The 57671-nt window shown below is 47.3% G+C and carries 44 protein-coding genes and 1 rRNA gene (1 of these 45 running past the window's edge); 29 read left to right on the top strand and 16 right to left on the bottom strand.

Annotated elements, in window-relative coordinates; all coding sequences use genetic code 11:
- The first annotated feature begins 8 nt into the window (after window positions 1-8).
- Window positions 9-125 (top strand): 5S ribosomal RNA (gene rrf, locus IKW96_RS06935).
- A 76-nt stretch (window positions 126-201) separates the two neighbouring features.
- Here the strand turns inward: rrf and IKW96_RS06940 are convergent.
- The 8 genes from IKW96_RS06940 to alr form a co-directional block, all read right to left on the bottom strand.
- Window positions 202-801, bottom strand: coding sequence for a dipicolinate synthase subunit B (locus IKW96_RS06940; protein WP_296572267.1), 600 nt, complete (start codon window positions 799-801; stop codon window positions 202-204).
- On the bottom strand, window positions 794-1657 hold the full coding sequence (locus tag IKW96_RS06945) for a dipicolinate synthase subunit DpsA (protein ID WP_296572272.1): 864 nt from the start codon (window positions 1655-1657) through the stop codon (window positions 794-796). Before IKW96_RS06945 ends, IKW96_RS06940 begins: the two co-directional genes overlap by 8 nt.
- A 147-nt stretch (window positions 1658-1804) precedes the next feature.
- On the bottom strand, window positions 1805-2218 hold the full coding sequence (locus IKW96_RS06950) for a hypothetical protein (protein ID WP_296572276.1): 414 nt from the start codon (window positions 2216-2218) through the stop codon (window positions 1805-1807).
- 80 nt (window positions 2219-2298) lie between these two features.
- Window positions 2299-3366 carry a branched-chain amino acid aminotransferase gene (locus tag IKW96_RS06955; protein ID WP_173460278.1) on the bottom strand — a complete coding sequence of 356 codons (1068 nt, stop codon included), beginning with the start codon at window positions 3364-3366 and terminating at the stop codon, window positions 2299-2301.
- 34 nt (window positions 3367-3400) lie between these two features.
- Window positions 3401-3532 carry a hypothetical protein gene (locus IKW96_RS06960; RefSeq protein ID WP_294752449.1) on the bottom strand — a complete coding sequence of 44 codons (132 nt, stop codon included), beginning with the start codon at window positions 3530-3532 and terminating at the stop codon, window positions 3401-3403.
- Between the two features lie 129 nt (window positions 3533-3661).
- Window positions 3662-4276 carry a TIGR04100 family radical SAM protein gene (locus IKW96_RS06965; protein WP_296572286.1) on the bottom strand — a complete coding sequence of 205 codons (615 nt, stop codon included), beginning with the start codon at window positions 4274-4276 and terminating at the stop codon, window positions 3662-3664.
- 1 nt (window position 4277) lies between these two features.
- Window positions 4278-4799, bottom strand: coding sequence for a hypothetical protein (locus IKW96_RS06970; protein ID WP_296572289.1), 522 nt, complete (start codon window positions 4797-4799; stop codon window positions 4278-4280).
- Between the two features lie 161 nt (window positions 4800-4960).
- On the bottom strand, window positions 4961-6097 hold the full coding sequence (gene alr / locus IKW96_RS06975) for an alanine racemase (protein ID WP_296572292.1): 1137 nt from the start codon (window positions 6095-6097) through the stop codon (window positions 4961-4963).
- Between the two features lie 128 nt (window positions 6098-6225).
- Here alr and IKW96_RS06980 point away from each other — a divergent pair, with 128 nt between their 5' ends.
- From IKW96_RS06980 to IKW96_RS07025, 10 genes are all read left to right on the top strand, one after another.
- Window positions 6226-6921, top strand: coding sequence for an SLOG family protein (locus tag IKW96_RS06980; RefSeq protein WP_296572295.1), 696 nt, complete (start codon window positions 6226-6228; stop codon window positions 6919-6921).
- Between the two features lie 483 nt (window positions 6922-7404).
- Window positions 7405-8271: an LCP family protein gene (locus IKW96_RS06985; RefSeq protein ID WP_296572298.1), complete on the top strand. Its 867-nt coding sequence runs from the start codon at window positions 7405-7407 to the stop codon at window positions 8269-8271.
- 2 nt (window positions 8272-8273) lie between these two features.
- Complete coding sequence (locus IKW96_RS06990; RefSeq protein WP_296572300.1) at window positions 8274-9038, top strand: TatD family hydrolase; 765 nt, start codon at window positions 8274-8276, stop codon at window positions 9036-9038.
- 17 nt (window positions 9039-9055) lie between these two features.
- The gene (locus IKW96_RS06995; protein ID WP_296572302.1) at window positions 9056-9805 is read left to right on the top strand and encodes a protein phosphatase 2C domain-containing protein; all 750 of its coding nucleotides are present in this window, start codon (window positions 9056-9058) and stop codon (window positions 9803-9805) included.
- 247 nt (window positions 9806-10052) lie between these two features.
- The gene (locus tag IKW96_RS07000) at window positions 10053-10406 is read left to right on the top strand and encodes a hypothetical protein (RefSeq protein WP_296572304.1); all 354 of its coding nucleotides are present in this window, start codon (window positions 10053-10055) and stop codon (window positions 10404-10406) included.
- 241 nt (window positions 10407-10647) lie between these two features.
- Window positions 10648-11733: a 3-phosphoserine/phosphohydroxythreonine transaminase gene (serC, locus tag IKW96_RS07005; protein ID WP_296572306.1), complete on the top strand. Its 1086-nt coding sequence runs from the start codon at window positions 10648-10650 to the stop codon at window positions 11731-11733.
- Window positions 11734-11782: 49 nt separating this feature from the next.
- Window positions 11783-12943, top strand: coding sequence for a phosphoglycerate dehydrogenase (locus tag IKW96_RS07010; RefSeq protein ID WP_296572309.1), 1161 nt, complete (start codon window positions 11783-11785; stop codon window positions 12941-12943).
- A 290-nt stretch (window positions 12944-13233) separates the two neighbouring features.
- Entirely contained in the window at window positions 13234-14007 is a 774-nt protein-coding gene (locus IKW96_RS07015) for a hypothetical protein (protein WP_296572316.1), read from the top strand.
- Between the two features lie 133 nt (window positions 14008-14140).
- On the top strand, window positions 14141-14761 hold the full coding sequence (locus IKW96_RS07020) for a hypothetical protein (RefSeq protein ID WP_296572319.1): 621 nt from the start codon (window positions 14141-14143) through the stop codon (window positions 14759-14761).
- Window positions 14762-14779: 18 nt separating this feature from the next.
- Window positions 14780-15472 (top strand): hypothetical protein, encoded by a 693-nt coding sequence (locus tag IKW96_RS07025; protein WP_296572322.1) that lies wholly within the window; start codon window positions 14780-14782, stop codon window positions 15470-15472.
- Between the two features lie 79 nt (window positions 15473-15551).
- On the opposite strand, the gene IKW96_RS07030 is transcribed toward IKW96_RS07025, so the two are convergent.
- Window positions 15552-15782, bottom strand: coding sequence for an HPr family phosphocarrier protein (locus IKW96_RS07030; RefSeq protein WP_295087970.1), 231 nt, complete (start codon window positions 15780-15782; stop codon window positions 15552-15554).
- A gap of 268 nt (window positions 15783-16050) precedes the next feature.
- Between IKW96_RS07030 and mtaB the strand changes: the two genes are divergently transcribed.
- From mtaB to IKW96_RS07115, 17 genes are all read left to right on the top strand, one after another.
- Window positions 16051-17364, top strand: a complete 1314-nt coding sequence (gene mtaB, locus IKW96_RS07035; RefSeq protein ID WP_296572325.1) for a tRNA (N(6)-L-threonylcarbamoyladenosine(37)-C(2))-methylthiotransferase MtaB — start codon at window positions 16051-16053, stop codon at window positions 17362-17364.
- 30 nt (window positions 17365-17394) lie between these two features.
- On the top strand, window positions 17395-21099 hold the full coding sequence (locus IKW96_RS07040) for a phosphoribosylformylglycinamidine synthase (protein WP_296572328.1): 3705 nt from the start codon (window positions 17395-17397) through the stop codon (window positions 21097-21099).
- A gap of 392 nt (window positions 21100-21491) precedes the next feature.
- Window positions 21492-24743 carry a leucine-rich repeat protein gene (locus tag IKW96_RS07045; protein ID WP_296572333.1) on the top strand — a complete coding sequence of 1084 codons (3252 nt, stop codon included), beginning with the start codon at window positions 21492-21494 and terminating at the stop codon, window positions 24741-24743.
- 225 nt (window positions 24744-24968) lie between these two features.
- The gene (locus IKW96_RS07050; RefSeq protein ID WP_296572337.1) at window positions 24969-28490 is read left to right on the top strand and encodes a leucine-rich repeat protein; all 3522 of its coding nucleotides are present in this window, start codon (window positions 24969-24971) and stop codon (window positions 28488-28490) included.
- 279 nt (window positions 28491-28769) lie between these two features.
- Entirely contained in the window at window positions 28770-30224 is a 1455-nt protein-coding gene (glgA, locus tag IKW96_RS07055) for a glycogen synthase GlgA (protein ID WP_296572340.1), read from the top strand.
- A 190-nt stretch (window positions 30225-30414) separates the two neighbouring features.
- The gene (locus tag IKW96_RS07060; protein ID WP_296572343.1) at window positions 30415-31080 is read left to right on the top strand and encodes an HAD family phosphatase; all 666 of its coding nucleotides are present in this window, start codon (window positions 30415-30417) and stop codon (window positions 31078-31080) included.
- Complete coding sequence (locus tag IKW96_RS07065; protein ID WP_296572346.1) at window positions 31077-31322, top strand: hypothetical protein; 246 nt, start codon at window positions 31077-31079, stop codon at window positions 31320-31322. The genes IKW96_RS07060 and IKW96_RS07065 overlap by 4 nt, the downstream gene beginning before the upstream one ends.
- Window positions 31323-31494: 172 nt before the next feature.
- Window positions 31495-32853: a Trk system potassium transporter TrkA gene (gene trkA, locus IKW96_RS07070; protein WP_296572349.1), complete on the top strand. Its 1359-nt coding sequence runs from the start codon at window positions 31495-31497 to the stop codon at window positions 32851-32853.
- Window positions 32854-32872: 19 nt separating this feature from the next.
- Complete coding sequence (locus IKW96_RS07075) at window positions 32873-34309, top strand: TrkH family potassium uptake protein (RefSeq protein ID WP_296572353.1); 1437 nt, start codon at window positions 32873-32875, stop codon at window positions 34307-34309.
- 59 nt (window positions 34310-34368) lie between these two features.
- On the top strand, window positions 34369-35406 hold the full coding sequence (locus tag IKW96_RS07080; RefSeq protein ID WP_296572356.1) for a leucine-rich repeat protein: 1038 nt from the start codon (window positions 34369-34371) through the stop codon (window positions 35404-35406).
- A 50-nt stretch (window positions 35407-35456) separates the two neighbouring features.
- Entirely contained in the window at window positions 35457-38207 is a 2751-nt protein-coding gene (locus IKW96_RS07085) for a leucine-rich repeat protein (RefSeq protein WP_296572359.1), read from the top strand.
- Between the two features lie 172 nt (window positions 38208-38379).
- Window positions 38380-38796, top strand: coding sequence for a 30S ribosomal protein S12 (gene rpsL, locus IKW96_RS07090; protein ID WP_028516762.1), 417 nt, complete (start codon window positions 38380-38382; stop codon window positions 38794-38796).
- 230 nt (window positions 38797-39026) lie between these two features.
- Window positions 39027-39497, top strand: a complete 471-nt coding sequence (rpsG, locus tag IKW96_RS07095; RefSeq protein ID WP_009983569.1) for a 30S ribosomal protein S7 — start codon at window positions 39027-39029, stop codon at window positions 39495-39497.
- A 24-nt stretch (window positions 39498-39521) separates the two neighbouring features.
- Window positions 39522-41600 carry an elongation factor G gene (gene fusA, locus IKW96_RS07100; protein ID WP_296572364.1) on the top strand — a complete coding sequence of 693 codons (2079 nt, stop codon included), beginning with the start codon at window positions 39522-39524 and terminating at the stop codon, window positions 41598-41600.
- A gap of 168 nt (window positions 41601-41768) precedes the next feature.
- Window positions 41769-42968 carry an elongation factor Tu gene (gene tuf, locus IKW96_RS07105; RefSeq protein ID WP_296572367.1) on the top strand — a complete coding sequence of 400 codons (1200 nt, stop codon included), beginning with the start codon at window positions 41769-41771 and terminating at the stop codon, window positions 42966-42968.
- A 113-nt stretch (window positions 42969-43081) separates the two neighbouring features.
- Window positions 43082-43993 carry an ATP-binding cassette domain-containing protein gene (locus IKW96_RS07110; protein WP_296572369.1) on the top strand — a complete coding sequence of 304 codons (912 nt, stop codon included), beginning with the start codon at window positions 43082-43084 and terminating at the stop codon, window positions 43991-43993.
- The gene (locus IKW96_RS07115) at window positions 43986-44732 is read left to right on the top strand and encodes an ABC transporter permease (RefSeq protein WP_296572370.1); all 747 of its coding nucleotides are present in this window, start codon (window positions 43986-43988) and stop codon (window positions 44730-44732) included. The genes IKW96_RS07110 and IKW96_RS07115 overlap by 8 nt, the downstream gene beginning before the upstream one ends.
- A 32-nt stretch (window positions 44733-44764) precedes the next feature.
- On the opposite strand, the gene asnB is transcribed toward IKW96_RS07115, so the two are convergent.
- The 3 genes from asnB to IKW96_RS07130 form a co-directional block, all read right to left on the bottom strand.
- The gene (asnB, locus tag IKW96_RS07120; RefSeq protein ID WP_296572373.1) at window positions 44765-46582 is read right to left on the bottom strand and encodes an asparagine synthase (glutamine-hydrolyzing); all 1818 of its coding nucleotides are present in this window, start codon (window positions 46580-46582) and stop codon (window positions 44765-44767) included.
- A gap of 348 nt (window positions 46583-46930) precedes the next feature.
- Window positions 46931-47674: a pyruvate formate-lyase-activating protein gene (gene pflA / locus IKW96_RS07125; protein WP_296572376.1), complete on the bottom strand. Its 744-nt coding sequence runs from the start codon at window positions 47672-47674 to the stop codon at window positions 46931-46933.
- Window positions 47671-48996: a CCA tRNA nucleotidyltransferase gene (locus tag IKW96_RS07130; protein WP_296572378.1), complete on the bottom strand. Its 1326-nt coding sequence runs from the start codon at window positions 48994-48996 to the stop codon at window positions 47671-47673. Before IKW96_RS07130 ends, pflA begins: the two co-directional genes overlap by 4 nt.
- Before the next feature lie 401 nt (window positions 48997-49397).
- Here IKW96_RS07130 and IKW96_RS07135 point away from each other — a divergent pair, with 401 nt between their 5' ends.
- Window positions 49398-50882, top strand: a complete 1485-nt coding sequence (locus IKW96_RS07135) for a carbohydrate-binding domain-containing protein (RefSeq protein ID WP_296572381.1) — start codon at window positions 49398-49400, stop codon at window positions 50880-50882.
- 317 nt (window positions 50883-51199) lie between these two features.
- Here IKW96_RS07135 and IKW96_RS07140 read toward each other — a convergent pair whose 3' ends face one another.
- The 4 genes from IKW96_RS07140 to IKW96_RS07155 form a co-directional block, all read right to left on the bottom strand.
- Window positions 51200-51550, bottom strand: a complete 351-nt coding sequence (locus tag IKW96_RS07140; RefSeq protein WP_296572386.1) for a hypothetical protein — start codon at window positions 51548-51550, stop codon at window positions 51200-51202.
- A 407-nt stretch (window positions 51551-51957) separates the two neighbouring features.
- Entirely contained in the window at window positions 51958-53991 is a 2034-nt protein-coding gene (locus IKW96_RS07145) for a PASTA domain-containing protein (RefSeq protein ID WP_296572389.1), read from the bottom strand.
- 292 nt (window positions 53992-54283) lie between these two features.
- Window positions 54284-56617 (bottom strand): hypothetical protein, encoded by a 2334-nt coding sequence (locus IKW96_RS07150; protein ID WP_296572392.1) that lies wholly within the window; start codon window positions 56615-56617, stop codon window positions 54284-54286.
- 46 nt (window positions 56618-56663) lie between these two features.
- Window positions 56664-57671, bottom strand: partial view of a glutamate-5-semialdehyde dehydrogenase gene (locus tag IKW96_RS07155; RefSeq protein WP_296572396.1) — the 3' portion only. The gene runs 240 nt beyond the window's last position; only the last 1008 of its 1248 coding nucleotides appear in the window; its start codon lies beyond the right edge, outside the window; it ends in the stop codon at window positions 56664-56666.

The raw sequence follows: 57671 nt of genomic DNA on the forward strand, positions 1-57671 counted from the left end.
AATATTTAGTCGGTGCTTATGGCAATGAGGTCACACCCGTTCCCATTCCGAACACGGAAGTTAAGCTCATTCACGTTGACGATACTTGGCTGGTGACGGCCCGGGAAACTAAATCAGTGCCGACACTTTAAGGACTGCTTTTGCAGTCCTTTTCTGTTTATGCTATTATTAGAGCCTTACTCGGAAGAGTAAGGCTCTGTTTTATTCATAAAAAGAATGATAAATCAAAGGCCTCAGCTGCACTCCGTCAAGAGCTGCTTCAACAGCCTTAGGCAGCAGTGAAAACTCCGCTACCAGTGAGGCAGGCTTATTTATCCAGTCGTCCTGGAGCATTGGCACAAAATAGTAATTCTTTCTGTTGAACAGCTCCCCAAGATTCTTTGCCGAGCCCATAAGTGAGTCGTTTGATGCAATGGCGAGTACTACAGGCTTTCCGCGGCGCAGATGTGACTTCACCGCCATTGTTACGGTAGTATCCGTCACGGAAGCAGCAAGCTTTGCGGCAGTATTTGATGTACAGGGGGCGACTACCATAATATCGGTCAGTTCCTTGGGACCGATAGTTTCCGCCTCAGCAATGGAAAGCATGACCTCTTTGCCTGTTATGGAGTTTAGCCGACTGAGATTTTCAGCGGCAGTCCCGAATCTTGTATCTATAGTTGAAGCGTGTTCGGACATTATGGGCAGGAGCTCAGCACCGTTTTTCATGAGTAGCTCAGCCTGCTGAAAGCTTTTCTCGAATGTGCAGAAGGATCCCGTCATGGCGAAGCCTATCCGCAGTCCCTTTAAGATGTCACTCAATATCGTCACTCCTTTCTGCAAGCATGGAGCTGATAGTCTCCGCGATTATCTCACCCGAAGTCACGGGAGCCGTTTTCCCGGGAAGTCCCAACGCCCATATTACTTTCAGACCGAGATTCAGAGCAGCTTCAAAGTCGATACCACCGGGTTTTGACGCAAGGTCGATGAAAAGTGTTCTGTCGTCGAACTTTTCAAGTGTGCTCCTGTCAAAAATGAGCTTCGGAGCTGTATTGAACACAAGTCCGTAGTTATTGCCAAGGCGCTTTGTAGGAACGGCTTTTACTCCGTAGAGGCGGGCTTTGGCAGCTCCGCGCGGAGAATGGACAGCGGCGGAGATATCCGCGCCGAAGCCCTGCAATATCCGCACCAGAGCCGTGCCTATCCTGCCCATTCCCACAACGAGGACTTTCAGTCCGTTCAGGGTAACGGGAAGCTCCTCAAGGGCAAGTTGTACAGCGCCCTCAGCGGTGGGAACGGCATTTTTAATGTTCAGCTCCTCACTTAGAAGATAATCGCTTATTATTGCATTTGGAAAAGCTTTTTTCAGCTTTTCGTTCGCTTTTCCTGCGAAAATCACAGGCTTTTCCGTAAGAAGTCCCTGCAAGGCCTGAAGAGTAAGTGTTTCCGAACTGCACGGTGTATAAATGTTTCCCTTGTCGTCGAGGGGAGGTACAGGCAGCACAGCGCAGTCATATTTTTTCGGCGAACTTATATCCGCAAAGGGCAGCTCAAATTCGTCGGGGAGACTGTCCCTGTCGAAGCCAATGAGTTTTGTCTCAAATTCCTGTGACAGGCGTTTGGCGCAGTATATCTGCCGCATATCGCCGCCTGCTATAAGTATTCTGTATTTATTCATGTTGAAACTCCTATCCGCCTGTTATGGCATGGAATGATTATTGCAGATCACATTTATTATATGAAAAGGCGGAGAGGATTGATAATCGTAAGATTATCGAAGTAATATGAAAAGCCCCGAAGTATATATTTTTCGGGGCTAAGATAATTATTTATTCCGTTCTTTTTGATAAAGCTCTATCACTCTTTCATCGAGTTTCGGTGCTTTTATGGGCGTTCCGTCTGTATTTCGGATAAGCTCGTTTGTATTCTTATAAAGACAATGACCGTCTTTGTCCACGTCCCATTCCTGTATCCATGCTGCACCATTGTCGGATGATAGTTTGAGAGGTATGCCTTTGCCGTCACAAAGCTGACATTCATCGCCTAAATAATTCCTGTAGTCCCAGTAGAGCTTAAGCTCAGCTGAGGCGTTATCATAGAGCCATTGGAACATTCTCGGGTTTTCAAGCCTTTGTTCGTCAACGCTGTATATTTTCACCCTGTCCTCGGGGAAAAGCGAAAAATACTCTTCTATAAGCTTCATTTCTTCATCAAAAAGGAGCTTTGGCGGTTTTATCATCGTATCATCTCCTTGTGTTGGTATAAAAAAGCCGCAGTATTCCTATATGAAATACTGCGGCGCGGTTACTGATGTGATTATTATTCAACAGGAACGATCCACTTGAATGTATCTTCGATCTTGCCCCACTGGATACCTGTCATTGTATCATAGAGCATCTGTGAGATCTTACCGATCTTGTTGCCGTTGATCTCCATTACCTTGTCGTTCCACTTGAGGTGACCAACAGGTGAGATAACAGCAGCAGTACCTGTACCGAATACCTCGTCGAGCTTGCCTGCGTCGTAAGCGTCAGCGATCTCCTGAATGTCGATACGTCTCTCCTCAACTGTGAGGCCCTTGCTCTTGCATACCTCGATAGCGGACTTTCTTGTGATACCCGGGAGGATAGAGCCCTGAAGCATAGGTGTTACTACCTTACCGTCGATAACGAAGAAGATGTTCATAGCGCCTACTTCCTCGATGTACTTCTGCTCAACGCCGTCGAGCCAGAGTACCTGTGAGTAGTTCTGCTTGTGAGCCTCGTCCTGTCCGATAAGAGATGCAGCGTAGTTGCCGCCTGTCTTTGCAAAGCCCATACCGCCTCTTACAGCGCGGACATACTTGCTCTCAACGTAGATGTTTACAGGGTTGAGACCGCTCTCGTAGTAAGCGCCCGAAGGTGAGAGAACGATGATGAAGAGGTAGTGATCGCCGGGCTTAACGCCGAGGAAAGGATCAACTGCGATGATGAACGGACGGATATAGAGTGACTCGCCTTCCTTTGAGGGAACCCAGTCCTTCTCGACCTTGAGGAGCTCCATGAGGCACTTCATACCGAGCTCTTCAGGGAGCTGCGGGATAACAAGTCTCTCGTTGGACTTGTTGAGTCTCTTGAAGTTCTCTTCGGGACGGAAGAGCTGTACCTTACCCTCAGCAGTTCTGTAAGCTTTCAGACCCTCGAATACTTCCTGACCGTAGTGGAAGCACATAGCTGCAGGAGAAAGCTCGATAGGAGCATAAGGCTTGATCTCAGGATCGTGCCAGCCCTGGCCCTCATCGTAGGGCATAACGAGCATATAATCAGTAAAGATGTGACCGAAGCCGAGCTTGTCGCCTGGCTGTGGCTTAGCCTTGAGGCTTGCTGCCTTTGTGAATTTGATTTCCATATTATTCAACCTTCTTTTTAATAATATTGACCTGTTAATCCGTGACCGAGAAATAATTCTTCTCGTAAATGCGCTTGCAGACGAAAACAGTCACCGCAGCCGCCGTAAGAGCGAGAACTGAGGTGGAAATTGAAGCTGCAAGGATTATTTTTCCTTTTTTACTCATAGAAATTACTCCTTATCTCAGATTAGAGAAATCCTTCAATAAATAATTATACCATACAAAGGAAATTTTTTCCATAGGCGGAATGTAAAAATACTGCACAAAGAGAAGTGGTGGAATATGTGCAGTTTATCAGTCGTCAAACTCTCTCACACGGAGATGAGCGCCCAGTTTTTCAGCGAGCTTTCGTGAAGCTTCTATCTGCTCCTGAGGGATAACGTCAACGACCGACATTATTACTTCCGCTCTGCCAACCTTTACGCAGTCCTTTGTGAACTTCTGCAAAGCCTCGAAAGCGTTGTCGAATTTGGGGCGTGTTACTGCCATATAGTCCTTCTCTGTGGGAGCGTTGAGGCTTATGGACACAACGTCCAGCTCGTAGCAGAGCTCCTTAGCGATACTCCTGCCGTGGATAAGGTCGCCGAGACCGTTTGTGTTGATACGCAGACGGGGACAGTTCTCTCTGCTGCGGAGATAGGCGGCAGTTTCGAGAACGGCGTCAAGGCGCTCTGTAGGCTCGCCGTAGCCGCAGAATACTACCTCGCGGTACTTTTTGAGGTTGCGCTTGCGGAGGTCTGCGATTATCTCCTCCATAGAGGGCTCGTGCTCCAGCCACAGGGGATCGGAGCCGTAAGCGCCGTCAGCGTGGTTGCGTATGCAGAACGTGCAGGCGCAGGGACATTTATTTGTAAGGTTGAGGTAGAGATTGTCGCCTACCTCATATGAAATCGTCATTGCTTTTGCCATATCATTCACCTTCGTTAGCAGTAGTTTCGGACTTCTGGATACATTCGTATATCCAGCCCGTAATTTTTGCGGCTTCGCGCATATCCGTGCCGGAGATAACGGCGGAGCCGTCTGTAATTGCCTCAGCGACAGTCGCACGGCTTATGAGGTACTCGTTGTACCATGTTGAGATGATACTGCCGTTTGCGGCAGCTTCTGCGGTGGCCTTTGCGAATATGTCCTTGCCCTCTTCGTCGAAGAAGATATCCACCACATAGTCTGACTGACCGGATTCATTGGGAACTATTTCCATTGAGCAGTTGGTGATGTGGTCGCTGGTGAGGAAGGGCTCTGTATTCTCGTCCTCGCCCATGCGGAAGAATATCTGCTTTTTCGCCGCGGTTGTGGGCTCGGTAGTCTGCTCCTGAGTTGTTGTGGGTGGAACTGTTGTCTCAGGTGCAGTCTTGTCTTCCTTTTGAAATGGATTTGTGCAGCCTGTGAGAAGCACAGCGGTGGCTGCAAGTGTAAAAGCCGTTTTTTTCATAAATTTTCTCCTTATACCCTAAAAAACATTATTATTGTGGGCTCATTGACTTGCAAAAACATACCGTGCAGGCAGCTTTGCATACAGCATTGCCGGTCAGATACTGGATTTGCGGCACTGCCTGATATCCTCTCCTGCAAATACTGCCTTCTGCTGTCTGCTCACTCGATATAGATACGGGGGACGCGCTTTGAGATACCGCAGACCACCTCGTATCCGATAGTTCCGTAGACCTGTGCAAGGTCGTCGGCGGTGATACGGTCGTTCCCGTCTGTGCCTATGAGAATTACGATATCGCCCGATTTAGCCTCGGGAACGTAGGAAACGTCTATCATGAGCTGATCCATGCAGACTCTGCCTACTATCTTGCAGCGCTTTCCGTGGACAAGTATCTCGCCCTTTGAACTGAGAAGTCTCGAATAACCGTCGGCATAGCCGATAGTTACTGTAGCTATACGCATTTCGCGGTCGGCAACGAATGTACGTCCGTAGCTTATGCAGTCGCCTGCATTTACTGTCTTGACATGGGATATAACGGCTTTCAGCTCCATAAGAGGTTCAAGCCCCTCGGGGATATCAAGGCTCACATCGGGGTGCAGACCATAGAGAATGATACCTGCACGGGAAAGAGTGCTTCGCGGACTGTTCCTGTAGCAGGTCGCCGCACTGTTCATGAAGTGCAGGTGGCGGAGCTTTATACCGTGACTTACAAGTACGTCATATGTATCGGTGATGAACTTCTCCTGCCTGTCAGTATAGGCGATATTGTCGGGAGAATCACTGTCCGCAACTGCGAAATGAGTATATATGCCCTCCACCGAGAGTTTTTCTATCTTCATCATTGCTTCTATCTCAGCGGCGCATTCCTCGGGAGTATCGTGCTTGAGGCCTATTCTTCCCATACCTGTATCTATCTTGATGTGACAGCGGATAGGCTCTGCGCTGTTTTTGACGAGCTCGAGAGCGTATTCCGTGGAGACAACGCCCTGTATTATATTGTACATGGCTATCTCATGGGCGTATTCGGGGGGAGTGTAGCCAAGAATGAGTATCTCAGCCTGCGGAGCAAACTTCCTTACCGCTATAGCCTCGTCGAGATTTGATACTGCAAAGTACCTGATACCGCACTGCTCTGCGAGACAGCGGACGATGTGCTCGTCGCCGTGACCGTAGGCGTCAGCCTTTACAACAGCCATTATTTCGGTACCGGGGGAGTTGAGCCCCCTTATTATCTCCACATTTTTTCTCAGCTTCGGCAGCGATATCTCCGCCCATGCTCTTTTCAGATACGGCTTCATTCCGTTATCCTTCCTTTCGTTTATTTACAAAATTAAAATTTAATTACAAGTCAAAAAACGTCTTGAAATAAAATATGATGTATGTTATAATTTTCATGTATGATATTTTCGGGAAAGCGAGGTGTGCCATGCTTTTCTCACTTGATTCGGGAGTACCTGTGCTTCCGTCAGATGAAGCGGAGATAGATTCCGCAAACGCGGTCTGCTTTACGGGACACCGTGAAACAGGTATCGTTCCGTACAGGAAAGAACCTATCTACAGCAGCATCACTCTGCGTACCGTTCAGCTCATGCTGTGCAGATACATAGATATGGCTGTGGAAAGCGGCTACAGGAGCTTTATAAGCGGACTTGCCGTGGGTACAGACCTCTGGGCTGCGAAGTACGTCCTTGCGAAAAAGCGCTCCGACAGCAGTATACGCCTTATAGGCGTTATGCCTTTCCTGCGCCATGCCGAGCGTTTCAGTCCGCGCTACAAGGAGCTTCTTGCAGAAGCCGAGCAGGGCTGCGACCTTCTGCTCACGACCAATACCGACCCTGCCGTAGTTTACGGAAAGGGCGGAGAGAATACTTCTCCCGAGGTATACAAGATACGCAACTACTTCATGGTGGAAAATGCCTCTGCTGTTATCTCATACTTCAATGAAGGCTCGTTCAAATCGGGCACATATCAGACCCTGAACTATGCGGTCCGCAGGGGGCTGAGGATACGCCGCTTCGGACTTGATGAAGTGTATGCGCTCATCGACGAATGCGGTCCCGATATAGAAAGCATACGCCGCAAGCTCGTATTCATGGATAACGTTTTTGAAGAGCCTTATTAATTATATCACACTATTTTATATAAATCAACAATAGCGGAAGCATATATGAATTAAAATTCAGACTGTTGAAAATACAGAGCCACTGCAGGGTTAGATATCAACACCGAAAACGTCCCGAAGCTTCGGGAAATATCAGGGATTTCACATCTGTGGCACGGACATTTTGCCTGTATATCGTTGTTTTGGCGAAAGAGTACAGCTCGCTGGAAATGAACGACTGTTCTGTTTCAACAGACTGTTGAATTATGTGTTTAAACACTGACAGGCAATTCATTCATGTTGAAAATGTGGAAAACTCTGTTGACAACCGTATCTCAGCGGTTTGATTTTAAACTGTCGCTATGGAAAAAATTTTTTATTCATTTCATGGCGGATATTTTTCAGACTTGCGTTATACGATAAGTTGATATCACTGAGATTATAAAAAAATACAGGAGAATGACAACGATCTGACGATCAGAAAAAATGAAAGGAGCCTTTAAAATGGCTAAAAAAACAGGACACGTAGCAGTACCTTTTCTTCTTACTATCTTCATCGGACTTATTATCGTAGGCGGCGGCGCTTTGTTTGCGTGGCGCTACTGGGGACTCGGCGTTATCGAGAAGCCCTCTGAGCCCGTACCCCGTGTGGACGGCGTTGTTACCAATGAGGATAACCATACCGTACTGCTGATACTGGATTCTTCAAACGAATTATGTCCGCCGACCTTTGTGCTCATGCGCTCGCAGCCTGTAAAGGAGCAGCTGCTCCTTATCGGCATACCTTCAAACTCCATAGCCCTTGCTGACGACGAGCAGATAGGTATCTCGGACAAGTACGCAAATCAGGGTCCCGAGGGAGCAGTAGACTTTGTTGAGAAGGTCTTTGATATAAAGGTGGACAGATATATGAAGTTCGGCGACGACGGCTTCAAAAAGGCCTGCGACATCTTCGGAGGAGTTTCGTACCCTGTTAACGCCGATATCGCCGGTTTCAAGAACGACGGCAGCTCGCAGTTCCTCAACAGTGACCAGGCGCTCATGTTCGTGACATATACGATGTTCGGCGACGGGGAGAGCGAAAGAGCCTTTACAGCCGCTTCTGTTGTGGCTTCCATGATTAATCAGACTGACGGACAGTACATCTCGGATACTCTTGACAACAGCTTCAATTCCCTGATAAATATGACGGAGTCGAATATCACATCTTCCGACTATAAGGAACGCAAATCTGCTATAAAGTACCTCTTTGAGCACGGAAACGCATTTGCATTGGCATTCTCTCTCAACGGAACAAATGCCAGCGAGGACTTTATCCCCAGCAGCAGCTTCATTGCAAGCATAAAGGACGAGTATTTCTCGGAGAAGTGATAATGGAGATATTCGATACCCACGCGCATTATGCGGACAGCGCTTTCGACGGGGACAGGGAACAGGTGCTTGCGGAGCTCCCGGGAAAGGGCATAAAGCTTGTTATGCTTGCTGCTTCAGGCCTTGATGACTCCCGTGATAACGTGCTGCTCGCACAGAAATATGACTATATCTACGCCTCTGTGGGAGTTCACCCCGAAAGCGTTGATGAGACTCCTGCGGATTATATCGGTACTCTCCGTGAGCTGATAGCCTCAGAGCCGAAAATAAAGGCAGTAGGAGAGATAGGTCTCGATTATCATTACGAGGGCTACGACCGTGAAAAGCAGATACGCTTTTTCCGTGAGCAGTTGGAGCTCGCGAAAGAGCTTGATATGCCTGTGATAGTCCACAGCCGCAATGCTGCCGAGGATACTGTTGAGATACTTAAAGAGTACTGTCCTAAGGGTGTTGTCCACTGTTTCAGCGGCTCTGCGGAGACCGCAAGGGAAATAGTAAAGACAGGTATGTATATCGGCTTTACTGGAGTTTTAACGTTCAAAAACGCAAAAAAAGCTCTGAAAGCCCTTGAAGCTGTACCTATGGACAGACTTCTCATGGAAACGGACTGTCCGTATATGGCTCCAGAGCCATTCAGAGGAAGCCGCTGCGACAGCTCCATGATAGCATATACTGCGGCAAAGGCGGCAGAGATAAAGGGGATACCCGTGGAGGAGCTCCTTGAGATAACCTGCCGTAACGGTATGAAAATGTACGATATCATATAAAGAGAGGAGGAGACCTGATGTATTACTGCTGCGGAGTGACAGACAAGGGCGTAATGCCCCACAATGAGGACGCAATGCTCATAAACGGCAGCGTTATGGATTCGGGCTCTTCCGAGCAGATGCTGAAAGAGCCTTTCTTAGCGGCGGTCTCCGACGGAGTGTCGGGAGAGCGCTCGGGAGAGCTCGCTTCAAAGATGTGCCTGGAGCTCCTGCGCGATAAGGGCTTCACAGGCGGAGGAGACCTGGAGGAAAAGCTTCTCTCGGTACATCACGGACTTGCGGATTACAGCGAATCCGACCCCGAGACTCACAATATGCAGGCTACCATATGCGGTATCGCAGTTGACGGGGAGAAAAGGATATTTACCTTCAATGTGGGAGATTCAAGGCTTTACCGCTACAGGGGCGGACGTATAAAGCAGATATCCCGTGACCAGTCCCTTGTGCAGCTCCTCATTGACGAGGGCGCTATCACTACCGAGGAGCGCAGGACCCATGTTCACAGGAACATTATCTTTCCTGTGCTGGGCAATGTAAAGTCCGAGCCGACGATAGATATAGCGGAGCTTGAAGGAGGCATGGAGTACGGCGACCTTCTTCTGCTTTGTACGGACGGACTTTCGGATTATGTTTCCGTCCTCGATATGGAGGAGATACTGGAAATGCCGAAAAATCTTAAAACACGGCTTCATCTCCTGATGGACAAGGCTCTCGGGAACGGCAGCAAGGACAATATTACTGTTATTGCGGTGGCTTATGGTGAATAATATATACGGACAGCTTCGGCTGTCCTTTTTGTATGTTAAACATATTAAACATTACAAGAAATTTTTTATACACGGTTTGCTAAAAAGAGCAATCAAAAGAATTGATTGATTGTTGTTTGTAACAATTTTTATCAAAATTGAGAAAAGATTATACAAAAACTATTGAAAAAAATAAATCTGTGTAATATAATATACTTGCTCGAGCATTTATTTACTAATTTATTTTTCAGTAATGGAGGTAATAATTATGACAAACATTAAAAGAAGAATCGCATCATTTGTCGCAGCATTTGCTATGGTCGGAGCAGTAACTGTTCCTTCAGTTGCAAAATATGTAGTTAATGACACAGCTATCGTTGCAGAAGCAGCAGTAGTAGCTAAGGTTGCAACAGTGAAATGCGACAAGTGGGTAGATATCAAGGGCAACACCAATTTCAGAGCAGAACCTAACACAAAATCAAAGGTTGTTGCTTCAATTGCAAAGGATACAAAGGGTAAGCCGGTTCATCTTATTTCGAGAACGAAGAAAAAGCAGGGCAACTATTACTGGTATTATTCAGAATTTGACAAGGGCTGGGTACGCAGCGACCGTATCAAATAAGAATAGCCGATGTAATAAAAGTACGATAAAAGGACTGCCGTTTTGATACGGCAGTCCTTTTTTATCGCCAAAAAAAGCAGTTTTACAAATTTGCCCTACCATTTTTCGTGGCTTTTGCCAAAAAAATAACAAACTTTAAAAAAATCGCTTTTTCATATTGACTTATTTTAATTAAAGGAGTATAATTTATATTGTATTGCAAATACTACCAATTTACATATCAATCTGGAGGTTTTTTAACATGGGCAGAGTTTATAACTTCAGCGCAGGTCCTGCAGTTCTTCCTGAGGAAGTTCTCAAGGAATGTGCAGAGGAAATGATGGATTACAAGGGATGCGGTATGTCCGTAATGGAGATGTCACACCGTTCAAAGGTTTATGACGAGATAATCAAGGAAGCTGAGAAGGATCTCCGCGACCTCATGAATATCCCCGATAATTACAAGGTTATTTTCGTACAGGGCGGTGCTTCACTGGTGTTCGCAGGTGTTCCTATGAACCTTATGAAGAAGGGCAAGGCTGCTTACATCATCACAGGTCAGTGGGCTAAGAAGGCTGCTCAGGAAGCTGAGAAGTACGGTGAAGTCGTTAAGGTAGCTTCATCTGCCGACAAGACATTCTCTTATATCCCCGACTGCTCAGATCTCGATATTCCCGACGATGTGGATTATGTTTACATATGCGAGAACAACACTATCTATGGTACAAAGTTCTGGGAGCTCCCGAATACAAAGGGTCATGAGCTCGTTGCAGACGTAAGCTCATGCTTCCTCTCAGAGCCTGTTGACGTAACAAAGTACGGCGTTATCTATGGCGGCGTTCAGAAGAACGTTGGTCCTTCAGGCGTTCAGATCATCATCGTTCGTGAGGACCTCATCGCTGACGGTCCCGCACTCAAGTGCACACCTACTATGATGGACTGGAAGATTCAGGCTGACAACGAGTCTCTCTACAATACTCCTCCATGCTACGGTATCTACGTATGCGGCAAGGTATTCAAGTGGATCAAGAAGATGGGCGGCCTCGAGGCTATGAAGAAGCACAACGAGAAGAAGGCTAAGATCCTTTACGATTTCCTCGACAGCAGCAAGATGTTCAAGGGCACTGTTGAGAAGAAGGACCGCTCGCTCATGAACGTTCCTTTCATCACAGGCAATGAGGAGCTGGACAAGAAGTTCGTTGCAGAGTCAAAGGCAGCAGGCTTCGAGAACCTCAAGGGCCACAGAACAGTGGGCGGTATGAGAGCTTCTATCTACAATGCTATGCCTATCGAGGGCGTTGAAAAGCTCGTTGCTTTCATGAAGAAGTTCGAGGAAGAGAATTCCTGATAATCTTTAATGCATTCCATAATATTAATATAGAAAGAGGTTTACTGAAATGTACAAGATCCAGACATTAAATAAGATCTCGGCTATCGGCACAGACGTTTTTGACAAGAGCAAGTACTCAGTATCCGAGGACTGCGCTAATCCTGACGCAATAATGGTTCGTTCGGCAAAGATGCACGATATGCAGTTCGGCGACAATCTTCTTGCTATCGCACGTGCAGGTGCAGGCGTTAACAATATCCCTGTAGAGCGCTGCGCTCAGGAGGGTATATGTGTATTCAATACTCCCGGCGCTAACTCAAACGCTGTTAAGGAGCTCGCTATCTGTGCGCTTCTCCTTTCTTCAAGAAAGATCGTTGAGGCAGCTTCATGGGCAGCTTCACTCAAGGGCACACCTGACGCTCCCAAGACAGTTGAGGGCGGAAAGTCAAAGTTTGCAGGTCCTGAGATCGCAGGCAAGACTCTCGGTATCATCGGTCTCGGCGCTATCGGCGGCAAGATCGCAAACGCTGCTGAGTCTCTCGGCATGAAGGTCATCGGTTACGACCCGTACCTCTCCGTAGGTGCAGCTCTTCACCTTGAGCCTTCCGTAAAGATCGTTTCCGATATCAACGATATCTATACAAACAGTGACTATATCACAATACATATGCCTTATACTCCTCAGACAAAGAATACTATCGACGCTGAGCAGATCGCTATGATGAAGGACGGCGTTCGTCTTATCAACCTCGCAAGAGGCGAGCTCATCAACAGCGAGGCTGTAGTAAAGGCTATCGCTGAGGGTAAGGTCGCAAAGTACGTAACAGACTTCGCTGACGATGTAGTTCTCGGCGTTGACGATGTTATCGTTCTCCCTCACCTCGGAGCTTCTACTCCCGAGAGCGAGGACAACTGTGCAGTTATGGCTTCCGAGGAGCTTATCGAGTACATCGAGAACGGCAATATCAGAAACAGTGTAAATCTTCCTAACGCTTCCATGAATGCAGTAGGCACAAAGATCTGTATCATCCACAAGAACGTTCCTACAACTATCGCTTCTATCACAACAGTTGTCGGCAACGAGGGTATCAACATCGAAAACATGGTAAACGCAAGCAAGAAGGACTTTGCTTACACAATGCTCGATGTGGTTGGCGATGTTCCTCCTACAGTTGAGGGCAAGATCAATGCAATTGACGGCGTTATCAGAGTAAGAATAATCAAGTGATTATATAATTGCAGCTTATCACGGCGCTCCCGTTGTTTCGGGAGCGCCTTTTTGTGTCCGGAGCCGAGAACCAAGTGCTAAGACTGCGGGTAACGCCGCTCCACTGAAAAACTGATCACTAAGCGGCGGATTCTCTTCGCCGCTATCTACGGAGCGAAGCCCCTTTCGTTATGTCAAGCGGTAATACTGCCAAAAAAAATCGGAAAAATTTGTAAGAAACGATAATTGATACTTTTTCGTGAATATGATATAATTCACTTGTGAACTTTTTTTGAACAGGTGGTGAAGCAATGAGGGCTGGTATAATCGACAGTGCGAAGAAAACTAAATACTGGGAGAAGAATCTCGGCTCATGCTTTGAATGCGTGATAGCTCCCGATTCCAACGGGCTTCCCGATTGCTGTGATATCATCATCGTTTCCGAGTCGTATTGCAGCGGCTCTGTAGGCTCGGTTATCGAGAATATCCGCGCTACTGCAAAGCATTGCAATACACCCGTTGCTGCGTTCACCTCCGAGGGTACCTGCGAAAATCAGGAGATACTTATGGCTCTCGGATTTGACGATGTTATAAGAACACCTATATGCGGTCAGCTCCTTCTCCGCAGGGCCAAATCCCTTGCGACGGTAGTTCCGCATAACGATCTTCACAGATCAATTACTATAGACAGCCTCTTAAAGATAAAGGACGGCGAATCAGGCGCGTACTGCGTCCGCTCAGTGGATTTTACAAATATTTTCAGATTTGTACTTAGATTCCTTGAGCGTACTCAGAAGCGCACACAGATACTTCTGTTCAACCTCAGTACCCACAGAAGAAGCTCCTATGACAAGTGGGAGCAGATGATGGGCATTCTTTCCGAGGAGATACGCAAATGTCTCCGCAGGGGAGATATTTCCACGGTATGCGGCGAGGACAGGATACTGGTGCTGCTCATCGGCGCTGACGACGACGGCGGACGCCTTGTGGCGGACCGTATCGTCAACAGCTTCTACAGCGAGTGTGACGACGATTCCTTTGAGGTGACATACGATCTTAGAGAAGTCCATGCTTTAGGGCATTGAGCATTATTTCCTCAGATAACAGCATATCCTGAGAACTTTTGCGGTTCTCAGGATTTTTGCTGTTTTGTAACTTGATATTTTGCAAGATATGCAGTATAATGTAGTTACAATGTTTTTGTCAGGAGGGCAGGGCGTGAAAGAAATAAAAATATTTGCCGCTTTTTCGGCAGCTGCGGTGCTTGCCGCTTCAATGCTCGGCGGCTGCAGGGATAATAACACCACTACCGTTAAGCCTGAAAAGGCTGCGGTGACTACTACTGCTATAGAGATAGCCGGGTGGGCAACTCAGGAGCCTTCTGCGTCTGCGGAGACTGCCAGGACCACAACGGGCAAAACTACTTCGGCAAAAGCGAAAAACAAGACGACAACTGCTTCAAAGTCAGGCAAAAACGGCAGTAAGACCACCAAAACCACGACTTCCGCTCCTGCAACGGAGACTGCTTCTGTTTTCGACAGCGAGGACGGTACCTATGTGGAGTATCATTTCCGCAGCAAAAAGCTCCTGAACGAGCATTTTGAGAAGCACGGACAGGAGTTTGCCGACGATTTCGACTATAGAACTGCCAAGGATTACGAAAAGGGCGCCAGCGACGTTATCAACAATTCAGAGGCGCTGCACAAGACCGAAGCCGAGGACGGCGACGGGGTATATTATATCGAAGCCACCAACGAGTTCGTCATACTGTCAACAGACGGCTATATCAGGACGTATTTTCGCCCCAACGGCGGCAAAAGCTATTATGACAGGCAATAATGTGACGGAGGGAGCACAATGGATAAAAGAGCTGTAGCCGCAGCGGTATTGAGCTGCTGTGCGCTTTTGGCTTGCGGCTGTTCCGCGAAAAAGAGCAGCCATAAGGAGAAAAAGGACGACAGACCCACTACATGGGCTGTCGAGCAGAGGTCTATAGAGGAGGTAACTCCGCTCAGGGGCGAGGAGGACGCTTTCGTCACCCGTGACGAGAACGATACCGTAAGACTTATACAGGGAGTTCTCGGAAATGAGCCTGTAAAGGACGAAAAGTCCGCTCTTGACTTTATAGCTTCATTCTCGCAGGAAATGGGCTTCAATGATGTGTATTCCGAGATGAGGTTCAGCGGCACTACCGATTACGGCGACAGGCTGGATTACAGGTTCGACCAGTATTACAGCGATATGGAGGTCATCGGCAGCTATATCGAGCTCACCGTTGACAAGTCCGACGGCTATAAGCCTATAATCATCAACAGTACCTATTCCGATACATGGGAGTTCAGTACGAAACCGAGAGTCTCGCCTGCGGTGGCTGTTAAGTGTGCGGCTGACAACTATAAGGTATCAAAGGACGCAGTTCCGAGACTCGCTATCTACAGCGGACCTGTCCTTACATGGATAGTTCCCGTCAAGGACGACAAGATAGGAGAGGTATATATTGACGCAAGCAACGGAAACACCTTCCACAGGGAGCTGAAGGTCTCTCAGTGAGCAAAGTATAAAAGAAAAGGGATACATTCCTTTCGGAACATATCCCTTTTGCTTTGTGTTTATTTACGTTGCTTTTTGATTACTTTGCAATGAAACGATCGATCTCTTTGAGGAACTTATCAGCATCATCTGTGTGTATGTCGAGTTCGATTGGCTTTGAGAGGTCAAGGCTGAAAATACCCATGATAGACTTTGCGTCTACTGCGTATCTGCCGGAAACGAGGTCGATGTCAAAATCGTACTTCATAACGATGTTGACGAAATCCTTTACGTCGTTGATTGCCTGAAGATTAACAGTTGTTTTAGTCATACTTTACCTCCTGGTTTCAGATGTCTGTGTTTTTTTCTTGTTTATTTCTTTTTCTGCGGCCTTTTCCTTTACCGCAACTATATAATATCACGTATATTCACGGGTGTCAAGCTGTTTGTCAAAAATTCGTCAATATGGTGTAATTGCTTTGACACTGAGAAGAGGTTTTGCACCAATTTAACTATGTAGAGTGCATAAAGATTGTTAGTGAAAATTGTGCATATTTCACATTGGAATATGCAATATGATAGAAATTTAAAGGTGGTTTATGTACAAAATATCTTTTGTGACCTTCGGATGTAAGGTCAATCAATACGAAACAGAGTGCATGAAGTCGCAATTCCGCGACGCAGGCTTTGTCATTGCTGAAAAAGTTCTTTCAGCCGACGCTGTGGTGATAAATTCATGTACCGTAACAGCTTCGGGTGACAGCCGTACACTGACGGCTCTCCGAAAGCTGAGAAAGGCTTTGCCCGATGCAGTTATAGCCCTTACGGGCTGCTATCCTCAGGCAAACCGCGAGGAAGCGGAAAAGATAGAGGAAGCCGATATCATCGTCGGTACCAAAGACCGCGGAGCTATGGTGAAACTGGTGGCAGGCTGCCTGAGAGATCGTTCGCGTATCGTTCAGCTCTCCGATTATACGGACGGGGACGTTTTCGAGCCCCTCAGATGTACCGAATTCGACAATAATACCCGCGCCTTTGTGAAGATACAGGACGGCTGCAACCAGTTCTGCTCATACTGTATGATACCCTATGCGCGCGGACACTGCCGCTCTAAGTCTATGGACCTGCTCTATGACGAGGTCAAGGCCATAGCCGCAGGGGGAGTGAAGGAAATAGTGCTTTCGGGCATAAACCTTGCATTCTACGGCAGCGATATCGAACGCGACCTTGCGGACGCCGTGGAGCTCTGTGCCAATACAAAAGGCGTGGAACGCATAAGACTTGGTTCCCTCGAACCCGAGAGAATGTCGGGAACTCTCCTGAGACGTCTTGCCGCTGTTCCGCAGTTCTGTCCGCAGTTCCATCTTTCACTGCAAAGCGGCTGCGAAAAGACTCTCAGAGCCATGAACAGGAAGTATACCGCTGCGGAGTACCTCGCTCTCACAGAGCATATCCGCGGAGTTTTCCCTGAATGCTCGTTTACCACTGACGTTATGGTGGGATTCCCTCAGGAGACCGGTGAGGACCACAGGGAATCCGTTGATTTCGTAAAGAAGATAGGCTTCTCAAAGGTCCATGTGTTCAGATACTCGCGTAGAAAGGGAACAAAGGCAGACCAGATGAACGGACATATCCCGGATATGGTGAAAACTCAGCGCTGGCAGGAAATGACCGCCGCCGCAGAGGAAACACGGGAGGGCTACCTGCGTTCACTGGTGGGAAGGACTGTCCCTGTGCTCTTTGAGCGTGAAAATTCTACAGAATTTCATCACGGATATGCACCTGATTATACATTAGTAAAGATTTATCGGAAATTTCCCGAAAAAAGTTTGCGTAATCAGATAAGAAGTGTTATAATAGAAGAGTATGGTCACGACTGCTGCTTCGGCAGCCTTGTCACAGACCAGTATTAATGCATAATTGCTTGAAAGGAGATCTGAATTATGTCCGTATTCAGAATTTACGTTGAAAAAAAGCCTGAATTTGCAGTAGAGGCTCAGTCTGTGCTCAGCGATATCAAGACCGCTCTCAGACTTAATATCTCAGGTGTGCGTATCCTCAACAGATACGACGCAGACAAGCTCAGCGAGGAGGATTTCAAGGCTGCTGTAAACACAGTTTTCTCCGAACCTGCCGTTGATGTGGTATATGACGAGCTCCCGCAGGTAAACGAGACAGACAGAGTGTTTGCCGTTGAGTACCTCCCCGGACAGTTCGACCAGAGAGCCGACAGCTGCGAGCAGTGTATACAGATACTCCGCCAGGGAGAGCGCTGCCGTGTGAGAAATGCAAGAGTGTACATAATCTCGGGTATAATCAGCGACGCAGACTTCGCAAAGCTCAAGGCTTATATCATCAACCCTGTTGAGAGCCGCGAGGCTTCGCTGGAAACTGTAAAGACTCTTGATACAAACTATGATATCCCCACTACAGTTGAGGAGCTTGAGGGCTTCATCAACCTCAATGCATTCGGACTTCATGCATTCGTTGACAAGTTCGGACTTGCCATGGACTATGACGATATCAAGTTCTGTCAGGACTATTTCCGCAATGAGGAAAAGCGCAACCCCACTATCACAGAGATAAGGATGATAGATACCTACTGGTCTGACCACTGCCGTCATACCACATTCCTTACAAATGTTGAAAACGTAAAGATAAATACTCCTTATATAAAGGATACATACGATATGTATGTGAATGTCCGCAAGGAGCTGGGCAGAACGGACAAGCCCATGACCCTTATGGATCTTGCTACACTTGCGGCAAAGAAGCTTAAAGCTGACGGAAAGCTGGGCGACCTCGACGAGAGCGAGGAGATAAATGCTTGTTCCGTAAAGATAAAGGTGGATATCGACGGACAGCTCGAGGACTGGATACTCATGTTCAAGAACGAGACCCATAACCACCCAACAGAGATCGAGCCTTTCGGCGGTGCGGCTACCTGTCTCGGCGGCGCTATCCGCGATCCGCTTTCGGGACGTTCATATGTATATCAGGCAATGCGTGTTACAGGTGCGGCTAATCCGCTGGTACCTGTTGAAGATACTATCGCAGGCAAGCTCCCTCAGAGAAAGATAACTCTCGGAGCTGCAAACGGCTACAGCTCATACGGCAACCAGATCGGACTTGCAACAGGCCATGTTGCAGAGGTTTATCACCCCGGCTACGTTGCAAAGCGTATGGAGATAGGCGCAGTTCTCGGTGCGGCTCCTGCTGAGAATATACGCAGGGAGCGCCCCGTTGCAGGAGATATCGTTATTCTCCTCGGCGGAAAGACAGGCCGCGACGGCTGCGGCGGTGCAACAGGTTCATCAAAGTCGCATACTCTTGAATCTCTCGAGCACTGCGGTGCAGAGGTACAGAAGGGTAATCCTCCCGAGGAGAGAAAGCTCCAGAGACTGTTCCGCAATCCCGAGGTAACAAGAATGATAAAGCGTTGCAACGACTTCGGCGCAGGCGGCGTATCCGTCGCTATCGGCGAGCTCACAGACGGCCTTGTCATCAACCTCAATGCTGTACCCAAGAAGTACGACGGCCTTGACGGCACTGAGATAGCTATTTCCGAGTCTCAGGAGAGAATGGCTGTAGTCATCGCTCCCGAGGACCTTGACAAATTCCTTGAGGAGGCTGCAAAGGAGAACCTTGAGGCTACTCTCGTTGCAGATGTTGTTGAAGAGCCAAGACTTAAAATGGTATGGAACGGAAATACTATCGTTGACCTTTCACGCGAGTTCCTCAACTCAAACGGAGCTCCTAAGTATACCGACATAGAAGTAGAAGCTCCCGAGCTTCTTGCAGATACAGATACAGCAGACAGCGCAGATTCATGGACTCAGCTCATGTCCAACCTCAATGTCTGCTCGCAGAAGGGGCTTATTGAGAAGTTCGACTCCACTATCGGCGCAGGAACAGTCCTTATGCCTTTCGGCGGTGTATACCAGATGTCGCCTTCACAGGCTATGGCAGCAAAGATACCCGTACTTACAGGTGAAACAAATACCTGCTCACTCATGGGCTGGGGCTACAATCCCGATATATCCGAGAAGTCGCCTTATCACGGCGCAATGCTGGCAGTTATCGAGTCTATCGCTAAGGTAGTTGCAGCTGGCGGTACATATAAGAAGTGCTGGCTCACATTCCAGGAATACTTCGAGAGAACACAGAACGATCCTAAGCGCTGGGGCAAGCCTATGGCTGCGCTTCTCGGTGCATTCAAGGCTCAGCTCGAAATGGGCTGCGGCGCTATCGGAGGCAAGGACTCAATGTCCGGTACTTTCGAGAACATTGATGTTCCTCCTACACTTGTTTCCTTTGCAGTATCGACTGCTATGGCAGACAAGATAGTTTCAACGGAGTTCAAGGGCGCAGGAAATACTGTTATTTCAATAGTTCCCGAGTATGATGAGAACGGACTTCCTAAGTTTGACAGCATAAAGGCTTGCTTCGACAAGGTAGAGCAGATCATCAGGGACGACCGTGCAAACGCTGTATGGACAAACGGATACGGCGGATTTGCCGAGGGTATCGCAAAGATGTGCTTCGGTAACAAGACGGGCTTCGAGTTCACAGCAAGATTAAGTGCCAAGGAGCTCTTCAAGCCTTGCTACGGTGCATTCATCATCGAACTCAAGGGCGACGCAAAGAACGGCGAGAACGTTATCGGTAAGACTATATCCGATTACAAGATACTCTGTCTCGACTATACAGTAAATCTCGACAATCTCCAGAGAGTTTGGGAGGGCAAGCTTGAGCCTGTATTCCCGTGTCGTATAAAGACTACGGACACGACTCCCCAGACATATTCATCGCCTAACCGCATTCAGCTTGCAGCATCCACGAAGATCGCAAAGCCGAGAGTTCTTATCCCTGTATTCCCGGGAACGAACTGCGAGTACGATACTGCAAGAGCCTTTGAAAAGGCAGGCGCTAAGCCAGAGGTAGTAGTTATACGCAACCTCTCCGCAGGTGATATCGAGGAGAGCATAAGATACTTCGAGAATGCGGTAAGACGCTCTGAGATAATCATGATCCCCGGTGGCTTCAGCGGCGGTGACGAGCCTGAGGGAAGCGGTAAGTTCATCACAGCATTCTTCCGCAACCCCAAGATAAAGGACGCAGTTCATGATCTCCTCAAGAACCGTGACGGACTTATGCTGGGTATCTGCAACGGCTTCCAGGCGCTTATCAAGCTGGGACTTGTTCCTTACGGCGAGATAATCGATATGGCAGACGACGCTCCGACGCTTACTTTCAACACTATCAACCGTCACCAGTCCATGATGGTAAATACACGTATCGCCTCCAACAAGAGCCCGTGGCTCTACGGCTGCGAGGTGGGCGATATCCATACAGTTCCGATATCACACGGCGAGGGACGCTTCGTAGCTCCCGCAAGCCTTATCCAGCAGCTTGCCAATAACGGTCAGATCGCAACTCAGTATGTTGATCTTGACGGCAACCCGACTATGGATATCCGCTACAATCCGAATACTTCGATAGAGGCTATTGAGGGTATCACTTCACCCGACGGCCGTGTATTCGGTAAAATGGGACACTCCGAGCGTAAGGGCAGCTTCATCTGCAAGAACGTTCAGGGCGAAAAGGATCAGAAGATATTCGAGAGCGGTGTGAAGTACTTCACATGATAAAACAGCCGCTTCGGCAATAAGTTACATAGTTATACATTATAAATAAAGGTAATAGGTCGAATAGTGTCTGTTCAGCCCCTCTGATGTAGTTCGGAGGGGCTTTTTGATAACTATTTGTAGATTATACCGTGTACATATTTAGTTCACAAGTGAATTTATTACGATTTGTATTGAATTTGTCACATTCTCCATTTTGTAGCTGAGTTTATAGTAGATAATATACAATTTGCATAGGCTCTGGATAGCTTCTATATGAAATAATGACGATTTTGGTTATTGTACTTGACATAATATGGCATGACGTACTATAATTATGAGTGATATGAGATGTGATTCTTATATTGGGATTAATATTTTTAACGGAGTTTATCCGGGGAAGGAAAAAAATCATGAAAAAAGTAATATCAACAATTTTAGCCCTCTCTCTTATCGTAGGCGGCTTAAATTCAATGTCTGCTCCTGAATATGCAGATAACAGCAAGCTTATTGTAGCAGATGCTGCAACAGCAGATACAGCTGAGGGCGGCGAGACACAAACAGTATATGCAACACCAACTTTAACTTATAAAAGCCTCGCAACATCATGGGTTGATGCAAATAATGGCAATACATATCAGGTAGTTCAGTTAAATGGTGAGTACAGGATTTGTCTTGTAAAAGTTAAAAATACAAATCTTTCTGTTAATATGAGCGAAGAAATCGAGATCGATAGTCAGGTTTTAACTAAATTAGATTCAAGTATGATACCTGCTCAGAAAAATGCAAGCGTTATTGCTGCAAGTGCTTTTTATAACTCCTACTTAAAGGAAATCGATCTTACAGGCGTTGTATATATCGGTGCGAATGCATTCCAGAAATGCCAGTATATCACTGACGTAACTATCCCTGCAAGCGTAGAGTATATTGCTGCAGGTACATTTGACGGTAGCGGACTAAAGACTCTTTCAGTACAGAATAAAATGTCTGAGATTCCTTCAAAGTTCTGTAATGCAACAAAGCTTACAAAGGTAACATTTGCTCATCCTGAGTTAATAAGCAGTATCGGTACTTATGCATTTGCAAGCACACCTTTGGCTGAACCTATCTTTAACTCATGGACTGATGTATCTTCGTATGTGCAGGGGGTAAGCGTAGAAGATTATGCTTTCCAGAATTGTACTTCTATGAAGAGCATAGTAGTTGCCGATAACATAACTTATCTTGGTAAGTACGCCTTTAAGGGCTGTACAGGTATTGAGAGTATTGTATTTGGTAAAACTCTTAATGGGTGTGACAAGGAATGCTTCTATGGCTGTACATCACTTAAGTCGATAAAATTCAATGATTGTGTTGAGTCGCTTGCAGGTGGATGCTTCCAGGGCTGTACTTCACTTGTAAAGGTTGAAGGTATCCCTGCAACAGTACATGACTGGGAAAAAGAAGATGCAACAACAGGTACAGGTATAGGAAGCGGAGTATTTGCTGATTGTACTTCACTTCAGAGTGTGGATATCCCAAGATCTCTCACGCGAATCGCACCTTCAATGTTTGAGAATGATATAAATCTTACAACTATCAATTTCAAGAATCCTGGTGGCGAGGCTGTAGTTGAGAGCCCTGAGATCGTAAAGATCAAGAAGGCTGCATTCAAGAATTGCCCTAAGTTAACAAAGGTTAGCTATCCTAAGGTTACTGAAATCGAAGAAAGTGGATTTGAAGGCTGTACAGGTGTTGTTTCTGTTTCTGTTCCTGACAGCCAGCTGATTGGAAAGAAAGCTTTCGCTAAGTGTACTTCAATGACTTCATTCTCTGTTGGAAAGTGTAAGATAGTTGGAGATAATGCTCTTGAAGGCTGTACTGCTATGACAGAAATCACGCTTCTCTCTGATCAGTATGGTAGCAACGATACAAATAAGACAAATTCTCCAGGTGATACAAATTCTTCACATGGTTATGTATTTAAGGACTGTACAGCAGCTAAGACAATAACTATTAAAACAGAGGGCAATAATAAGCTCAGTTCAGGCCTTTTTTCAGGCTGTAGTTCACTGCAGAACGTTAATGCAGATGTTAAGGGAATCGCGATCATCGGTAAGGAGTGCTTCAGCGGTTGCGTAAAGCTTGCTTCTCTTAACATGCCAGGGTTGGTTATTATTGAAGACAGCGGATTTGCAAACTGTTCGTCTCTTAAGAGCATTTCAGAGAGCGGCAATAAAATCTCTGCTAAGGACTATGGTAGCAAGTGTTTCCAGAACTGCTCTGCATTAAATATAGAAGTAAATGGTACGATATCAACTATCGGTTCTTATGCATTTGATAAGAGTGCCGTTACAAAGGTCGATATTGATGGTATGGAAGGTGGTACAGTTGTAATCGGCGATTACGCTTTCTCAAACTGTGCAATGCTCACATCAGCTAAAATTGGCTCGGATGGTGTTGAGAAGTTCTCTGTTGGCTCAAACGTATTTGCAAATTGTTCTGTTCTTAATGAAGCAGTATTTGACGGTAACATCATCACAAAGGGAATGTTCCAGAACTGTGCTGAGCTTGCAAACCTTAAAACATCAGCTGACAAGATCTATGATAATGCATTCTCTGGCTGCTCAAAGCTTCCTCAGGTAGCAAAACTGGATGGTTCGGGAGCTGTTATAGCAAAGGAGATTAACGGAGGTGCATTTGCAAACTGTGCTGCCCTTACAAATTCTTCATCTGATAAGGATACTGTATTCAAGGGTGTAGGTCAGTATGCAGGCTGCAGCTCACTTACTTCCGCAGAGGTAAATACGCTTACAACTTCAATGTTCCAAAACTGCTCAAAACTTGAAAAGGTAACAATTGGTTCTGATGTTGTCAGTGTTCCTAATACTTGCTTCCAGAATTGCTCGAAGTTTGCTGATTTTGATTTTTCCAAGATCACATCTGTCGGAACAAGTGCATTTGAAGGAACAGCTGTTAAGAAGGCTGTTTTCACTGCTCCTTGTACTATCGGACAGAAGGCATTTAACAATTGCCTGAGCCTTGAAAGCGTAAGCGGCGAGGTAGTAAGTGTCGGCACAAATGCTTTCAATAACTGTTCAGCTCTCAAGGAAGCTACTCTGAAATCAAATGCTGATAATCCTCTTAAGTCTGTAGGTGCAAGTGCATTTTCAAACTGCTCAAATCTTGACCATATCACAATTATGGGTGACCCGTCTATGGGAACAAAATCTGTTGGTTATGTAGGAAACATCAAGAAGGATGGTTTCTATATTGCGGGTGTACCAAATACAAATGTTGAAAAGTATGCATCTTCAAACGGATTCACATTTGCTAATGCAAATACAGGGGAAGTTCCTGTTATAACAACAACCACCACAACTACAAAGCCTCCTACGACAACAACCACCACAACCAAAACAACACAGAAGCCTACAGGCAATGTAGTTTACGGTGACGCTAACTGTGACGGTTCAGTTGATATGTCAGATGCAGTTATCATCATGCAGGCTCTTGCAAATCCTAACAAGTACGGTCTGAACGGTTCCGACTCCAAGCACCTTACTGAGCAGGGACGCAAGAACGGCGACGTTGATCTCTCAAGCGCCGGTATCACATCGAACGATGCGCTCCGTATCCAGCAGTATCTCCTTAAGAAGATCACTTCACTGGATCCCACAAAGTAATTGAAGAAAAACTACGGTTTTTTGAAGTGTTTTATGCGAATGTCCCCGCTTTAGGGGACATTCGTTTTTTATTGGTGATTTTTGGCCGGTATTTGATACTTTTAACAAAAAACGACTTGTTTTGTATAACACTTTGCTGTTATAATGAATGTGTATTCAATAACCGCTGTTAGGATGTATTTTGTGGTATGACAAACAAAACTTTTTTATTTCAGGAGGTTTATTATGATTACAAAAAGATTATTCTCAATTTTGCTTAGTGCGCTTTTTATTACTTGCTCTGTTTCTGATTTTAATACTTATGAAAGAAATGAAGTTTTAGCAGCTGAAGCAGAAGCTATATCAGTTAACGCCGGAACTTGCGGTGATAGTGCGGCATATTCCCTTGACGATGCAGGAAACCTGATTATCAGCGGAAGTGGTACTATATATGACTATGTTGATGGAAAGAGCCCTTTTGCCAATAATGATCAGATAAAAAAAGTATCAATTGAAGAAGGAATAACTCATATAGGCGAATATGTATTTGAAAACTGTACTTCACTTACAAGCATCATAATCCCAGATTCAGTAACAAGTATCGGACAGTATGCTTTCAGCGGTACAGCTGTTAAGTCAGTAGTCATTCCCGAATCAGTGGTAACATTGGATTCAAACAGTATGTTTATGGATTGTAAGGAGCTTGAATCAGTGGTTCTCCCGCAGTCTTTAACAGCGATATACAGCAATGCTTTCAGGAATTGTGTAAAGCTTAAGGAAGTTGATATTCCTGATTCGGTAACTGCAATACAGAATGATGCCTTTTCGGGTACAACGTTTACTTCGCTGTTTATTCCTTTGGGAGTTACCATGATAAACGGAAATGCTCTCCGAGGCAGCAAGATAGATACAATTTACGGATTCAAGGATTCAGCTGCGGAGACTTTCGCAAAGAATAATGGGCTGAATTTCATTGAAAGTGAAGAAAGAGTATGGAAAAGAACTGACAGCCTTCCTGTTGCAGGTGTTTATAAGCTTGAATGCGATGTAGACGCTAAAAGCTATATAACAATAAGCGGAATGCTTGATCTTGACCTGAACGGTCATAAAGTCAATATCCCTGAGATAATATGCAGCAGCACAAGCAATGTTATAATCAGGGACAGTGATCCGCAGAAAAAAGGTACGATCATCTGCACAGAGGATAACAACCTTATAACATCATATAATAAACTGACCATTTATGGCGGTAACTTTTATGGCTATGATAAGAAAACGGTATGTGCAACAGTAAGGATCAATGACGGTAATTTTGATTTTTACGGCGGTGAGATCATCGGATACTACAGTCATGCTCTTTCTGTAAGAACCAAAGACGGCGTCATAAACATTATGGGCGGAATAATGAAAGCTTCCTCTGCTGAAAATGAAAAAAACAACGTTTATTCAGTATGGCTTGCTGATACATTTGCCGGTACTCTTAATATAAAAGGCGGAGAGATTCACTCAGACCTTGGAGCAGCTGTCAGCGGCGCTCCTTCGGACTGCATAGTGAATATATCTGGCGGAAAGATATTAAGTGATAATGATTACGGCTTTAAGTGCATGACAAAAGGTACGGTAAATCTGAGCGGCAATATCTGTATTAAAGGTGAAAAGGGCGGCATTTACGTACCAAACGGAAAGCCGGTAAATATTACCGGTGCCATAACAGGTGCTGATGTAAGTGTTTATGCCGAAGCATCAGGTTTGCTTACGAACGGACTCGGTAAGTACGTAAACGCTTCAACGCTGAAACGATATCTGCCTTATATAAAGGCAAATGGTACCATTTCAGTAAATAATGACGGAGAACTGAGCATAGATATTCCCGTTGCTGCATCAACAACAGCTGTATCAGGTTCAGTGACTTCAACAACTACAACAGCAAAGCCTGTAACAACAACGACAACAACGGCAAAGCCTGCGACAACTACTACCACAACAGCAAAAACTACAACTGCAACCACTACAACAGCTCCCACAACTACAACTACATCAGCGCCTGATGAGATAACGGAAGAGATACTCCGCAAGAGAGCAGATGTTGACGGCAATGGTGAGATTGACTATGTTGACGCCTCAAAAATAAACAGGTATACGTTTGATGAAGATGTGAATAGTACGGATTATTTGCTTAAAGACGGCAAAGGTGATGTAAACAACGATGGAATAGTTGATTTCAGAGACTCGATTTATATCATGGAATATTGTGCAAAGTTTTCAGTAGGAATGGATTTATCCGACTATTTTACCAAGCTTACCAAGCTTCCAAAGAATATTGATAAGAATGTTACGATAAGTCAGAAGGTGGCTTCGGGGTATGAAAATGATGAATACAGCACATTTGAAATTGAGTACAGCTCTGATGAGCCTGTCAGGGCTGTATCAGGTCGGTTGTTATTCAATGGAAAGCCTTGCTATAAAGTAGAAGAAATCATAATTATAGATAAAAAGACTTCATACTTGACAAGCGGTGGAGAAGGCAAGTTCGTTGCTTACGTAACTAAAAATGATTCTGCCAGCGGCAAGATCATATTCTACTGCTATGGATTAAAATCAGGCGAGTATAACATTTCTTATGAAGATCTGAAATTCTACGGAACTGACTTCGCAGAATACAAGGGTTATATCAAGAAGGACTTCAATCCTACCCTTACTATCGCTGCGAGCGAAGTAACAACAACCACAACGGCTTCTGCAACAACTACTACGACCACCATCACAGCAAAGCCAACAACATCGACTTCAACTTCAACTACGACTACTGCAACTGCAACCACTACAACAGCTCCCACAACTACATCAGCACCTGATGAGATAACGGAAGAAATACTCCGCAAGAGAGCAGACGTTAACGATGACGGCGAAATCACCTCTGTTGACTGTACACTTGTGAATAAAATATTCCTTCGTGGAAATTATAATTTCCCTGAAGACAAGGGTGATGTCAATAATGACGGAGTTGTTGATTTCAAAGATTCAAATTATATCCTTCGTTATTATGCTTACTATACGATGAAAAAAGATGTTACCGACTTTTTTACCAATCTTACAAAGCTTCCGAAGAATATCGACAAGAATGTTACGATAAGTCAGAAGGCGGCTTCGGGCTATGAAAATGATGAATACAATGTATTCGAGTTGGAATTCAGCTCTGATGAGCCTGTGTGGGCTGTAACAGGTCAGTTATTATTCAACGGAAAGCCTTGGAATCAGGTCGGAATTGATTACATGGATATCGATATTGTTGACAGGAAGAGCTCGTGCGATTATTTTTCAGAGAACGGAAAATTCTATGTTTCCAGAGAAAAGAGCGATTTTACCAGCGGCAAGATCATATTCCGCTGTGAGGGAATAGATGCCGGAGAGTATACGATTTCTTATGAAAATCTGAAATTCTACGGCAAAGATTTCGCAGATTACAGCGGTTATGTGAAGAAGGATATGGATCCGCACTTTACTATAAAAGAAACAGCGTCAGTAACAAAGAAGAACCTCGGTGATATTGACGGAAATAAGCGCATTGATGCAGTTGACTCTTCAAGGATAATCGCTGTATACGCAAGACTTTCAACAGGCGGAACTGCTACCGAAGAAGAAAGAATTGTATGCGACGTTGACAGGGATGGTTTTATCGACGCAGTAGACGCATCTAAGGTAAGCGCTTACTACGCTCACGTTTCCACAGGCGGTAATCTAACATTCAAGGAGTTCCTTGACAAGTAAAAAGTTATAAGGACGGCATATGCCGTCCTTATTTTATGTCTTTCATAAGTGGGCTGAAGCGAGGCGTTTTTAAACGGAAAAACGTTTAATATCAAAAAATATTTTTTGATGTTGACTTAGTAAACAAATTTTTGCTAATACTATTGTTGATATTAACAGAGTTTCCGCCCGCTGTGCAATGTTCATATTTTTGTGTTGACTAATCACGTGAATTAGTATATAATAATTATGAGGTTACAGGCAGGGGCTGTAACAATACTACAGATAAGGAGATATGCTATGAATAATATTCTATTCGCCGCTTCAGAGTGTGTTCCATTTATAAAGACAGGCGGTCTTGCAGACGTTGTAGGCGCACTTCCGCAGTACATCGACAAGAAAAACTACGATGTGAGAGTTATTATGCCGTATTATACCTGTATACCCGAAAAATACAGGAATGAATTCAAGTATGTTCACCATTTCTATATGGATTACGGCATGAGAAGCGAGGGCGTCCATGTCGGTATCATGGAGTACGAATATAATGGTATCAGGTTCTATTTCGTGGACAACGAGTACTATTTCAAGTGCGATACTCCTTATTCTCCCGATATAAGGTGGGATATCGAGCGCTTTACCTTCTTCTGCAAGGCAGTTCTTGCGATACTGCCTGTTATAGGCTTCCGTCCCGATATAATCCACTGTCACGACTGGCAGGCTTCGCTGATACCTGTTTTCCTGCACTCCACATTTGCAACGAACCCGTTTTTCAGCGCTACCAAGACCATAATGACTATCCATAATCTCAAATTCCAGGGAGTATGGGATATAGATACGTTCAAGTACAACACGGCTCTGCCCGATTATATGTTCACATCGGACAAGCTGGAGTTCAACAAGGACGCGAATATGCTCAAGGGCGGTCTAGTCTATGCGGACTATATAACCACGGTTTCAGAGACCTATTCCGAGGAGATAAAATATCCTTTCTACGGCGAGCAGCTTGACGGACTTCTCCGTGCACGCTCGGCTTCACTGAGGGGAATACTCAACGGCATAGATTACAAGGTTTTCGACCCTGCCAATGACGATAAGATATTTGCTAAGTTCGACGGCAAGAGCTTCAAGGCGAAAAAAGCCGAGAACAAGCAGAAACTGCAGGAGCAGCTGGGACTTCCCGTGGATAAGAGCAAGTACATGATAGCTATTATATCACGTCTTACCGACCAGAAGGGACTTGACCTCGTCAATTACGCTATGGAGCGTATATGCGACGAGAATACCCAGTTCGTGATAATAGGTACGGGCGACCCGAAGTATGAGAATATGTTCAGGCACTATCAGTGGAAGTATCCCGAGAGAGTGTCTGCGAATATCCTCTATGACGACGAGCTTGCCCATAAGGTATATGCTTCGGCGGATACTATCCTCATGCCGTCGCTGTTCGAGCCGTGCGGTCTTACACAGCTCATCGCCCTCAGATACGGCACTCTGCCTATAGTGCGCGAAACAGGCGGACTCAAGGACACCGTACATCCTTACAACGAGTTCGACGGTACGGGAAACGGCTTCTCATTCGCTAATTTCAACGGCGACGAGATGCTGACTGTCATCAACTATTCCAAGAACGTATTCTTCAACCACCGCAAGCAGTGGGACAAAATGGTGCAGAGAGCTATGGCACAGGACTTCTCGTGGAACAGCTCTGCGCGTCAGTATGAGGGTATGTACAACTGGATGATAAACTGGTAATGATTCTCTTTTATATTGAAGTCAGGGCGGAGTCTTCCGCCCTTGCTTCTTGAATAATGCATAATGCACAATTTATAATTCATAATTAAATGTCTCGGCTTCGCAGGTCAGATACGTCGCTGTAAGACGGCACAACAATTATGCATTATGAATTGCTAATTAAAAATGATCACTGAAAAGGAAAAGGCAAATGAAAGAACTCAAAGGCGCAATTTTCGATATGGACGGTCTTATGATAGACACCGAAAAGCTCTATCTCAGATTCTGGATGCTGGCGGCTAAGGACTACGGTTACGATATGAAGCCCGAGCACGTCTACGCTATCCGCAGTATGGCGAGGAAGTACTCCATACCAAAGATAAAGAGCTTTCTCGGGGAGGACTGCCCTACCGAGGAGATACGCGCTCACCGCACCGAGCTCATGCGGGAATACATAAAGGAGAACGGCATAGAGGTGAAAAAAGGGCTTTTCACCCTGCTGGACTATCTCCGCGACAGGGGCATAAAAATGGCGGTCGCAACGGCTACTCCCAGCAACAGGACTGAGGAGTATCTCCATATCATCGGAGCTTATGACTATTTCTCGGCTATGGTATGCGGAGATATGATAACCAACGGCAAGCCCGACCCTGATATCTACCTGACTGCCGCAAGGGAGCTTGATCTTCCGCCGCAGGTCTGCGTAGCCTTCGAGGACTCGCCCAACGGCATAACCGCCGCTCATGCGGCAGGCTGTCACGCCATAATGATACCCGATATGACTCAGCCCGACAAGGAGCTCGAACCAAAGCTCTCGGCGGTATACGAAAGCCTCGACATGGCGATAGATTTTTTTGAAAGGAGCTCCGCGATATGAGCGTTTCCGAGATATTTGAGATACCGAAGTACTATTATTTTGAGAGCGGCAACGACTTTTCGGGCAGCAAGGGCGATTTTGCCTATAAGATATGCAACGGCGAGAAGCTGAAATGCATGACCTGGCACGGAAGGCTCTGCTCCATGAAAGCCGAGATAGAGCATGAGGAGGAGTTCGACAATAATCAGGAGGGCTTCGACGCCATGATAAAATGGCTGGAGGAGCAGTACAGGGCTAAGTGAGAGGATTCGGAAAAAACGGGGATAATTCACTGTTTCTTAACACTCATTCTATTGACAAAAAATCTTGACAGGATTATAATAATTATAAACTGGGTAACTGTTTCTGCTGTTGCCCTTATTTATGGCTTTAGCAATCATATCGGTTTTATATACATTCTGTTACGGAGGAATTATGGATATTATAATCGTAGGCTGCGGAAAGGTCGGCTCTTCACTTGCCGAAGTACTCAGCAGCGAACACAATATCACCATTATTGATAAGAAGGAGACCCTTGTTGAAGCGGCTTCAAATGATTTCGACGTCATGGGCATAGTAGGCAACTGCCTTCAGACTGAGATACTCGAGGAAGCCAATGTCTCCAAGGCAAATATCATGATAGCAGTTACCGCTTCGGACGAGGTGAATATCCTTACCTGTCTTATCGCCAAGAAAATGGGCGTCCGTCACTGTATCGCCCGTGTACGTAGCCCCGAATTCGATAAGCAGCTGGTATTCATGCGTGAGGAGCTGGGTATCAGCATGATGGTAAATCCCGATTACAACGCCGCAAACGAGATAGCAAAGGTGCTTCGTTATCCCGAGGCTATAAATATAGAGTCATTTGCAAAGGGCAGGGTGGATCTTGCGGAGATACGCATAACCAGCGGCAGTATCCTTGACGGAGTTGCCCTCAGTCAGCTCTCACGCAGGCTCAGGCTCGACGTTCTCATCTGCGCCGTACAGCGCGGTGACGAGCTGACCATACCTAACGGAAACTTCGTGCTCCGCGCAGGTGACAAGATACACATGACCGCTTCACACAGCAATATGGTCAAGTTCTTCAAGAGCATAAGTGCCGCATACCGCGAAAAGCGCGTAAAGAGAGCTGTTCTCATCGGCGGCGGACGCGTGGCTTATCATCTTGCACAGCAGCTCATAGAAATGGGCGTAAAGGTCAAGATCATCGAGATAGACCGTGACCGCTGTCTTGAACTCTCGGAAAGGCTCAACAAGGTGGATATCTCATGCGCCGACGGTACCGACCATGATATCCTCGAGGAGGAGCGTGTTTACGACGCAGACGCAGTTGTTACCCTTACGGGTATCGACGAGGAGAATATCCTTCTTTCGCTCCTTGCCAAGAACAACGGAGTTGAAAAGGTGGTAACAAAGGTAAACAGGATGTCCCTCATGCAGCTTTCCGACACCCTTGACCTTGACAGTATCATCTCGCCGAAGACTATCACGGTAAACCAGATATTGCAGTACGTCCGCGCAAAGCAGAATTCTCTCGGAAACAACGTAACTACGCTGTACAGACTGGTCAATGACAGGCTTGAGGCTATAGAGTTCGTAGTCCGCGACAAGAAGGACTATGTTGAGGTACCGCTGAAAAAGCTGAAGCTCAGGAGCGGTATCCTTATAGCAAGTATCGTAAGAGGCAACGACCTCATCATACCCAAGGGCGACGACTGCCTTATGTTAAATGACAGCGTTGTTGTCGTGACTACCACAAAGGGAATGCACGACCTTAGCAATATTTTTGATTGAGGAGTGCATTTTACATCTTATGAATTACAGAATGATATCTTATGTTATGGGTCAGATACTGAAAGTCGTGGGACTTTTCATGCTCCTGCCCATAATCGTGGGTTTTATTTACGGGGAAAAACACGTTATCGCCTCGTTCGGGATACCTTTCCTCATAACAATGGCGATAGGCTTCGGCTTTACTTTGTCAAAGCCGAAAAACAATGCGGTATACTCGATGGAGGGCTTCGTCAGCGTTGCGGCTTCATGGGTGACCATGTCATGTATAGGAGCTCTGCCCTTTGTTATCTCGGGGGAGATAAAGGACTACCCGAGCGCCCTTTTTGAGACAGTTTCGGGCTTTACCACAACAGGCGCGACCATACTTTCGGACGTTGAAGCCATGACGAAGTCGTGTCTCTTCTGGCGAGCCTTTACCCACTGGCTGGGCGGTATGGGAGTACTTATGTTTGTGCTTGCCATTATGTCCAGCAACGATTCGCGTACCATGCATATGATGCGTGCGGAGTGCGCGGGACCGAAGGTGGGCAGACTTGTTTCAAAATCACGCTTTTCGGCGCGTATACTCTACGGTATCTACATAACCCTTACCGTTTCGGAAGCCATACTTCTCATGCTTGGCGGAATGCCGCTGTATGACGCGGTCATACACGCCTGCTCGTCGGCAGGTACGGGCGGATTCTCCATATGGGGAGACAGCATAGGACACTACAACAGCGTTTACATCGAAATGGTGGTCGCAACATTTATTATTCTTTTCGGTGTCAATTTCAACCTTTACTACTATCTCCTCATAAAGAAGTTTTCGCTTGCCTACAAAAACGAGGAGGTAAGGACGTATTTCGGCGTTATCATCGCAGCTACAACGATAATCGCCATAAATGTACACAAGCTCTACGACGGAGTTGGCGATACCCTTAGACATACTTTCTTTATGGTAGCTTCGACGATCACTTCGGCAGGCTTTTCCACCACAGATACGGCGAAATGGCCTGTTTTCTCGCAGACTCTGCTGCTCATGCTCATGTTCGTGGGCTCATGCGCAGGCTCCACAGGCGGCGGTATGAAGGTCTCGAGAATAATGATACTCATAAAGACAGGTATCAAGGAACTCAAATACATTACGAATCCGCGCGCGGTGGCAACTGTCAAAATGGACGGCAAGCCCGTGGAAAAGGACGTAGTGCGCGGTGTCAGCAATTATCTCATACTGTTCATCATGCTGATGTGCATATCTGTGCTTCTGGTAACTCTCAACGGCTTTACCATTGAGGAATCCACATCGGCAGTTATAACCTGTATGAACAATATAGGTTTCGGTGTGGGAAGATTCGGTCCTGCAGGCAATCTCAGCGGACTTAATGCCTTTTCCAAGGTAGTCCTCTGCTTTGATATGCTTCTCGGCCGTCTGGAGATATATCCTCTCATTATGCTTTTCGTACCGAGAAAAAGGTGAGTATATTATGGCTGTTGCCGCTTGGGGAGGCAGCAATGGTCTGAAAAGGAGGAATACAAATGAAAAAATTAATATCCACGTTGATATCGGCGGCTGTGGGAGTTTCTCTGCTGACGGCCCTGCCCGTTACGGCAGCGGAGGCAAATCTTGCTGATATCGGGCTCGCAGGGACTGTCGACGCAGGAGAGACTTCGGGAAAATGCGGAGACAACGTCTACTGGGAGCTCCAGGGAACAAAGCTTGTCATCACAGGCAGCGGCGAGATGTACGAATTCGAGGCGATTGCCGCAGCTCCGTGGAATACGCAGAGAAGCGTTGTAACGGAGGTCAGCATTGCAGAGGGGGTTACCACGGTAGCGCCGTGCGCTTTTGCAAATATGAGCAAGATGACAAAGGTGACCATTCCTTCCACAGCAAAATATATCGGAAGGATAGCCTTTTCCAACTGCAGCTCCATCACTTCGGTGGAGGTGCCTGCAGGAGTTGAATTTCTTGGAAAGGGTGCCTTCAAGAACTGCTCCTCTCTGAGGTCGATAACCTTTTATGGCAAGGATACCGAGGTCAGGGGAGGAAAAGAGACCATTACCAATACGGGTACGCAGTACGACTCGAATTATACATTCAGCGGAACCATATACGGTGTAAGCGGCTCAAAGGCTCAGAGCTACGCAAACGCATATAATATCAATTTCCAGACCACAGGCTCGGCGCAGAGCGAGACTACGACCACTACAACAACGACAACTACAACCACCACGACTACGACTACAACTTCAAAAACCACAACAACTACTACAGCAACGACTTCGGCAACGACCACAACAAACACTGCACCTCCTGACAAGGACTACAGTCTCGGCGACGTCAACGGCGATAATTACATCGACGCAGTCGACGCGAGCATGGTACTCTCGGAATATGCCAAAGTATCATCGAATTTGAAGGGAAGCTTCAATGATAAGCAGAAAAAAGCGGCAAATGTAGACAATAACAGCTATATCGACGCGGTTGATGCTTCAAAGATACTCTCGTACTATGCGTATGCATCGTCGGGAAGCGGACAGAAAGTGACGTTATCGGAGTTTATTAAAAAATAAACGTCTGAGTGATCAGATAAAAAGATAAATATCGGATTGGAGAATAGAGCATGAAAAAGATAGTCGCCGCTTTATTGTCGGCAGTTATGAGCTTCTCAATGATGACCGATCCCTCTGTCTCGGCTTTTGGCACAAAGGTGGCAGATATCGGAATTACGCAGAATGTCGCAGCAGCCACATCGGGAAAATGCGGAGATAATGTCTACTGGGAGCTGCAGGGAGACAAGCTCAGTATTACGGGAAGCGGAGAAATGTACGAATTCGAGGTCATTGCCGCAGCTCCGTGGATAGCTGACAGCAGCCATATAACAGAGGTAAGGATCGCAGAGGGAGTAACGACGGTAGCTCCCTGCGCCTTTGCAAATATGAGCAGGCTGACAAAAGTGACCATACCGTCCACAGCAACATATATCGGAAGAATAGCTTTCTCGAACTGTACCTCGCTGCGTTCCGTTGATGTACCTGCGAATGTTGAGTTTCTGGGCAAGGGCGCTTTCAAGAACTGCTCATCGCTGCAGACTGTCAACATTTACGGTGCAAATACCGAGATAAGAGGCGGAAAAGAGACTATAAGCAACAGCGGCTCGCAGTATGACCCGAATTATTACTATAACGGAGTTATCTGCGGCTATAACGGTTCAAAGGCTCAGAGCTTCGCCAATGCATACGGCTACAGATTCCAGTCGCTGGGCTCGGGACCGTCTGTGCAGACCACGACAAGGCAGTCTGTGACCACTACTCAATGGCAGCCGCCCGTTACTACTACCACAACGACTGCGGCTTATGTCGTAAACGTCATCGCAGGGCTCGATATAGTTCTCAAGCCCTATAAGACCGAGTATAACATGGGCGAGCAGCTCAACCTCAGCGGCGGCAGACTTAAACGCTCATACACGGAAAAGTACAGCGACGGAACTCAGAGAACTGTGGAGCTCGACGAGATAGGTATGGAAAATACTGATTTCGGGCGCTATGGCATACAGCTCGACCGAAACGGCTTCGACAGTATGCGTCCCGGAAAATACAGGCTGAGATTTACATTCAATTATAGTGGTTCATCGGCTTCTGCGGAACTCGACGTGGAGGTAAAAACTCCTGCCGCAACGACAACAACGACTACCACAACCACAACTACCACGACAACGACGACTACAACTGCACCGTATGTCGTAAGCGTCAGCGCAGGTCTTGATATAGTGCTGAAGCCGTACAAGACGGTGTACACGATGGGCGAGCAGCTAAACCTTAACGGCGGAAGGCTCAAACGCTCATATACGGAGAAGTACAGCGACGGCGCGTCAAGGACGTTCGATCTCGAAGAGATCGGCATGGGAAATACCGATTTCGGGCGCTATGGCATTCAGCTTGACAGGAACGGCTTCGACAGTATGCGCCCCGGAAAGTACAAGCTGAGATTTACCTTTACTTATATGGGCTCTTCGGCTTCTGCGGAGCTTGACGTAGAGGTGACTTCGCCGGTGACTACGTCAACGACCACCACAACAACGACTACTACCACAACTACTTCTCTTACAACGACGACTCAGGCGCCGAAGCCGTTTATCGAGGTCGAAAAGCAGCCTGACAAGAAGGAATACGCTTACGGTGAGCAGCTTGATCTCAGCGGCGGAACTGTAAGGATAGGACGTATCGGCAGCGACGGAAAAAGGACTTCCGAAACTGTTCCCATGACCGACAGGAGAGTCCAGCTGGAGACCGATTTTGAATCCACGACTCCGGGATTCCATTACATAAAGCTCACATACCGCGACGGCAATCAGTGGGATTCCGTCAGCTTCGATGTGAGGGTGCTGAGACCTGTGACAACGACCACAACTACTGCGAAAAAGACGACTACGACGACCACGACGACCACTACGACTGCCGCAACAACGGCTCCGAAGCCACCAAAGCCGTTCATAGAAGTTGAATCCAAGCCCGGCAAGCTCGTTTATGCTTACGGCGAGCAGCTTGATCTCAGCGACGGCTTGGTAAGGATAGGTCATATTACAGATGACAAGAGGAGAGTTTCCGAGGTCGTTCCCATGACCGACGGGAAGGTACGGCTGGAGACCGACTATGATGCAACGACTCCCGGATTCCATTACATAAAGCTCACATACAGTGAGGGGGATCAGTGGGATTCCGTAAGCTTTGATGTGAGGGTGCTCAGACCTGTGACAACGACTACCACGACCACGACTGCGGTGAAAACCACCACGACAACTACTACGACAAAGAGAACGACTACAACAACAACTACTACGACAAAGAAAACGACAACAACTACTTCAAAGACTACCACGACTACAACGAGAAAAACAACCACAACTTCGACCACTGCAAAGCGTACAACGACTACGACGAGCAGTACAACGACCTCAACTACCACCAGAAAGACAACGACTACCTCAACTACGACAAAGAGGACTACTTCAACCACGACAAGCACTACCACAACAACTACGCGAAAGACCACTTCCGCGACCACGACAAAGGCTCCGCAGACGACAACTGTCACGACGACGGTGAAGGGCTCGGATATGCCTGACGGCTGGAAAATGGGCGATGTAAACCACAACGGACTCGTTGACGCTGTGGACGCAAGCCTTATCCTTTCGGAATATGCGGCTCTGTCTTCGGGAAAGATGAGAAAATTCAGCAGTGAGCAGATAAAGGCGGCTGATATCGACGGCAACGGAGTTACCGACGCAGTCGACGCTTCAAAGGTGCTTTCGTTCTACGCTTACCTTTCAAGCGGAGGAAAAGCATCGGATATGCAGGAGTGGCTGAAAAAATAGCTAAGTATCCACGGCGAAAACAACGCTGTTAATGGGAAAAATGACAAAAAAGACGGCTTTTTAAGGTATACCCTTGACAAGCCGCTTTTTTTGGGTTATAATATTTCAGTGCGCTGATTTTATACCCTTTTGAGGGTGGCGGCACATTATTATAATGAAAAGGAGGAAAAATATGCCTACATTTAACCAGCTCGTTCGTAAGGGTAGAAAGGATCTTGAGACAAAGTCAACAGCTCCTGCTCTCCAGAAGGGTTACAATGCAAAGAAGAAGACACAGATCAACCAGAGCTCACCTCAGAAGAGAGGCGTTTGCACTGCTGTTAGAACTGCTACACCTAAGAAGCCTAACTCAGCTATGAGAAAGATCGCCAGAGTTAAGCTCACAAACGGTTACGAAGTTACTTCTTACATTCCCGGTATCGGTCATAACCTTCAGGAGCACAGCGTCGTTCTCATCAGAGGCGGACGTGTTAAGGATCTCCCTGGTGTGCGTTACCACATCATCAGAGGTACTCTTGACGCTCAGGGTGTTGCTAACCGTAACCAGGCTCGTTCCAAGTACGGTGCCAAGAAGCCCAAGCAGAAGTAAGAGCATACTTCACAGCAGTCTGCGGCTGACTGCATGAAAAGCCGTTCATTAATCAATATAGGCTAACTACTACCGCAGGGTAATGCGGAGATCATATAGATTAAGTTCGATAGATCCTCTGCATTGGCTCCTGACACACCTGTCGGCGAAGATACGCCGATATACGGCAGTAACCGACAAGGTTTGAGTACCTATGAATTCATCAATCTATATGAAGGAGGGAAGCGAAAATGCCAAGAAGAGGTAAAATCGCAAAGCGTGATGTATTACAGGATCCTGTATACAATTCAAAGCTCGTTACACGTCTGATCAACAATATCATGTTGGACGGTAAGAAGGGCGTAGCGCAGAAAATAGTTTACGGTGCATTTGAGATCGTAGCTGAAAAGACAGGCAAGGACGCTCTTGAGGTGTTCGAGCAGGCTATGGAAAATATCATGCCTGAACTCGAGGTAAAGGCTCGCCGTCTCGGCGGTGCAACTTACCAGGTTCCTATGGAGGTTCGTCCCGAAAGACGTCAGACTCTCGGACTTCGCTGGATCACAAAGTATTCCAGAGAGAGAAACGAGAAGACAATGAAGGAAAGACTCGCAGGTGAGATCCTCGACGCTCTCAACGGCACAGGCGGTGCCTGCAAGAAGCGTGACGATACTCACAAGATGGCAGAGGCAAACAAGGCGTTTGCACACTACCGCTGGTAAGCGTCATTGTAAAAGGAGTAAATTATGTCAAGAGATTGTTCACTTGAAAATACAAGAAATATCGGCATAATGGCCCACATTGACGCAGGTAAGACCACTACCACAGAGCGTATCCTTTTCTATACAGGTGTTAACCACAAGATCGGTGAAACACACGAAGGTTCCGCTACTATGGACTGGATGGAGCAGGAGCAGGAGAGAGGTATCACAATTACTTCAGCTGCTACTACTTGCTACTGGGCAGGCCACAGACTTAACATCATTGATACACCCGGCCACGTTGACTTTACAGTTGAGGTTGAGCGTTCACTCCGTGTACTCGACGGCTCTGTAACAGTTCTTTGTGCTAAGGGCGGTGTTGAGCCGCAGTCTGAAACCGTTTGGAGACAGGCTGACAACTACAAGGTACCCCGTATGGCTTATGTAAATAAGATGGACATTATGGGTGCTGATTTCTATCATGTTATCGACATGATGAAGGACAGACTTAAGTGTAATGCCGTTCCGATACAGCTCCCTATCGGCGCTGAGGACTCATTCACAGGACTTATTGACCTCGTTGAAATGAAGGCTTACATCTATACAAACGATCTCGGTACAGATATCAAGGTTGAGGATATCCCCGACGATATGAAGGAGATCGCACAGAAGTACCACGATGAAATGGTCGAGCACGTTGCTGAGCAGGACGAAGCACTCATGGAGAAGTATTTCGAAGAGGGCGAGCTTACTCAGGAAGAGATCAAGACCTGCATCAGAAAGGCTACCATCGCTAACCACATGGTTCCTGTCTGCTGCGGTACTTCTTACAAGAACAAGGGCGTTCAGAAGCTTCTCGATGCTATCATCGACTATATGCCTTCACCGCTGGACGTTCCCGCTATCAAGGGCGTAAATCCCGACACCGAGCAGGAGGAGGAGAGACCTTCTTCCGACAGCGAGCCGTTCTCAGCTCTCGCATTCAAGATCGCTACTGACCCGTTCGTTGGTAAGCTTGCGTTCTTCCGTGTTTACTCAGGTGTCGTAAATCAGGGCGACTCAGTTCTCAACGCTACCAAGGACAGCAAGGAGCGTTTCGGACGTATCGTTCAGATGCACGCTAACCACAGAAAAGACCTCACAACTGTTTACTCAGGCGATATCGCTGCAGCTGTTGGTCTTAAGAATACAACCACAGGTGACACACTCTGTGATGAAAAGCACCCGATCATTCTCGAATCCATGGAATTCCCGGAGCCTGTTATCCAGCTCGCTATCGAGCCAAAGACAAAGGCAGGTCAGGAAAAGATGGGCATCGCTCTCGCAAAGCTTGCTGAAGAGGATCCTACCTTCAAGACATGGACAGACGAAGAGACCGGTCAGACTATCATCGCAGGTATGGGTGAGCTTCACCTCGACATTATCGTTGACCGTCTCCTCCGTGAGTTCAAGGTAGAAGCTAATGTCGGCGCTCCTCAGGTTGCATACAAGGAAACTATCAAGGGCAATGCAGATATCGACTACAAGTACAAGAAGCAGTCAGGTGGTTCAGGTCAGTACGGTCACGTTAAGATCAGAGTATCTCCCAACGAGTCCGGTAAGGGCTATGAGTTCACAAATGCTGTTGTCGGCGGTTCTATCCCGAAGGAGTACATCCCTGCTGTTGACGCAGGTATCCAGGGCGCTATGAAGGCAGGTATCCTTGCAGGCTACGAGGTAGTTGACGTTAAGGTAGAGCTTTATGACGGATCATACCACGAAGTTGACTCGTCTGAAATGGCATTCAAGATCGCCGGTTCTATCGCTTTCAAGGAAGCTCTCAAGCAGGCTAACGCAGTTCTCATGGAGCCTGTTATGAAGGTTGCAGTTATCGTTCCTGATGATTACCTCGGAACAGTTATCGGTGACCTCAGCTCACGTCGTGGACAGATCCAGGGACAGGAGTCAAGATCAGGCTCTATCCAGGTAGACGCACTCGTTCCACTTTCAGAAATGTTCGGTTACACAAGCGACCTCCGTTCAAATACTCAGGGTCGTGGACAGTACACAATGGAGCCTCACAGCTATGAGGAAGTTCCGAAGAGCATCGCTGAGAAGATCATGGCTAACAGAGCTAAGAACTAATTGATATATCCGCCCGTTTTATGCGGAATAATGCTTGAAACGGGCATAATCAATAAAATCACGTGTTTCTGCTATAATTTTTTTACCGAAACACTTGAATTTACCAAAATAATCTGATATAATAATATATACAGATTTCTGAAATCTATTCTAAGGAGGAATTTCCCAATGGCTAAGGCTAAATTTGAAAGAACTAAACCCCATGTAAACATTGGTACAATCGGACACGTTGACCACGGTAAGACAACTCTTACTGCTGCTATCACAAAGACTCTCGCTATGAAGGGTCAGGCTCAGTACGAGGCTTACGATATGATCGATAAGGCTCCAGAAGAGAGAGAGCGTGGTATCACAATCAATACAGCTCACGTTGAGTACGAGACAGACAAGCGTCACTACGCTCACGTTGACTGCCCAGGTCACGCTGACTACGTTAAGAACATGATCACAGGTGCTGCTCAGATGGATGGTGCTATCCTCGTTGTTGCTGCTTCTGATGGTCCTATGGCTCAGACAAGAGAGCACATCCTTCTCGCTCGTCAGGTTGGCGTTCCTGCAATCGTTGTATTCATGAACAAGGCTGATCAGGTTGACGACGAAGAGCTCCTCGAGCTCGTTGAGATGGACATCCGTGACCTTCTCTCAAGCTATGACTTCCCTGGCGATGATACACCTATCATCAAGGGTTCTGCTCTTAAGGCTCTCGAAGCTCCGGATGATCTTAACGATCCTGCTTACAAGCCTATCCTCGATCTCATGGACGCTGTAGATGAGTTCATCCCAAGCCCTGAGAGAGACGATGCTAAGCCTTTCCTTATGCCTATCGAGGATACTATGACAATTTCCGGTCGTGGTACTGTTGTTACAGGTAGAGTAGAGCGTGGAAAGCTCAACGTAAACGAGCCTGTTGAGATCGTTGGTCTTTCTGACGAGAAGCTCAACACAGTTGTTACAGGTCTTGAAATGTTCAGAAAGACTCTTGACTTCTGTGAGGCTGGTGATAACGTTGGTGCTCTTCTCCGTGGTATCACAAGAGACCAGGTTGAGCGTGGACAGGTTCTTTGTAAGCCCGGCTCAATCCACCCACACACAAAGTTCTCTGGTCAGGTTTACGTACTGAAGAAGGAAGAGGGCGGCCGTCATACTCCTTTCTTCAACAACTACAGACCTCAGTTCTACTTCAGAACAACTGACGTTACAGGTGTTGTAACTCTTCCTGCTGACAAGGAAATGTGTATGCCTGGCGATAACGTTGCTATGGACGTTGAGCTCATCACTCCTATCGCTATCGAAGAGGGACTCCGTTTCGCTATCCGTGAGGGTGGTAGAACAGTTGGTTCAGGCGTTGTTACAAAGATCAACGAATAATTCAGTTCGTACCGATTTGATATAACGACTATAGGCGGTCGTGCTTTATGCAGGGCCGCCTTTTTGTATAATGATACTTTGTTAGAAAATAAACAAAATAGGAAGGTGACAATATGGATCACATTCTGCAGACCGAGAATTTGTCCAAGTCCTACGGCAAGTTCAAAGCCCTTAACGACCTCACCATAAATGTGCCGAAAGGTGCTATATACGGTATGGTCGGCAGGAACGGTGCAGGTAAGACTACGCTTATACGTATAATTACAGGACTGAACAATCCAACCTCGGGCAGCTATTCACTCTTCGGCGTGAAGAACAACGACAGTAAGCTTCTTGAAGTTCGCAGAAAAATCGGAGCTGTTGTTGAAACACCTTCGCTCCACCCGGAAATGACTGCAAAGGATAACCTCATTCAGCAGACAAAGGCTCTCGGTATTTCCGACGAAAAGCTGGACGATATCCTCAAGCTGGTTGGCCTTGCTAATACCGGAAAGAAAAAAGCCAAGAATTTTTCCCTCGGTATGCGTCAGAGACTGGGTATTGCGTTTTCTCTTGTGGGCGACCCAGAGTTTCTCGTGCTGGACGAGCCTATAAACGGCCTCGATCCACAGGGAATCATGGAGGTCCGCGAGATGATTCTCAAGCTCAACCGCGAAAAGGGTATTACTATCCTTATTTCCAGCCATATACTTGATGAGCTCTCGCGTCTTGCCACACATTACGGCTTTATCGAGCAAGGTCATGTTATTAAGGAAATGAGCGCAGAGGAGCTTGAAAAAGTCAGCCGACGCTCAGTTCATCTCAATGTCAATGATACGAAGCTCCTTGCAGAGGTGCTTGATGAAAAGGGGCTGGAATACAGAGTTTACTCGCCAAATGAGGCGGATATCTTCACTCCTATGGAGGTAACGCCACTTGTACTTGCGCTGAATGAAAAGAATTGCTATGTCAAATCCATGAGTGAGCACCACGAAAGCCTCGAAAACTACTTCATGGGACTTGTAGGAGGTGTTCGTAATGGCTAATTTACTCGCAGAAGGCTACAGACGACTATTCAAGGGCAAGAGATTTTACATCGTTCTTGCAGTAATTGTGGGCGTTGCGGCGTTCATTCTTACCCTTGTAACTATTCTTTCGGGAGCTTTTGGCGATGACGCCTCGCCTAAGGCTGACGGGATGCTGTTTATGATGACGGGTACAATGCCGCTTCTTATCAGCATAACGGCAGGACTTCTCATTGTGCAGGATTTCCGCAACAATACTATCAGAAACAAGATAATCGTGGGCCATTCGAGAACGAATATCTATATTGCAAGCCTTATCGTTTCTGTTACGGTAGCTGTTATCTATCAGCTGGCGTTCTGGCTGACGGTCATCGGTCTCGGCGGCATACTTATGGGCTTTCAGGAGTTCCCCTCAAAGGCGGTATTTGTGAATATGCTTGTTGCATTGGCTATACAGCTTGCTTTTACGGCAGTTATCGTGTTCCTTTGCAACTCCATGAAGAATGTGGGCGGCTTTGTTATTTCGCTCACCATGCACTATATCGTGTCCATGCTGTCAGCATTCCTGCTTTTTGTTAAGAGCGAAAAAATCAAAAATCTCATTATGGAGATAGTACCCAGCTATCAGGTGAATATCGTGGAATACGGATATACCGAGATCCCCGAGCATCTGCCTGTGATACTTCTTGCCGACCTTGCAATTTTTGTTGTTGCAACTATCGGCGGTATACTTATATTTAATAAGTCTGATCTGAAATGATCGTGCGGAGCTCCTGTTTCGGGAGCTCCTTTTTATTTCAGCCTTATGTCGAACCTTTCCAGCCAGTAGTTCAACTGTATGAAATAGGCTATGGTCTGCGGAAGATTCATTAGCTGACCGTACCACTGTACGCTTTCTTCATGGCGCAGAAGCTTTTCCAGTTCCTCGCGCCTGACGAGCTGCGTCAGCTTTTCTCCGCCGTTATCCAGTATACTGCGGAGCTTTTCCGTAACTCCTGCCAGGAACGCAGGATTATGGGTCTTTGGGTAGGGGCTTTTCTTGCGCCACAGGACTTTTTCGGGAAGCCATTTCTTCATGGCTTCGCGGAGAAGTCCTTTTTCTCTGCCTTTGTAGTCCTTGTACTCCCACGGCACGTTGTAGAGGTACTCGGCTATGCGGTAGTCGCAGAAAGGCACGCGGACTTCAAGTCCGCTGTACATGGACATTCTGTCCTTGCGGTCAAGGAGGGTCTGCATGAACCAGTGGAAATTCAGCTGCGTCATTTCACGCATACGGTACTCCAGGGGACTGTCCGTGCTGAGCTTTTCCGCATAGTCAGCTGTAGTCCTGTAGGCGGAGTAGACATACTCCTCGGCGTTTATGCGCTCAGCGTATTCATCGCAAAGGAAACGCTTTCGGTAGGCGGTGCTCTGAGCCCACGGGAAACCGTCCGTCATGCGGATATCCTTATCCCTGTACCAGGGATAGCCGCCGAATATCTCGTCGGCGCACTCGCCCGAAAGAGCCACTGTGCCATGCTTCTTTATCTCGCGGCAGAAAAGCAGCAGAGAAGCGTCAACATCCGCCATTCCGGGCAGTCCGCGGGCTTCGGTGGCTTCATCGAGAGCTTCTATAAGCTCGGGAGTATCTATCACAGTCCAGTGGTGGTCGGAGCCGAGGTATTCAGCCATGCAGGTGATGTACTCAGGATCGCTGTCGGGCTGGAAATGGCTCTTCCGGAAGTATTTGCCGTTGTCGCGGTAGTCCACGGAGAATGTGGTCAGGCGCCTGCCCTGTTTTTTCATCTCCGCAGCTGCGACTGAGGATATAAGGCTGGAATCAAGTCCGCCCGAAAGGAAGGTGCAGACGGGCACGTCGGATACGAGCTGACGTTTTATGGAGTCAAGAACGAGCTGGCGGACGTGCTCGGCGGTCTGCTCAAAGCTCTCGTGGAGCTCACAGGCTCTGAGCCGCCAGTACTCCCACAGCTTCAGACCGTCGGGGGAGTAATATCCGCACCAGCCCGGCTTCAGCTCCTCAACGCCGCGGATAATTCCGCAGCCCATAGTACGTCCAGGTGCCATTAGGAGGAGCTCCGCAGCGCCGTATTCGTCAATTTCATGGGGAATATCGGGGTGCTCCAACAGAGCGGGGAGCTCCGAGGAGAATATGAGCTTGCGGTCGCTCTTGTAGTAAAACAGCGGTTTTACGCCTATTCTGTCCCGTGCAAGGAATACGCGGTGCTCTGCCTCGTCGTAGACTGCAAAGGCAAAAATGCCGTTGAAGCGGTCAACGCAGGAGTTTCCCCATTTTATGTAGCTTTTCAGCACTACCTCGGTGTCGGAACGTGTTGTAAACTCAAATTCGCTCTCCAGCTCGATGCGGAGCTCGGCTGTGTTGTAGAGTTCGCCGTTGTAGACTATGGTGTACTTCCCGAAGCTCATGGGCTGTCTGCCGCCGTTTATGTCGATGACAGCAAGGCGTGTGTGTATCAGGGCGGCTTCGCGGAACAGCGACATTCCGCGCTGATCGGGACCACGGCGAAGAAGGGCGCTCTGCATTTTCTCGTAGACCTTCATATCCTCGCGCATATCTTCTTTAAAGCTTATTGCTCCAGCAATTCCGCACATAGCTTTTCTCCACCGCTTTTCGGCATACGGCACGCCGTGATAAATCATAATTTACGCAAACCCCAAAGGAATGGATTCCAAAGGGTTCACAACCCTTTGGTCAGGTCAAGGGCTGACAGCCCTTGCGGGGTCCGGGGCAGCGCCCCGGATCCGACAGGCGCTCAGCAAGGGTGAATTCCGAAAACAATCCGGTGAATTGTTTTCGGAAGAGGGACGTCGAGGACGCCGTCCCCTACAAAGCGCACGTGTAATTTCGGGCGGATAATATCCGCCCCTGCAAATATAAATTATGATTTACAACAGTATATGAAAACGACCTCTGCCGTGTGACAGAGGTCGTTGTTTTTCTTATTTTTGCTTGCGAAGTCCTGATTTTATACCTGAGATTATAGTCTCACGGGCCTTTACGGCTTCCGCTTTTGTGAGAGGAGGCGTATCGCCCAACGGGTATTCAAGTCCGAGCTCCGCGTATTTCTGCTTCGCCATATCATGATAGGGGAGCACGTCCAGAGCTTTCAGATTGCTCAGTGTTGAGAGGTACTCACCAAGGGCAAATAGCTCCTCGTATCTGTCGGTTATCCCCGGGACTACAACGTGTCGTATCCATACAGGTATGCCGAGGTCGCGGATATGCTCCGCAAAGGCGAGTATATTGCGGTTTCCTTTGCCTGTAAGCTCCTTGTGGAGCTCATTGTCGATATGCTTTATATCCAGCATGACGAGGTCGGTATTTTTTAGTACAGAGTCCGTTTTTTCGGGGTGTGCAGGGTCGAAAACGCCTGCGGAGGTGTCAAGGCAGGTGTGGACGCCCTTGCTTTTGGCAAGCGCGAAGAGCTCCGCAAGAAATTCGGGCTGGGCGAGAGGTTCGCCGCCTGTTGCGGTTATTCCGCCTGACTTGAGGAACTCCTTGTAGGAATCGTACTCCTTCATGAGCTCCTCGGCAGTGGTCTCGATCCCTCCCGAAAAGTCCCATGTATCGGGGTTATGACAGTATCTGCACCGCATGGGACAGCCCTGAAAGAACACAACGAAGCGTATTCCCGGACCGTCTACTGTACCGAAACTCTCAGTTGAATGTATCCTGCCTTTCATTTTTTGCACTCCTGTTCCGCGTAGTTCAGCAGAGCTTCTTTTTCGTTGGGGAGCTTGTCCTCCATGACGAGCTCCAGGAGCTTGTGCTGCATTTCGCCTATTTCTGCGCCGCAGAGCCCTATTTCCATGAGCTCCGAGCCGTTGACGGCAAGTCCGCGGAGACTGCGGCACTCGTCGTTTGCGATTATCTCCCTGCCCATTTCCGCAAGTTTGTCAAAAAAGACGTTCTCTTCGAGAACAAACTCGTTTTTCGCCGAATTATCGCACTTTTTCATCTCCGTAAGTGCAAAAAACAGCTCATCGCCGATACGGTACATCATCTTCTTCACATCGGCTTTGCTGTGGAGCTTTTTGCTGTGGTTCGAGATGAGAGCCGCTGCGTAGGATATGGACTTTGTGTCGTAACGAAGCCTTTTCATGACCTTTTCGGTTATCTCCGCGCCGACACGGTCGTGCTGCTTGAAGTGGCCTCTGCCAGTTTCGTCGAACTTCATGCAGGCAGGCTTTCCTATATCGTGGAAAAGAAGAGTCCTACGCATTTTTACGTCGTCTGTGGGGGCAAAGCTTATGGCACGGACGGTGTGTTCCCATACTGTGTACTTATGGTAGGGGGAACACTGGTCAAGTCCGATACTTGGCTTGAATTCGGGAATAACGGCTGTTATGACGTCGCTGTAGCCGAGAAGTATGTCAACGCAGCTGCTTCCGCAGACGAGCTTGTCCAGTTCATCGCGGATACGCTCGTGAGAAATATTCTGTAAAAGGTCCTTCATGCGGTGGACGGCTTCCGAGGTCTTTTCCTCTATTTTAAAGCCTAACTGCGAGGCAAAGCGGACGGCTCTCATAATGCGGAGGGCGTCCTCGGTGAATCGCTTGCCGGGTTCGCCGACGCAGCGAATAATTCCCGACTTCATGTCGGAAATGCCGTCGAAGGGGTCGATGATACAGCCGTTTTTGTCCATAGCTACGGCGTTTATGGTGAAGTCGCGGCGGGCAAGGTCGGCTGTTATGTCAGATGTGAACTCAACGCTGTCGGGGCGGCGGTGGTCGGTGTATTCGCCGTCGATACGGTATGTAGTTATCTCAAAGGGAGTTCCGCCGCACAAAACCGTGATAGTTCCGTGCTTTATGCCCGTGGGAATGACCTTGTAACCGCGGAAAACTTCAAGCATTTCGTCGGGACGGGCGTTGGTGGTGATATCAATATCGTTGTATTCCCTGCCCATGATAGTGTCGCGGACGCAGCCGCCTACCATATATGCCTCAAAGCCGTGTTTTTCAAGCTCTGAAAGCACCTGTTCCGTGTGTTTGTCTGTTGTCATGGCTGCATCTCCTTCCTGTTTACGCTTTTTGCAGGGGGGCGATGTCCAAATCGCCCGTGGGGTTACGGATTATGCGGACTGATGTGGACATCAGCCCCTTGCACGATCTACTTACTTATTACTCTATTATTATACATCAAATGAAAGGATTTGGCAAGATGTCCAAATGAAAAAGGACTTTTTTGTGCGTTATTCTAAATTGCGTAAATTCATTTAATAGAGTATAATTAAAGTACAGACATTTTATTGGCGACTTAACAAAATTATGCCCGATCATGTAATCTTTAAGCAAATTTAAGCTAATTTTAAGGTTATTTCAAGGTGAAGCCGTTATAATCTAAACATAGTCAAACACGGTTTGACCTTATGATAGGGCGATATTAAAAAGGAGATTGATCACTATGAAAAACAATGGCTTGAAAAAGCTCATTGCGGGGCTTTCGGCTGCCTGCCTTGCGGCTGCGGCAATGCCTTTTATGAGCTTTGCAGCAGAGACTTCTGAAGTCTCGACAAAGGTTGGAGACTCCAACTGCGACGGCGGCGTGGATATGTCAGACGCTGTTATGATAATGCAGGCGCTTTCCAATCCGAACAAGTACGGCAGGGGCGGTTCCGATAAGAACGCTATCACCGATCAGGGCTGGAAAAACGCGGACTGCAACGGTGCAAACGACGGTGTTTCCAATAACGACGCACTTGCTATACAGATGTATCTTCTGGGCAAAGGGGAGCTCAGCAGCGGTAAGACAGATGTTCCTCCGGAGCAGCCTGCCGCAGACGCGGTAAAGATACATCTCAAGAACACTTCTATCGAGGTAGAGGGCGAAAATGCCACTGTTGAGGGAACTACGGTAACTATTACAAAATCCGGCGAGTACTACATCGACGGCACTCTCGACGACGGTCAGATAAACGTCAATATCCCTGACGAGAAGGCTGACGCGGAAACTGTAAAGCTTTTCCTCAACGGAGCAAGTATCACAGGTAAGAGCGCACCTGCTATCCTCGTTACAAATGCTGAGAATACTTCTATCAATATCGTGGACGGCACGGAAAATGCAATTTCCGACGGCGATACGGCGTATGCCGGCGACTTCGCAAAGGCTGCCGTTATCGAGGCCAAGGACGATATCACCATAAAGGGCGGCGAAAAGGGTGACGGAGTCCTCAAGATAACCGCTAACACTCAGGACGGTATTTCCTGCAACAACGATATCAAGATAAACGGCGGAGATATAAATATATCTGCGCTGAATACTGAAAATAAGAACGACGGTATCAAGGCTAAGAAGTCTGTTACCGTAAAGGACGGAAGTCTCAAGGTCGAAGCTGAGGGCGACGGTATCAGGTCAAGCAAGGACGCTGTTGCTTTCACAGGCGGTAAAACCAAGATCAAGGCCGGCAATGACGCTGTACAGGCTGAAACGACTATCGACATCAGCGGCGGCAGACTCGTTGCAGGCGGCGACCGCGGACTTTCCGCAGTAACAGGTATAAACATCACAGGCGGTACGGTCATAGCTACAGCTACCGATAAACAGGCAGATGAAAAGCTCATGAGCGGTACTACACAGACTACGGCTCTTCTCAATTGTATCAACGACCCGTCAAACGAGAAGGACGGTACATGGAAGAAGGATAATGCCATTGTAACAGGCAGTGTTGACGTAAAGTATCAGAAGAAGTTCAAGTACGTGCTCTTCAGCGATACTTCCATTAACGGAGCTAAGTCATGCGGCTTCAAGAACCTTGCAACAGGTGCTCAGGTAACGCATACCGACGGCAAGCAGACACAGTTCCAGCTCAGCCTCGTTACTGTATTTGATAATGTAGATCCTGCAGGTATAGCTGCAAGCGGAAATGCTGAAGCTGATACTGCTAAATGATAGCTTTCAGGATTATTTCTGAACGCGAATGCTTCTTATGAAGCACATGAAACTGTACTAACATTCGGAATGCTGAATGCAGCGAGCGTCATAGTGCAGGCTGAACCTAAAAACGACATCTTCATGATCATTCAGATCCTTTTCTCAAAACGCGCCACAGTATCCCAATACTGCGGCGCATTTCCCTGTCATGAGGCAAAAAGCACCATAGCATAATACAGATACCCATATAGAAGTTTTGCCCCGAAGCATTTTCAAAGTGCTTCGGGGCATTGTATTTTCATTTTACATGGCTGTTAAAATATATCAGGATCTGTTTATTTCAAGAATACTTTTCCTTCACTCCAAGCCTGTCCGACTTTTTCGCCAAGTTTGTAATAGCTGTTGCTGAAAGATTCGTAGAAGATCATTCCGATTTTTCCCGTATCAATCTTACCGTCCGCACCCAGCACGGTTTCATCTGCCGCCATATTTACTACTCTCGCAAGCACAGCTGTGAAATTGCCTTTTTCGATAAATTCGATAAGCTCACACTCTATGACCACAGGGCTGCCAACAATGATAGGTGCATCAACGAACTTGCTTTTTACCGCTTTCAGACCTGTTCTTTCAAACTTGTCGGGTACTCTGTATCCCGAAACTGTACCGAGGAAGTCGATCTCTTTCATTAAGGGATTCATTGGCGAGAGTTAGGGTAAATGCCTTTCTCTTTTCGATGTTCTCATGGGTCTTCTTAGGCTTACCGATACAGCACACCAGATCTCCTGCATTCGTCCTTGTCACCTCGTGAAGATTCATCACATTAACAGTACCGTCGTCGTTATAAGTTGCCGCCATTAACACGGGCGATGCATATCCGTAAGAAAATGCTTTTGCTCCTAAATCTTTCATTGTGTATTCCTCCGTTCCATTTTTGTATCTCATCAACTGCAGATTTATGATAGTAACAATTATAGTACGACACCTCTGTACTGTCAATAGAAAAGCCATAGTACCTCTGACCGTATATCAGAAATACTATGGCTCTATACTTCTATATGAGTACCGACCTTACGCTATGGCGATTGTGTTTTTATCAGCCCTGACCGCCGTCGTCTATGGTAGTCGGTTCAACTACAGGCGGATTCGTCGGAGCTTCCGTTGATGGCTCTGTAGGAGGTTCTGTAGGCGGTTCGGTCGGTGCCACTGTAGTTGTCGTCGGTACCTGAGTCGTTGTGGGCGCCTGAGTTGTTGTAGGAGCCTGTGTGGTGGTTGCTGCCTGAGTTGTGGCAGTTACGGTGGTCGTTGCAGCTTCTGCAGTGGTTATCGCGTTCTTTGAAGCGTAGTATACCATGAGCTTCTTGCCGCCCGAGCAGTCGAATACTGTTCCTGTAGCTACGAGCTTTCCGTCTACGCGGAGCTCAACGATGGAATCTGTCTTGCTGTACTCTGTAGGAGACTCAAGGAACTGGTAGTTATGAGACGAGATCCCTGCCTTTTCGAGAGCGTTCTTGTACTGGGAAACTGTCATTCCTGCAAAATCGGGGATAGTTGCCGAGCCCTTGCCCTTGCTGACATGGATAACGAGAGTATCGCCCTCGGCAATCATTTCGCCTGCCTTGATGTCCTGTTCAAAGATCATATCGCTGTCGTACTTGTCATTGTATGAGAATACGGCCTCGAGCTTTATGGATTCCTTGTACTTATCCTTTTCTATCTCATAGAACCTGCCCACAAGGTCGGGAACTTCGACATTCTTTTCCTTTGTGGCGGTAGTTGATACCTCGTCAACTATGCTGTCGCTTGTCACTTTGGAGCGTCTGCTCTTTCGTGTGACTTCGCTCTCCTCGTTCTTGGGGAGCAGATTCATAACGATTACCACTAATGCCATGAGTATGCCGAGAAAGAGTATTCCTATGATTATCGGCACCTTTATGCGGTCAACCGTGTTTATCTTTTCGTAGCTGTAGCTCTGGTCGCGTGAAGGCTTCCTGTAGGCAGACGGAGATGTACGCTGATGTATGACCTCTGTCTCGGGGAGCGGCTGTGCAGGCTGTGTTGCATGATATGCAGGGGCAGGAGCTGGTTCCTGCTGAATGCCCGGACGGTCGTTAAGGAAAAGAGTGCTGTCGAACTCTTCCTCCTCCACCTCCTCGGTTTCCTCGGAAGGCTGCTCAAAGAGCTTTGTTACGAGCTCGGTGATAGTCTGTATACGGTCTCTGCCGTTGAGGTTCATACCCTCCATTATGACGCGTGAAACGTGTTTGGGTATGCCTGATTCGAGAGTATGCGGGTCGTGAAGGTCGTCGTGGTTCTGACGGCTTACGGAATCAACGGGCATACAGCCTGTAAGTGCTCTGTAGAGAAGAGCGCATACTCCGTAAACGTCTGTCCATGAGCCCTGACGGCTGCTGCTGCTTGCCGAATACTGTTCGGGAGCCGCATAGCCCTTGAAAAGCTCATATTCAAGACCTGCATTTGCTGTTCTTACCGCGGAAACGCAGAAGCCCGAGAGCTTCAGCTCGCCCTTGTCGGTGATATATACCGTATCAGGGCTTATAGCGCGGTGTATGATACCTGCGTTATGGAGTATCCCGATAGTTGTGAAAAGGGGAGGGAATATCTTAGATACCTGTTCCCAGCTGAGCTCGCCTGCGTTTTCCTTGAGGTAGTCCAGCATTTTCACGCCCTCTATGTACTCGAATATGGTATAGGTGGTATTGTTTTCCGCAAACATATCGAGAACAGGGGGGATATTCGGGTTGTTCCTGAGCCTTGCAAGCGACTTGTTAAGCTCGGTATACTCAGCCATAAACGCTTTGTATTTTGCAAGGTTATTGTAGTTTACGCTGATGGTCGCTTTGTTTTTTACACGGGTACAAAGGTTTATAGGCATATACTCCCTGATGAACACCTTTTTGCCTGTTGTTATATCAGAGCCGATATATGTCGCGCCTTCGCCGTTGTATTCAAGAAGATTACCGCAGACGTACTTGTTGTGAAGTATCGTCGCAGGCGGAACGTACATAGGGTTATATTCAGAGCTTTCAACATATCCGCATGATGGACAAACATGAAGCGAGCTGTCATATTGTTCCATGCATCTGTTACAATATTTACTGTCTCCCAAAGCAGCTCCTCCTCCTAAAAATAATATATGCACAAAATAGGCATCATATCTATTTTATCAATAAAATCGCAAAATGTCAACTGTTTGGGGCGGCATATTCCCGATTACCGTGAATTTGTATTTTTTTTGTAATATTTTCAGTGCGAATTTTTCTTAATTGTAATAATTTAAGAGAAAGGAACAGAAAAGGTATGACAACTTTTCCGGTATTCCCCCCTGAAAAGAGTTAGGGGGAACCCTTTCCTCAGAAAGGGTTCCCCCGATAAATACACATATATTTTTGTTTCGTTTATCACAGATTTCCGTTGTTGACGGAGAGTATCTTCATTGAATTGAAGCGGAAAGTTCCGTCTTCCTTTTCGGTGAGCTTGTACTCAGCCTGTTTTGCCACGTTCTTTTCCATCCACTGCGGCAGTTCCGCGATATAGTCAACGGTGAGAGTATACTCCTTGCCGCTCTTGACTATGGACTTTATCTCGGGAGCGTATGTGTGTGTAATTGTCTTTACCTTGACGTTGTAAGCTCCGTCAGCATAGTAGAATCGGGATTCTACAGGACCTACGGTGGTATGGTTGAACTCGGGGAGATTTTCACCGAAGAGCTCTACTGCGTACTTTTCAACATCCACATCGGGAATAGTTATGGTATCGAGAGTTAGCTCGTAATTGGAGACTTTGTCCTTGTCCATGATTATGGACCATATTGTAGCAGTGATTATCTGCTCGGAGGTGAGCTGTGAAGGCTCACTGAACGGCTCTATATCCATGATAGCGGCAGGATATATCATCTGCGTGAAGCTGTCCTTCTTCACCTCGCCCGAGGTAAAGCTGCGGAAACAGCCTATAGCCCATATGATAGTTGATATGATACCGATAACGGCAAAGGCTGTGAGGACTACGCCGAGAACGGTATAAAGGCGCTTTCTGCCGTCGGGGACTGCAAAGGCACCTGCGGGGCTTTTTTCTGTGTGCTCACTGCGCTGTGCAGCGAGTTCGGCAGGATTTTCACTGAGAATGTTCTCAAAGTCGGACTCAGTCTTTTCCTGCGGCTTTTCGGCCGCTACGGCAGGGGCTTCCGCTATTGGGGCTTCTTCCTGTTGTTCGGCAATTATCTCCTCCACCGACTCTGTCTCTGCAAGAGCTTCGCTCAGCTCCTCAATGGCAGGCTCGGGAATAAACTCTTCCTCGGGTATCGCTGCCTCCTCGGGAGCTTCTTCTGCGGCAGGCGGAGCAATAGCGCCCATCTGCGACCTTCTCATGTCGATGACCTGTCTCTGCTTGTCGGGGTCCAGAGCGTCAAAGCGTATCTTGAGTTCGGGGGAGAGACCTGCGATTATATCCTCGTCGGTGAGTATGAAGGGCTTCGGCTCGGGATTTCCCATATCGGCAATAGCTTCGGCAGCTCCCTCACGGATATTGTCGAGCATATTGCCTACGGGATCGCTCTCGGGAACGGGAGCTTCATTCTCGGGGTGGTTTATTGCAGCAATTGCGGCGTCGATAAGGTCTGTAGCCGAAACTGCGCTGTTATCCTGTTCAAAGAGACCGTCCTCGGGAACTTTTTCCGCGGCGATCTCGGGTTCTTCCTTGGCTTTGTTGATGAGCTTCTTGAAAAAGCCCATTTTTTTCGGTTTTTCGGCTTCTTCCGGAGCTGTTTCAACAACGGGAGCAGCCTCTGCTGCTTCTCCGAGAGCTTCTATTGCGGAATCGACCTCGTCGGAAATACTGTTATCGTTAGTTCCTGCGGTTTCGGAAACGGCTTCCTCTGCCAGGCGCTTCATTTCCTCTATCCTGCGCTGCTGCTCGGCTTCCATTGCAAGGCGCGCCTGTTCAGCTTCTTCGGCGAGACGTGCCTGTTCTGCCTCTTCCGCAAGACGGGCTCTTTCGGCTTCTTCAGCAAGACGGGCTCTTTCAGCCTCCTCCGCAAGACGTGCCTGTTCGGCGGCTTCTTCGGCCCTGCGCTGTTTTTCAGCTTCTATCTGGGCTATGCGGCGCTGTCTCTCTGCTTCTTCCTGTTCGAGCTGCTGCCTTTCGGCTTCTTCTTTTGCGAGTCTGCGCTGTCTGGCTTCTTCCTCAAGGCGTGCTCTTTCGGCAGCAGCCTCAGCGGCTCTGCGCGCTCTCTCGGCGGCGTGAGCTTCTTCGGCAGCAGCCTCGGCTGCTCTCTGAGCCTGTTTTTCGCGCTCCATTTCCTCGCGGCGGAGAGCCTCGTAATCAGGCAGTTCGCCTGTTATAACTATTTTCTTTTTCTTGACGGGCTTCGGGAGCTCCTCGGCGGCAGGTATGGAATCGAATACCCTTGTTACCTCCGCAGACGCTTCCGTGTGCATTACCTCGCTGATGATATTCGGGACTTCCTCCTCTTCCTCGCGGACTGGGGGGACATCTCCGGACGGGGGAGCGAACTCCCATACAGCAGGCGGCTCGTCGTCCGGAACGACAGCTTCATCGTCTGTGTGCTGCTTTTCTTCCTCCAGTGCGTGGAGCAGATCATCGACAGACATATCGTCGAATTTGCTCTTTCTTGCGGCACGGGGAGTATTATGGCTCCTTGTGGGAGTGCTTCCTCCGCTGCCGCCGCCGTCCATAAGGCTGTTGAGCATATCGTCAAGATCTTTTCTAATAGCCATTTCGACCTCCAAAAACAAATAAAAACTGGATATATAACTAAGGCAGTTATCTTACCTGACCATTTCCGTTTATCAGGTATTTAACTGTTGTGAGTTCGGTAAGTCCCATAGGACCTCTTGCGTGGAGCTTCTGTGTGGAAATGCCTATTTCTGCGCCGAAGCCGAATTCTCCGCCGTCTGTGAAGCGGGTGGAAGCGTTTACATAGACTGCTGCTGCGTCTATCTGCTTCTGGAATTTCTGTGCGTTTTCAAGTGAGCTTGTAACGATGCACTCGGAATGCTTTGTGCTGTACTTTCTTATATGGGCGATAGCCTCGTCTATATCATCGACTACCTTTATTGCGATGACAAAATCATTGAATTCTGTTGCATACTCTGTCTCAGTAGCCTTTTCCACGGAGCTTCCGAGGATAGTTATTGTCCTGTCGCAGCCGTAGAGCTTTACATTGTGTGACTTGAAGCGCTCTGCTATCATGGGCAGGAACTTGTCCGCGATATCCTTGTGTACAAGAAGACTCTCGATGGCGTTGCATACGGAAGGACGCTGAGTCTTGGCGTTGTCGGTTATCTTCACAGCCATACCGAGGTCTGCGGAAGCGTCAACGTATACGTGACAGTTGCCTGCGCCTGTTTCGATAACAGGTACAGTAGCTGTCTTTACAACAGCCTGAATGAGATTTGCGCTGCCTCTTGGAATAATAACGTCAACATAGCCGTTGAGGCGCATGAGTTCGTTTGTGGTCTCACGGTCGGTGTTGTCCACGACCTGAATGATATCAGCAGGGAGACCAGCCTTTTCAACTGCGCCGCGCATTATCTTTCCGAGGCAGATATTGGAATTTATAGCCTCCTTGCCGCCCTTGAGGATGACCACGTTTCCTGCCTTGAGACAGAGTGCAGCTGCGTCAACGGTAACATTGGGGCGTGACTCGTAGATTATGCCGATAACGCCGAGAGGTACTCTTGTTTTGATTATCTGTAAGCCGTTGGGGCGTGTGCAGCCGTCGATCACCTGTCCGATCGGGTCTTTCAGAGCAATGAGCTCGTCAACTCC

The organism is Ruminococcus sp., from assembly GCF_017549005.1.
GTDB lineage: Bacteria > Bacillota > Clostridia > Oscillospirales > Ruminococcaceae > Ruminococcus.

Bases quoted from the DNA above. Each gene is read 5' to 3' on its own strand.
- IKW96_RS06965 (WP_296572286.1), bottom strand. From the start codon at position 4,276: ATGGCAAAAGCAATGACGATTTCATATGAGGTAGGCGACAATCTCTAC.
- IKW96_RS06955 (WP_173460278.1), bottom strand. From the start codon at position 3,366: ATGGAAATCAAATTCACAAAGGCAGCAAGCCTCAAGGCTAAGCCACAG.
- IKW96_RS06995 (WP_296572302.1), top strand. From the start codon at position 9,056: ATGTATTACTGCTGCGGAGTGACAGACAAGGGCGTAATGCCCCACAAT.
- IKW96_RS07075 (WP_296572353.1), top strand. From the start codon at position 32,873: ATGAATTACAGAATGATATCTTATGTTATGGGTCAGATACTGAAAGTC.
- IKW96_RS06970 (WP_296572289.1), bottom strand. From the start codon at position 4,799: ATGAAAAAAACGGCTTTTACACTTGCAGCCACCGCTGTGCTTCTCACA.
- IKW96_RS07080 (WP_296572356.1), top strand. From the start codon at position 34,369: ATGAAAAAATTAATATCCACGTTGATATCGGCGGCTGTGGGAGTTTCT.
- tuf (WP_296572367.1), top strand. From the start codon at position 41,769: ATGGCTAAGGCTAAATTTGAAAGAACTAAACCCCATGTAAACATTGGT.
- IKW96_RS07135 (WP_296572381.1), top strand. From the start codon at position 49,398: ATGAAAAACAATGGCTTGAAAAAGCTCATTGCGGGGCTTTCGGCTGCC.
- IKW96_RS07045 (WP_296572333.1), top strand. From the start codon at position 21,492: ATGAAAAAAGTAATATCAACAATTTTAGCCCTCTCTCTTATCGTAGGC.
- IKW96_RS06990 (WP_296572300.1), top strand. From the start codon at position 8,274: ATGGAGATATTCGATACCCACGCGCATTATGCGGACAGCGCTTTCGAC.
- trkA (WP_296572349.1), top strand. From the start codon at position 31,495: ATGGATATTATAATCGTAGGCTGCGGAAAGGTCGGCTCTTCACTTGCC.
- IKW96_RS07030 (WP_295087970.1), bottom strand. From the start codon at position 15,782: ATGACTAAAACAACTGTTAATCTTCAGGCAATCAACGACGTAAAGGAT.
- IKW96_RS07010 (WP_296572309.1), top strand. From the start codon at position 11,783: ATGTACAAGATCCAGACATTAAATAAGATCTCGGCTATCGGCACAGAC.
- pflA (WP_296572376.1), bottom strand. From the start codon at position 47,674: ATGAAAGGCAGGATACATTCAACTGAGAGTTTCGGTACAGTAGACGGT.
- IKW96_RS07050 (WP_296572337.1), top strand. From the start codon at position 24,969: ATGATTACAAAAAGATTATTCTCAATTTTGCTTAGTGCGCTTTTTATT.
- IKW96_RS07000 (WP_296572304.1), top strand. From the start codon at position 10,053: ATGACAAACATTAAAAGAAGAATCGCATCATTTGTCGCAGCATTTGCT.
- IKW96_RS06950 (WP_296572276.1), bottom strand. From the start codon at position 2,218: ATGATAAAACCGCCAAAGCTCCTTTTTGATGAAGAAATGAAGCTTATA.
- IKW96_RS07065 (WP_296572346.1), top strand. From the start codon at position 31,077: ATGAGCGTTTCCGAGATATTTGAGATACCGAAGTACTATTATTTTGAG.
- IKW96_RS06945 (WP_296572272.1), bottom strand. From the start codon at position 1,657: ATGAATAAATACAGAATACTTATAGCAGGCGGCGATATGCGGCAGATA.
- asnB (WP_296572373.1), bottom strand. From the start codon at position 46,582: ATGTGCGGAATTGCTGGAGCAATAAGCTTTAAAGAAGATATGCGCGAG.
- IKW96_RS07025 (WP_296572322.1), top strand. From the start codon at position 14,780: ATGGATAAAAGAGCTGTAGCCGCAGCGGTATTGAGCTGCTGTGCGCTT.
- rpsG (WP_009983569.1), top strand. From the start codon at position 39,027: ATGCCAAGAAGAGGTAAAATCGCAAAGCGTGATGTATTACAGGATCCT.
- mtaB (WP_296572325.1), top strand. From the start codon at position 16,051: ATGTACAAAATATCTTTTGTGACCTTCGGATGTAAGGTCAATCAATAC.
- IKW96_RS07060 (WP_296572343.1), top strand. From the start codon at position 30,415: ATGAAAGAACTCAAAGGCGCAATTTTCGATATGGACGGTCTTATGATA.
- IKW96_RS07150 (WP_296572392.1), bottom strand. From the start codon at position 56,617: ATGGCTATTAGAAAAGATCTTGACGATATGCTCAACAGCCTTATGGAC.
- IKW96_RS07140 (WP_296572386.1), bottom strand. From the start codon at position 51,550: ATGAAAGAGATCGACTTCCTCGGTACAGTTTCGGGATACAGAGTACCC.
- IKW96_RS07040 (WP_296572328.1), top strand. From the start codon at position 17,395: ATGTCCGTATTCAGAATTTACGTTGAAAAAAAGCCTGAATTTGCAGTA.
- IKW96_RS07085 (WP_296572359.1), top strand. From the start codon at position 35,457: ATGAAAAAGATAGTCGCCGCTTTATTGTCGGCAGTTATGAGCTTCTCA.
- rpsL (WP_028516762.1), top strand. From the start codon at position 38,380: ATGCCTACATTTAACCAGCTCGTTCGTAAGGGTAGAAAGGATCTTGAG.
- IKW96_RS07115 (WP_296572370.1), top strand. From the start codon at position 43,986: ATGGCTAATTTACTCGCAGAAGGCTACAGACGACTATTCAAGGGCAAG.
- IKW96_RS06960 (WP_294752449.1), bottom strand. From the start codon at position 3,532: ATGAGTAAAAAAGGAAAAATAATCCTTGCAGCTTCAATTTCCACCTCA.
- serC (WP_296572306.1), top strand. From the start codon at position 10,648: ATGGGCAGAGTTTATAACTTCAGCGCAGGTCCTGCAGTTCTTCCTGAG.
- glgA (WP_296572340.1), top strand. From the start codon at position 28,770: ATGAATAATATTCTATTCGCCGCTTCAGAGTGTGTTCCATTTATAAAG.
- IKW96_RS07110 (WP_296572369.1), top strand. From the start codon at position 43,082: ATGGATCACATTCTGCAGACCGAGAATTTGTCCAAGTCCTACGGCAAG.
- IKW96_RS06980 (WP_296572295.1), top strand. From the start codon at position 6,226: ATGCTTTTCTCACTTGATTCGGGAGTACCTGTGCTTCCGTCAGATGAA.
- IKW96_RS06985 (WP_296572298.1), top strand. From the start codon at position 7,405: ATGGCTAAAAAAACAGGACACGTAGCAGTACCTTTTCTTCTTACTATC.
- IKW96_RS07130 (WP_296572378.1), bottom strand. From the start codon at position 48,996: ATGACAACAGACAAACACACGGAACAGGTGCTTTCAGAGCTTGAAAAA.
- alr (WP_296572292.1), bottom strand. From the start codon at position 6,097: ATGAAGCCGTATCTGAAAAGAGCATGGGCGGAGATATCGCTGCCGAAG.
- IKW96_RS07015 (WP_296572316.1), top strand. From the start codon at position 13,234: ATGAGGGCTGGTATAATCGACAGTGCGAAGAAAACTAAATACTGGGAG.
- fusA (WP_296572364.1), top strand. From the start codon at position 39,522: ATGTCAAGAGATTGTTCACTTGAAAATACAAGAAATATCGGCATAATG.